This window comes from Ralstonia flatus, assembly GCF_958439105.1.
Lineage (GTDB): Bacteria > Pseudomonadota > Gammaproteobacteria > Burkholderiales > Burkholderiaceae > Ralstonia > Ralstonia flatus.
This window is the reverse complement of the sequence record NZ_CAUDLI010000013.1, coordinates 114,967-167,422: the sequence shown is the minus strand read 5'-3', so window position 1 is coordinate 167,422 and position 52,456 is coordinate 114,967. Positions and strand designations below refer to the sequence as shown.

Genomic DNA, 52,456 nt, shown 5'->3' with positions numbered 1-52,456 from the left:
ATGTCTGGGATGTCTGGGATGTCTGGGATGTCTGGGATGTCTGGGATGTCTGGGATGTCTGGGATGTCTGGGATGTCTGGGATGTCTGGGATGTCTGGGATGTCTGGGATGGACCATGGCGCCATGGTCATGGACCACAGCCAGCATGGAACGATGCAGGGCAACGTCGCAAACTCCTTGAAGGTGCCGAGCAAGAAGGCCCGTCATGCGCGAACAGAGTACGGTCCAAGCACCGACATGCATGTCGATATGGCGCGGACAAACCTCGACGATCCCGGCATTGGGCTGCGCAACAATGGGCGACGCGTGCTGGTCCTGCAGGACATGCATACGATCGGCGGCCCCATGGACGCCCGCAGCCCGCAGCGCGAGGTGGAGTTGCATTTGACCGGCAACATGGAGCGCTACGCATGGTCGCTCGACGGCGTTGAGTTCGGCAAATCAACCCCCGTCCATTTCCGCTATGGGGAGCGTCTTCGCGTCATCCTTCACAACGATACGATGATGACGCACCCGATGCACATGCATGGGATGTGGAGCGAACTCGAGGCGCCGGACGGTACATTCTTGGCGCGCAGGCACACGATTCCGGTGCAGCCCGCGCAGCGCGTTAGCTTCCTTGTCACGGCTGACGCTCTGGGACGATGGGCTTGGCATTGCCATCTCATGCTGCATATGGATGCAGGTATGTTCCGTGAAGTGATCGTCGCCTAAGCCCGGATCGACAAGTCAAATGACCACGCATAAGCACGTTAAGACAGCATTGGCAGTTGCCTTGGCCGTTGTCGGCATCAACGCCGCGTCGGCACAGGAATCTACAGCTACCTACGACGCCATGGCGCCAAGCTCGGGCGCCAGCACTCGGCCGACTGCCCATGGCTCGATGCAGGGCATGGACCATGGCTCGAAGCAGGGCATGGACCATGGCTCGATGCAGGGTATGGACCATGGCTCGATGCAGGGCATGGACCATGGCTCGATGCAGGGCATGGACCATGGCTCGATGCAGGGCATGGACCATGGCTCGAAGCAGGGCATGGACCATGGCTCGAAGCAGGGCATGGACCATGGCTCGATGCAGGGTATGGACCATGGCTCGATGCAGGGTATGGACCATGGCTCGATGCAGGGTATGGACCAGGGCTCAATGCAGGGTATGGACCAGGGCTCAATGCAGGGTATGGACCAGGGCTCAATGCAGGGTATGGATCAGGGCTCAATGCAGGGTATGGATCATGGTTCGATGCAAATGCAAGGCGGCTCACCGCCTCCTGATGCGCGGGATCCGAATGCATACTCGGGTGGATATCAGTTGGGTGTCGGAAAGTTCGCGCTGGGCAATACCCGCCAGCTCATGATGGCCGATGAGCACAATTTTGGATCGTTCTTGATTGATCGCCTGGAGTGGGTACGCGGCCCCAACTCCAACGCCGCTTCTTACGAAGCGCAAGCGTGGTACGGAAGCACTTACGACAAGGTCGTGCTGAAGGCGGAAGGCGATGTGAAAAAAGGTCGACTCGAGGAGGCGCGTACCGAGTTGCTATGGGGGCATGCGATCACGACGTTCTGGGACACCCAGCTTGGGATTCGCAATGACGTTGGCTCGGGGCGTCCAGCGCGGAACTGGGCGGCTTTCGGTGTGCAAGGTCTGGCGCCATACTGGTTCAACATCCAGGCCACTGCATACGTTGGTAACAGTGGTCGTACCGCCCTGCGGTTGTCCACGGAGTATGAGTTGCTGCTGACTCAGCGCCTTATCCTACAACCGCGCGTGGAGGCGAACCTCTACGGAAAGAATGATCCGGCTTTGGAGATCGGCAGCGGCCTGTCCAGCGCTAGCGTCGGATTGCGTTTGCGTTACGAGTTCAGTCGGCAATTCGCGCCTTACATCGGCGTCGAGCGGTATCAGACTTTTGGCAACACCGCCAACATGATTCGGGCAGATGGCGGCCGAAGCGGTGAGACCCGATTTGTGGCAGGCCTGCGTGTTTGGTACTAGCCATTCTCTATTTACACCACCAGGAGGTATTGACATGTTGACCCCTCGTTACATCGCAAGCATCGCTGTCGCGGCATCGGCCATTTTCGCCAGCACGGCCGCATTCGCGCATCCTAAGCTGCTGTCTTCGACGCCTGCTGACAAAGCGGAAGTCGCCGCGCCGGCAAAGATCGAGCTTAAGTTCTCGGAAAATCTCTCGACGCAATTCTCGGGGGCTAATCTCGTTATGACGGAGATGCCTGGCATGTCCAGTCACGACGCCATGAAAGTCGCCGCGAAGGTCGCCGCCGACGATGACCCCAAGACGATGGTCATCACGCCCGCACAGCCGCTGATGACGGGAACCTACAAGGTCGAATGGCGTGCTGTCTCGTCGGATACGCACCCGATGACGGGAAACTTCTCGTTCAAGGTGAAGTAAAGTTATGGCAGACGACTGGCTCAATATCGCCCTGCGCTTTGCGCTGTACGTGGATCTGACGATCCTGTTTGGAGTCTCGCTGTTCGGTGCTTACGCCTTGCGCCCCGATCATCGGAGCTCAGCGATTGCGCGCCGGTATGTCTGCGCCATTGGCGTCGCCGCAGCTTCCGGTATTGTGCTGTCTCTCTGGAGTATCGTAGTGACGGCCAAAGCGATGACCGGAGCCGCCGAATACGCGGAGTTGAGCAGCCACGTCTTCGGCATGATGCTGAGTAGCACTGCGGTTGGCATTGGGTGGTTGGTTCGTATCGCAGCCCTGGCGGCTTGTTTAATCATCGTCATGTGTGTGCGTAGGATGCCAACTCTGCACTTTGATATCTTTGCTGTTCTGGGGGCGGTAGCGCTGGCAACAGTGGCCTGGGCAGGGCATGGCGCGATGCACGACGGTTCGCGTGGATACGTCCACATCACGGCCGACATCGCCCACTTGTTAGCCGCGGGTGCATGGGTTGGATCGCTGACAGCGTTTGTGTTGCTTGCGCGGGCGCAGCAGGCGGCTTCATTGGAGTCGGTGGAAATCCTCAACCACACGTCCAACGGCTTCGCCCGTCTTGGGACATTGATTGTCGCCACGCTGCTCGCAACGGGCGTCGTCAACTATCTGTTGATCGTGGGCCCAACAATCGACGGGTTGGCCACTTCGGCATACGGCGTCCTGTTGTTGGCCAAGTTGGCACTGTTTGGGCTTATGCTCGGGCTGGCGGCAGCCAACCGTTACCTGTTGAGTCCGCAACTTGAAATCGCAATGCGCAGCGGCGACCACGCTGGCGCAGTCATGACACTGCGCCGCAGCCTGCTCACGGAGGCCAGCCTCGCCGTCGTGATACTTGCTTTGGTTGCGTGGCTCGGGGTGCTTTCTCCGCCTGGGACCTAATTCCGTCATTTTCGTGTAGCCATTCAACGCTCCATGACAACGCCATTGAACTCGCAGTCTATATCCGCGTCTAGGCGATCTCTGATGGTCGGCCTGGCTCTCTTGCCTGCCATAGCTTTGGCGCAGAAGTCTGAGCCAAAGCCTACATTCCAAGTTTGGAAGACGCCGGGTTGTGGATGCTGCAAGGATTGGTTGTCCCACCTGCGGGACAACGGATTCGATGTAGTCACACACGACGTCGAAGACACCGTCGAGGCTCGACGCAAGACAGGCATTCCCGATCGCTACGCCTCGTGCCATACGGCAGCCGTGCAGGGCTATGCCGTGGAAGGCCATGTGCCTGCGCGCGAGATCAAGCGCCTATTGCGGGAACGCCCTAAGGCAATCGGGCTGGCGGTCCCCAGCATGCCCATCGGTGCGCCTGGCATGGACGGTCCGGCGTACGGTAATCGACGTATGCCGTACAACGTATTACTGATCGGTTTGGATGGGACATCCACTGTGTTCCAAGCGTACAGCTGAACGAATAGAAGACGTTGGCCGTGAAAACGATGGGTTCACCATGTATGTGGCCAACAAATCTGGCGATACACCGACGCAATCACTGGTTGGCTCACCAGGAGCGGTCATGAGGAACATGTCGGTGGCCGACCTGCCTGCCGATGTACTCGCGGCAATGGCTCTCGTCTTCGTCACATGGATTGTTCTCCTAGTGGGTTTCGCTTGGTACCTGCGCCGCAAACATGGCGTAAGACGGCACGCAGACGCGCGTGCCGCTATTCATGGCCGCCGTAGTAAGAAACCACGTCGACGCGCTTTGCGACGAAGCTCTGGGAACCCATGATCTGCCGCAGGTTCCAGGGTGCCTTGTGTCACGCACCGCTAGGAATTCGCCGTGTTTCTCGCCGCTGACTACAGCGTTCGAGCGATAGCTTCGATCGGCTTGATCCCCACGCCAAAACGCGCAATGCTATCTCGGTGTTCGGTGAGACTGGTATAGGGAACATAGCGAATGCCTAGTTCTGCAACCCTGCGGAAAGCGGGACGTGCGAGTTGGGCGCGCACGTCCGCCTCTCTGGCATCTGGAGCCACCAGGAATAGGTGTTTCCTTGTCGCTTGATCTGTGCCCAAAGCCAGATCTAGCAGTCGTACGATGCCCGAGTAGATGGATGTGGTGTGTTCGACCTCGAAGGCAGCTTCCACTTCCAGCGAGACAGCGTTCAGCCAGACGACATCGATGAGAGGCACGGTGTCAGCGCCTGAAACCAAAAGTGAATTCGGCAATGTTGCCAGGCAGCCCTCGCTGAGCACGCCGCCATTGTAGGGGCGGCTGCGGTCGTTGGTCGCCACCCAGACCGCGAAGCCCAATGCCTTGCCAAGATCGCGCAACCAGCCTTGCACCTCTGTATGAGAGGCATCGTCGGTTCGGCCTGCTTGAAGTTGCTTGGCGAAGGAGGCTGCTTCCTCGCGGGCCTTAGCCAGATCCTTCTCCCACTCAGCAATCGTGGTAGCGCCACCCTCTTGCGGCGGAGCTGGATAGCGCTCCATTCCGATATCGAACAGCAGTCCGGCAATCGCACCCAGGTCATTGGACAGCAGGTCGCGGTAGCGTCCATTCAGGGACAGCACGCCCTCGCGCATGGCCAAGTAGTGGTCCCATTTGCCGAGCTTGACACGAGAGCCCGTCAGCGCGTTGTATCCATTGACGATCGCAGTGTTGAAGGGAACCGCCAAAGTTGGGTGGATGAAATACAGCAGGTTGGCAACGGCTGGGCCCAGCCCCTTGATGCCGTGCCGGTTCAACTGCTGAATCGCTTGAACTACCTCTTGCTCGGTATCGCAGCAATTGCACGTATGCAGCAGTCTGGCGAACGCTCGCTGATGATCTGCGTTCTCGTAGATGTCCGGAATACGCAACTTGGGTTTCCAGAGGAATGCGTGGTCCGCCCCCTTGAAGATTTGGCGCTGCTCGGCAATCGCGGAGACCACGGTTTCGAGAGAGGATCCGCGATAGGCGTTGCCAAATGTCCCAGCCTGGATCTCGTTGACCACCGTACTAATGCCACGCCGGATGGAGCGGAAATTCTTGAGGCGCTCGGGCCAGAGAAACCACGTCTGGAAAGTTCCGTCTCTGTCAGGCTTCCATCGCTCAATGAGCGTTCTTGTTAAATCGGTCATGCAAAATCCACTATTTTTATCGTGGCACTGTCCGATCGGGACAGTGTATGTACTTTCCGGCACCGTTTCAATGCTGATTCGACAGAGTTAAAGCGACCTATTCACCGCCAATCTCCGCGTGCCATCCACGAAAAAAAGGTGCCAGGATTGCGACAAACGCAGTGCTTGTTAACAAAACTGTAATCGCAGCGACAGGGTGCTGTCGTCGTCTACAACGTAGAATTTAGCAGCATGGATGCATTCTCAGCATTTGTGCGGAGCACGTCATGAACCTCATGCGGGCCCTCCAAAGCGCCCTCATGCTCTTGCTGCTAGGTTTCGCGTCTGGGTGTACATCCGTCGCTACGACGCCAGCGCAGTTTGGGCATCCAGTCGCAATTGCACATGCGAGCCGAACAATTATTTTGACTCCACGCATCAGATACGTGCATGTGTACACTGGTGAAACAGTTGCTTTCCGGATTGGGGAAAAGGAAATTGGCTGGATGTTCACGGCCCCAACAATCGGAGGTGGCCAACCAATCGATATGGGCTCGATCTTTCCTGATATTCCTGAGGCAAAGGGCATCGCGATTTTTATTGAGCGGAGCAATCTTTACAGGGCAGGATAATCGGTCGCGATGGGAAAGGCGAAGCGCCGCAAGATGGCGCGCGGCTACAACCTCCGCTTCATGTGGTTCACATTCTTGGGATGACATGCCGATTTTAGCTTGACGAGAGCGAGACCTCGATTGACGAGTATCGAATGTTGTCGCTTTCCCCTACTTGACCACAATCTTTCCGATCATTCCGGCTTCGTAATGCCCTGGTACAAGGCAAGCAAAATCAACCATGCCGGGTTCATCGAATCGCCAAATGAGTGCTCCTTGTTGGCCAGGCTCGAGCGCGAGATGCTTTCCAATAGTGTGGTGGCTCATCTCCGGCATCTTGCGCATCATCTCGGCATGCTCCTTTAAGTCGGCAGCGGTGCCGATCACCAGTTCATGGTGTACTTTGCCAATGTTCTCGACAACGAAGCGCACAGTCTCCCCCACTTTGACGGTGAGCGTGGTCGGTTGGAAACGCATGTCATCGCTCATAGTCACATTGATGGTACGCGTCACCTTTTGAGGATCTCCAGGCTGGCCTGCCTTCGGCGCGGGTTCGCTGGAATTGGAACCGAGACCTTCGAGTTGATTCGCCGCACCAAAGGCGGCTAGGGGCGCAAAACTCAGTGCTAGGATGGAGCGAGAAAACCTGTTCATGAGCCTCTCCCTTTTGGAAAGCGGTTGAAATACTTGGTGCGGCTCGACGTTGCCGCGGGGTGGGCGGAAGCCGTTCGCCAAAACGGGGCCCGCCTCTACCGAATCGCGTTGGCTTGGCGACAAAAACTCGGCCCGTGGCATCAATGATAGATCTTGGAACACTCGCCCGTCGATCGGCAGTTACCCATCAGCAGGGGCAACATCAATTGCAATGAGACGCGTGCTGGTTGAAGCTCGCCAGTTGCGCTGGGAGAAAATCCGCTCGAGAAAGAGGGGGCACAGCGAAGACCAAGCTTTCTTTCGGACGGGGCGGCTAGGCGTGCAGATCCCGGTCTTCAAGCTTGATCGTCGGTGATGAGCTGAAGCGGAGCGCGTAATGTCAATCAGATATCCCGTGATTACTGAAGGCGGGTACGTTTTGCGGGCGTGCAGCGCGCTGGCACTGGCGGCGATGGTCAGTGGCTGCACAACTGCTTACGAAGGCAAATATGAGTACGCCGAAGGCTGGCGGCTAGGCGTGATCGTAAGAACCGGCACGCTCGCCGACATGGCCCCTGTGGAGGCAATGTGCTCGCTTGCAGACCAGAGCAGCACGGCACGCTTTGCCTATGTGCAGTTCATCTTTGGGCCGACCCACGGCAAGTTTCTTTACAGCGGACCACACCAACGCCATGTCATCGTGCCGCTGCCGCAAGGGGGTGGGCTGCACGAAGGCGCGCGCGTCTACATAAATCTCCAGGATTGCAACCAAGCGGCTGTTCCCGCATCCGCAACTACTCCATAGGCTGCGCGCTCACGGGGTAGCGTCGTCAGTCCGAGTTGGGCCGGGTGAATCCTCAAGAGCCTGCCTCCTTTGCCGCCGCCGCGAGAATACGTCTAGCGTGCGCCATAAACGCCTGTGCCGGTAGCGAAAGAGGCACACTGGCCGCCTGCAACGCCAGCGTCCGGAAACGGATCTTCTTGTCCAAGGGGCGAAACGCCGCGCCTCGCGCGTCCAGCTCGCTCAATGCGAGCGGGTTCACAAGGCCAATGCCGACGCCATTCTTCGCCAGCGACGCGACGGTGATCGAGTAGGGGGTCTCGCAGGCCAAGCGCAACGTCCGTCCGTCCACTGCCAGCAACTCGTCGAGTTGACGGCGCGTCGTATCCCGGCGTGACAGGGCGATGAACGGGTGATCGCATAGATCGGAGAGCTTCACGCGTCGTTGGCGTGCCAATGGATGGTTGACCGGCATCGCGACCACCGCGTTGGTTGTCACGATGGGTGTGGCGGTCAATCCTTCGAGTTCGACCTCATCAGCGGCGAAGCCGATATCGCACTGGCCTCGCGCGACCTGATCACGCACCTGCACGGAGCTGCCAATCTCGAATCGGACCAGCACATCAGGAAAGTCCTTGCGCAAGGCGGCAATGATTCTTGGCATCAGACCCAGGCCGAGAGCAGGCAAACAAGCCACGGCAATGCTTCCGCCTGATCCAGAGCGCAGTTGAGTCGCGTACTGCTGCAGATGATCCAGGCCGGCATAGGCACGCTCAATTTCCGCAAACCACAGCTTCGCTTCCGGCGTCGCTCGCAACCGCGAACGCTCTCGCTCAAACAAGCGCATCTGCAGGCTTGCTTCGAGCTGGGCGAGCAACCGGCTGACCGCGGGTTGCGAGGTATGCATGTACTGAGCCGCGCGGGCAGTCGTGCCCGTCAACATGATCGCGCGGAACGCCTCTATCTGTCTGTGGTTCATATCGATTTTGAATTGACTTGAGTCAACTTGGCATTGGAAAGAATAGACCGAGTGCAGGATACTCGCCAGTCATCAGGAAGACACCATGCCACCGAATACAACACCCAACTTCATGACCTCGTCGCCACGCTTCAGTGCGCTCACTGTGCCGGTGCACCGAGCTTCGACACTGGTTTTTGACACGACGGCCCAGTTCCTTGCGCGTAAAGGCCAGTTGTTCGACGGCTACTCATACGGGTTGTATGGGACGCCGACAACCCGCGCCCTGGAGACGGAAGTTGCTTCCATCGAAGGTGGATCCCGCACCGTGCTGGTGCCCTCCGGGCTGGCCGCGCTGACCCATCCCATGCTTGCTCTCCTGTCTGCTGGCGACCACGTCCTGGTGGCCGACTGCGTGTATGGGCCGACGCGCGAGTTCTGCAACAGCGTCCTCAGGAAAATCGGTGTTGCCGTCACCTACTTTGCCGCCGATGCCGCGACGATCGACGCGCACCTGCAAAGCAACACGCGACTCGTGCTGCTCGAATCGCCCGGCTCATTCACGATGGAGATCCAGGAGATCGCCGCCATCTCCCGCGAGGCTCACACTGCCGGCGCGCTGGTCATGCTGGACAACGCATGGGGCTTCGGCAACTCCGCCATGTTCGAGCATGGCGTGGACATCGTCTGCACCGCATTGTCGAAGTACGCGGCGGGCCACTCGGATGTCTGTTTGGGTTCCATTACCGTGCGTAGCGAACGCTTGTTCCGCCAGATCAAGACGTTTGTATCGGGTGTTGGCACCGGGGTTTCGTCGGATGACGCATTCCTCGTGCTGCGCGGCCTGCGCACCCTTTCCGTTCGCTTGGCCGAACACGCGCAACGAGGGCTGGACCTGACGCAGTGGCTGCGTGGCCGCCGCGAGGTCGCCTCGCTGGTCCATCCCGCTCACCCGGAAGATCCACAGCATCAACGCTTCAAGCGGTACTTCAGCTCCGGCAACGGCTTGCTGACCATTCTCTTGCACAGCCAGGATCTTGAACGCATCAGCGCCATGCTCGATGGCTTAAAGCATTTTCGGATCGGTGCCAGTTGGGGCGGCACGGACAGCCTGATTGCCATTGCAGACCTCACCGCCTCTCGCATCGTGCAGCCATGGCCTCCAGGACGCTATGCGCTGCGACTGCATATCGGGCTTGAACCGTTGGAACCCCTGTATGCAGACCTAGAGGCCGGGTTTACCAGGTTGAATGGGCAAGCGTAGACATCATTGAATCCAAGCAGAACACACTCATGGAGAAGACATCGTGATTCGACTACTCGCATTTGCCGCGCTCGCCACTGTGCTCGGCAGCGCAACCGCGCAGGAGACCGGGACGCTGGCGAAGATCAAGCAAACCGGCGTGATGACCTTGGGCGCGCGCGAAGCTTCCATTCCATTCAACTACCTCGATGACCATCAACGGCAGGCGGGGTACGCATGGGAGCTTTCCACCCGGATTGCCGACGCGGTGAAGAGGCAACTCAAGTTGCCCAAGCTCGAGATCAAGGAAATCAATCTCACCCCGCAGACCCGCGTGGCGCTGGTGGCCAATCAAACCGTGGATCTCGAGTGCAGCTCCACCACCAACAATCTGGAGCGCCAAAAGCAGGTCGCGTTCTCAAACACGTTCTTTATCGTTGGTGCGCGATTGCTCGTGCGCAAGAACTCCGGAATCCAGCATTGGGCAGACCTGATTGGCAAGAACGTGGTGGTCAGCGCCGGCACCACCGGTGAGCGCTTGCTCCGCAAGCTCAACGTCGAGAACAGGTGGGGCATCAACATCATTCTCGCCAAGGACATCAACGAGAACTTCCTGACCGTCGAGACTGGCCGGGCGGTGGCATCAATGCAGGACGACATCATCCTTTACAGCAACATCGCCCGCGCGAAAGACCCGTCGATGTGGGAAGTCGTTGGCATGCCGCAACAGCGCGAAGCGTACGGCTGCATGCTGCGAAAGGACGACCCAGCGTTCAAGAAGCTGGTGGACGACACTATCGCCGCCATGATGAAGAGCGGCGAAATGGAAGCGCTGTACAAGCGCTATTTCCAATCCACCATCGCAGTCAAGGGAGGCTTGCGCATTGATCGCCCGCTATCGCCCGAGATGCTGGACCTCTTCAAGCATCCGAATGACAAGGCGTTCCAGTAAATCACCCGCAACACGCATGCATTGATCAATGAACTACTCCTGGGATTGGCTCATTTACTTCAAGCCATCGGTGACGGGCGAAGGGCTGTATGGAGCGATGCTCCTGACAGGCCTGGGTTGGACCCTGCTGATCTCGCTGTTGTCCTGGACGTTGGCGCTGGCCTTGGGCACCCTCTTCGGTGTCGCCCGCACGCTGCCGCAGCGCTGGGTTCGATGGCCAAGCGCTGCGTATGTGCATTGCTTTCGCAACACGCCGCTGCTGGTCCAGCTCTTCCTGTGGTTCTACGTACTTCCCGAGCTGCTACCCGTCGACTGGGGCAATGCCATCAAGCAGATGAATCCGACGCTGAATCAGTTTCTGACCGTTGTCCTGTGTCTGACGCTCTATTCCGCAGCCAAATGCGCCGAGCAGATTCGGGCAGGAATTGAATCGATCGCTGCGGGCCAGCGGGCCGCAGGGTTGGCGCTGGGGCTTTCCACCGGCGGCATCTACCGCCACGTCATTCTGCCGCAGGCCTTCCGCATCATCATTCCGCCTCTGACCTCTGACTTCATGAATGTGTTCAAGAACTCGGCGGTTGCGCTCACCATCGGGCTCATGGAGTTGACCGGCCAGAGCCGCCAACTGAGCGAATTCAGTGCACAGCCATTCGAGTCGTTTCTGGCCGCCACCGTCATCTATATGTTGGTCACGCTGCTGGTGGTCTGGCTGATGCACGTGATCGAAGCGCGCTCGCGCCTTCCTGGCATGGTCGGTTCGCACTGAGGTCACGATGAGCTATCAATTCGACTGGTCCTCCATTCCGCGTGCGTGGCCTTACCTTGTAGAAGGGCTCGCGACGACGGGCGGCTTGGTTGCCGCCTCCATCACAGCAGGCATTGCTCTGGGCACCGTGCTGGCGATCGGACGGCTGTTCGGCCCGCGTCCCGTCACCATGACTGTTGCCGCGTATGTGAACGTGTTCCGCTCCATACCGCTGATCCTGACGATCTTCTGGTTCTTCTTTCTGGTTCCGGCCATGCTGCGCGCTGTGACCGGTGATCCGTATCTCACGGTCGGTCCGATATGGGCTGCGTTGGCGGCCTTCATTCTCGCCGAGTCTGCCTACTACTGCGAAATCATCCGCGCTGGCATCGGAAGCGTGAAAACCGGGCAACTGAGCGCGGCAAAAGCGCTGGGGCTTACGCAGTGGCAAGCCTTGCGGCACGTGATCCTGCCGCAGGCGTTTCGGAACATGACACCGTCGCTGATCAACCAGACGATCGCCCTGCTCAAGGACACCTCACTCGTCTACGTGATCAGCCTGACCGACTTCCTTGGCGCCGCTGGCAAGATCGGCCAGCGCGATGGGCGGCTGGTCGAGATGTACCTGTTCTCGGCTGCGGTCTACCTGGTGCTGTGCTCGTTTGGCGTCTGGCTCGTCGCCGCCGTGCAGAAGAAGCGCATGGGAGCCCGGGCGTGACCAGGCTCTTGCCCGGTTGCTCCGATATCAAGACACAAACGACACCAACCATGATCAATATTTCCGACGTCTCCAAATGGTATGGCCCGTTTCGGGTACTCACCGACTGCACGACTTCCATCGCCCCAAAGGATGTGGTGGTGATCTGCGGCCCCTCCGGGTCAGGAAAATCGACGCTCATCAAGACGGTCAACGGACTCGAACCGTTTCAGAAGGGGGATATCCACGTGGGAGGAATCTCCGTCGGCGCCGCAGACACGAACCTTGCGAGTCTTCGCGCCCGCGTCGGCATGGTTTTCCAGAGCTTCGAGCTGTTCCCTCACCTGACGGTATTGCAGAACCTGGCACTGGGTCAGATCAAGGTGCTCAAGCGCAACAGAGCCGCTGCAGAAGCCAAGGCGCTGGCGCTACTGGACCGCGTCGGACTCGTTGCGCACGCGTCGAAGTTCCCCGGGCAGTTGTCGGGCGGCCAGCAACAGCGTGTTGCCATCGCGCGCGCGTTGGCCATGGACCCGGAGGTCATGCTGTTCGATGAGCCGACTTCCGCGCTCGATCCGGAAATGGTGAATGAAGTCCTCGACGTCATGATCGATCTTGCCAGGGATGGCATGACGATGGCCGTCGTCACGCACGAGATGGGCTTCGCCAGGCAAGTGGCGAACAGAGTCATCTTCATGGACCAGGGACAGATTATTGAAGACGTGCCCAAGGCGGATTTCTTTGACTGCCCCGATGCGCGCACCGATCGCGCGCGGCAGTTTCTTTCAAAGATCCTCTCCAGTTAGCCATCCAATCGATACGTTTTTCCATCTTGCGCAGTGTGCCGGCACTTTACGCATGAAATCGCCGCAAGAGCGGCAACCACAACTACCTTGAGGAGACAACCATGAAAAACATGATGGCAGCGGCCGTCTTTGGCCTGGCGTCCATGGCAGCGCTGGCGCACAACATCGACGCCGATATCACCAAGTTCGAGAAGATCCATGCAACAAAGGATCCGAACAGCAAGGAGGCACGAGAAGCAAAGGTGCTGATCGAGCAGGCTCGCGCCGTGTACTTCCACTCGGACACCGTCCAACTCCTGCGCATCCGCGCGTTGCTAAACGATGGCTTCAAGTTCGTCGGAGCGCAGCCTGCTTTCCTCGGCAGCGAGATCAAACGCCTGGAAGATGCGATCGCATCGCCCAAGACCAGCGATCCCGCAATGACCGATGCCGCCAGGAAACTGCTGCTGCAGGCGAAGGCCGAGAAAGCCGCGTACGACGTGCTGCACGATTCCGTCGGCGAGAAGATCGATCAAGCCATGAAGCTGATCGAAGCGGCGAAGTAAGACGACCGCTCGACCACAAGGAGGAGCCATGAGAATAAGGACAACAGTTTGGAAGGTCGCGCCCGCGATCATCGCAATGACGAGTGAAGTCGCGCTGGCCCAGTCGAACGTGGAGGTATTCGGCATCGTCGATACGGCAGTTGAGTGGGCACGCAGTGGAGACGGAGTCAATGTCAACCGGCTGGTCTCGGGGCAGAATTCAGCGTCGCGTTTCGGCATGCGGGGCAGCGAAGATATCGGCGGCGGACTCAAGGCCAATTTCTGGCTTGAGAACGGCTTCAACACGGACACCGGCGCGCTGTCCGATAGCGCAAGGCTGTTCAACAGACGTGCGACGGTCGGCCTGTCGGGGCCATGGGGGCGCGTTGATCTCGGTCGCCAGTTCCGCCCCGAAGCCCGCGCCGTGTTCGGCATGGACCCATTTGATGGGGGCTCCACAGCATCGCCCTCCAATACCTACTCCAACACGGTGTTCCGCACCGACAATGCGGTCGTGTATGAGACGCCAAACGTGAACGGCTTCGTGGGCCGGCTCATGTATGCCTTCGGCGAGGCACCCGGCGCGTTCAACGGTGCCAACAACGATGTCGGCGCCTCCCTTCAGTACTATAACGGTCCGGTCTACCTCGCCTATGCTTATGACGCGCGCACCAACGCGACCAACAGCGACAAGCGAAGGTGGCACTCGTTGGGAGGCGCGTACGACTTCGGCGTGGCGAAGCTGTATGCCGCCTATCGCACCCGCAAGGAAGGTGCCGTGGGCCTCGACGAGAGCAGCTACTGGTTGGGTGTCAGCGTGCCGCTAGGTGCGTGGACCCTCTCCGCAACCGCAACGCGCGTCAATGACAAGACACCAGCCGACAAAGGTGCAACCGGAATCGGATTGGGTGCCGACTATGCCTTGTCGAAGCGAACGACGTTATACGGCCGGTTCGGCAAGGTCAACAACAAGAACGGGGCAACGTTCAATTTGGACAACGGCATCAACGGCCCCAGCCCCAGCTCGTTGGCACTCGGCTTGCGGCACAAATTCTGAGTTGCTATTCGGGGCACTCGATCACGACGTTCCGGAACATGCGGCTTCGCATCCGGAACGACGTCGGCTCAGGGCGTCCGGCGCCGAGCTGGGCGGCTTTCGGCGTGCAACCCCTAGTGCCGTATTGATTCAACATCCAGACCACCGCATACGTCGGTAATAGCAATCGCACCGCTCAGCGACTGTCTACGGAGAATGAGTTGCTGCGATAGCAGCAACTCATTCCGCCGCCGCGGTTGGGGACGAACTTCTATGGGAACGATGATCCGTCCCTGGATATTGGAAGGGGATTGTCCAGCGCAAGCGTGGGCTGCGACTGCGTTACGAATTCAGCCGCCAGTTTGCCCTACACATTGACGTCAAGCGCTACCAGACGCTTAGCAATACGCCAACCATCAAGGCCGATGGTGGCAGCAGCAGCGAAACCCGCCTTGTGGCAGGCCCGCGCGTTTGGCTCAAGCTTGTTCGTTTTTTTCACCACCCGCAGAGGTATTGACATGTCGAACCATCATTACATTGCAAGCATCGCTTTCACTGCATCGGCCATGCTTGCTAGCGCCGCGGCGTTTGCACATCCCAAGCTGCTGTCGTCGATGCCCACCGACAAAGCGGAAGGGGCGGCACCGGCAATGATCGAACTCAAATTCTCGGAAAGCCTCTTTACACAATTCTCGGGGGCAAACCTCGTTATGACCGAGATGCCCGGCATGTCGGAACACGACGCCATGAAAATTGCCGCGAAAGTCACCGCTGACGATGACCCGAAGGCGATGGTCATCACACCTGTGCAGCCACTGATGACCGGGACGTACAAAGTCGAATGGCGGGCTGTTTCGTCGGATATGCACCCGATGTCAGGGAACTTCTCCTTCAAGGTGAAGTAACGTCATGACAACGATCGGCTCAAAGAGAGGCGGCGGCAATTCGGGCAATCGAAATGGCGGAGAAACCGGGGCCTGGGGCGGCCAGAATGACCGGCAGACAGGCCTTAGAAGATGACGATACGAAGCAGGCAAACGCATTGTGTGAATTTGCCCCTGCTTCTCTGGACACCGCATCATGCCTGATGGACTGCTCCCGGGAGCGTGAGCATTTCCGGTCTCTGGTCTGGCGGCCAGTTTTTATGGACATCGCGTCTGAATTTAGCTGGGATTTCCTCGGAGCGTGCGAAGACCGCGGCAGCCCGATCGCCCCGCAAGCGCGTGCCGATCAGTACATTTTGGGCTGCCGCGGGGCCGGCAGCGCTGCCATCGGTTTGGAAAAGCAGGTTGAACTCCAAAAAGGGGAGGGGCTTCTAGTCGGCGGCGGTGAGGCGATAGGTGTCGACACAGTAGCGGTTCGAGTGATCCGGCGACGCCCCGTCGAGTTCCTTCAAGTTTGGCGGGCTACGATCGGGCAGCTTCACAAGCCCCGTGGGGGCTGCTTCAGCGTAGGCAACCAGATCAGTTCGCGGACGTGCGTCAGCAATACCGGGAAGGTCATTGCGTTATCCGGCACCAGCGCAGCAGGATTTTTGAGTCATGCATCGAAGCTCCGCTTACCCCAGATCAGGCGTCATTGCTTTGGGGCGCCAAGGTTGCGTGTGAAACCGTCGACTCTGCCCACCTGAGGCCCAATACGCCTCCAAAGCTCGGCCCTGTCTGTGGCGACCCGGTGCAGAATGGCACGCCAGGTAGGCTCGAGCGGCTTACGCGCCATGCGCGATGTCCTCCTTGGAAAGAGTGGAAGCACTAAGTGACGTCGCCGCAATTGACTCATGCGGATCGAACGCCCACCGGTGCTGAACATCGGCTTGAGATGGACAAACCAAGCCGTCAAGCTGATCACGCCGAGAAGCTCCAAGAAAGCGAATAGACGGGGTCAACGCTCGCCGCGCGCTCTTAACCTCTCCGTTGTTTCATTGACGAAGAGGACATGGAAACCAATCTCGATGGCGAACTGTGGGCGCTGATCGAACCATTGCTGCTGCCGAAGTCACATCGACCTTCGCACCTTGGGTGCAAGCCATAGGATGATCGCGCTGCCCTCACAGACAACTTGTCGTGCTGCAATCCGGCATTCCCGGGGGAGATGCCGCCCCAGCAAATGGGCAACGGCTGGGGCATGAGTTGCTGGGGCAGACACGCGACTAATTTGCGGCAGGCGTTTGGGACCGATTGCACGAACCCCTCTTTCAACTCCTGGCGAGTTCGGGGCTCCCAGGCGAGTCGGCTGCGCGCCGCCGCAGCACGATCCCGCAAATGGCCGGCAGCACAAACAGGGTTAGGACAGTCGCCGTCACCAAGCCGCCGATCACGACCGTCGCCAAGGGCTTCTGCACCTCGGCGCCGGTTCCGGTAGCGATCGCCATGGGCACGAAGCCGAGCGACGCCACCAGTGCCGTCATCAGCACGGGTCGTACGCGCTCCATGGCGCCTTCGATCACCGCCGCGTCGGGTGCTAGCCCATCCGCCATACGTTTACGGATCGCCGAGATCAACACCAGCCCGTTGAGAACCGCCACGCCGGACACGGCAATGAAGCCGACCGCCGCCGAAATCGAGAACGGGATGCCACGCAGCGCCAGCGCGAACACGCCGCCGGCCAGGGCCAACGGCACTGCCGTTAGCACGGTAGCGGTCAGCATGGCGTTGCCGATGGCCATATAGAGCGCTGCGGCAATCAGGATGAAGCAGATCGGCACGATGATCGCCAGGCGCTGGGTGGCGGCCTGGAGGTTCTGGAACTGACCACCCCATTCAATCCACGAACCGGTCGGCAGCTTCACTTCGCGGGCGATGCGTTGCGCCGCGTCGTCGACAAAGCTGCCAAGGTCACGCCCGGCCACATTGGCTTCCACGTAGATCCGACGTTTGCCGTTATCGCGGCTGACCTCATTCAGGCCCTGTGTAAAGCGGAATTGCACCAGTTGGCGCAGCGGCACGGAGCCGCGCGGCTGGCCATCTGCCGAGGGCAGCATCACCGGCAGCGCGCCAAGCATATCGAGATTGTCCCGCTGCGCGCCAGGCAGGCGCACCACGATATCGAAACGGCGGTCGCCGTCGAACACCTGGCCGGCGGCTTTGCCGCCCAATGCGGTCGACACGGTATCGGCCACCTCCTTGACGGTCAGACCGTAGCGGGCGATCGCCGCGCGGTCGAAGGCGATGTCGAAGGTCGGAAAGCCGCTTGTCTGCGGAACCCGCACGTCGGACGCGCCCGGTGTCTTGCGCAGCACGGCAGCAACGCGCTGGGCGGTGGCAGCCAGCTCGTCCAGATTGTCGCCATAGAGCTTGACGGCCACATCGCTGCGCACACCGCCGATCAGCTCGTTGAAGCGCATCTCGATCGGCTGCGTGACGTCGTAGTTGTTGCCCACCATCGGTGCGGTCTTCTCGCGGATACGCTCGATAACCTGTTCCTTGGTCGTTACCCCGGCTGGCCACTGATCTTTCGGCTTGAGGATAATGTAGTTGTCCGAGGCGTTGGGCGGCATCGGGTCGGCGGCCAAGCTTGCGGTGCCGGCCTTGGAGTAGACCGTCTTGACCTCGGGCAGGCTCATCACTGCGCGCTCGAGCGGCAGATCGATCGCCACCGACTGGTCGATCGACGTGGACGGGATCCGCACCGACGACAGGTTCAGGTTCTGCTCATCCAGCGTCGGCATGAACTCGCGGCCAACCAGGCCGAACGCCGCCACGGCCAGCACCAGCACGGCCACGCCCGCGCCGATGAACGGCAGCGGTCGGGCCACCGCACGTTGCAGCCACGGGCGATAGCGCTGCTTGGCGGCCACGATGACGCGCACCTCCTGCTCGGCCACATGCGAGCGCAGCAGGATCGCGATCATGGCCGGCACGAACGTCAGCGACAGCACGAAGGCCGACGCGAGTGCCAGCATCAGCGTGATCACCATCGGCGAGAACATCTTGCCTTCGACGCCCTGGAACGTCAGACACGGCACGAACACCAGGAAAATCACCATCTGGCCGTAGACGGTCGGGCGGACCATCTCGCGTGAGGAGGCGACCGTTTCGTCCAGCCGCTCGCGCAGCGTCAGCGTGCGGCCTTCCCGATGCTGACGCTCGGCCAGGCGGCGCAGCGTGTTCTCGACGATGATGACGGCGCCGTCGATGATGAGCCCGAAATCGAGCGCACCCAGACTCATCAGGTTGCCGGAGATGCCCAAGGCGTTCATGCCGATCGCGCTCATCAGCAGTGACAGCGGAATGATCAGCGCGGCAATGGCCGCGGCACGCCAGTTGCCGAGCAGCCAGAATAGGATGGCCACCACCAGCAGCGCGCCCTCGGTCAGGTTGCGCGCGACCGTCTCGACGGTGGCCACCACCAGTTGGGAGCGGTCCAGCGTCGGCACGATGACGACGCCCGGCGGCAGGGTTGTGCCGATCTTGTTGAGCTTCTCGCCAACCGCGTGCGCCACCGTGCGGCTGTTTGCACCGACCAGCATCAGCGCGCTGCCGACCACGGTTTCATAGCCGTTGCGGCTGGCCGCGCCGGAACGCAGTTCGCCGCCCACGTTGACAGTGGCCACTTGGCCGACCGTCACCGGCACGTTCTGCCGGTGCGCAACCACCGCTCGGGCGATTTCGTCGATGGTGCGGATGCGTGCGTCCGCGCGCACCAGATAGGACTCGCCCGAGCGCCGGATGAAGTTGGCACCCACCGAGAGGTTGGCGTCTTCCAGCGCGCGAGCCAGATCGGAGTATGAGATGCCGTAGGCCGCCAGCTTCGCTGCATCGGGCTCGACCACGTATTGCTTTACATACCCGCCGAGCGAATCCACGTCGGCCACGCCGGGCGTGGTGCGCAGTTGCGGCCGGATGATCCAGTCCTGCACGGTGCGCAGGTAGGCAAGCTTGGCAACCTGGTCGGCCAGGCGTTCGCCGCGATCGGTGAGGAAGCTGCCGTCGCTTTGCCAGCCGGGCTGGCCATCCTTGACCGCCGCGCCTTTGCCGTCGGGGTGCGCGTATTCGACGCTGTAGTGGAACACCTCGCCCAGGCCGGTGGAGACCGGGCCCATCTGCGGCTCGGCCCCCTCGGGGAGGTTGGGCCGCGCCTGGGCCAGCCGCTCCGACACCTGCTGGCGCATGAAATACAGATTCGCGCTTTCCTTGAAGATCACCGTTACCTGGCTGAAGCCATTGCGCGAGAACGAGCGCGTGCTCTCCACGCCGTTGAGGCCGGCTAGCGCGGTCTCGATGGGATACGTGACGCGCTTCTCGATCTCGACCGGGCTCAATGTCGGCACCACGGTATTGATCTGGACCTGCTTGTTGGTGATATCCGGCGTGACGTCGATCGGCAGCAGATTCAACTGCCATGCGCCGATCGCGGCCACCACGGCGGTCACGAACAGGACCATCCAGCGCAGGCGCACCGCGCCTTGCAGAATGCTGTGGATCATTCGTCGTCCCCGCCGCTCTTGTTCATCTCGGCCTTGACCAGGAAGGCATTGCGCGTCGCCACCTGCTCACCTGCACTCACACCCGACAGGATCTGCGCCACGCCACCGCGGCGGGTGCCGACCAGCACCGGCTGTGGCCGGAAGCCTTGCGGCGTACGCACGAAGAGGATGTCGCGCCCGTCCAGGTTTTGAACGGCGTCTTCCGGGACCAACAGGTCGTCCGCCTTGCCGGCGCGCGGATGCAATCGCACCTGCACGCCATCCCCGATTACCAGTGCGCCGGCGGCTGGCGTGGGCGTCAGGACCACCGTGGCCGCGCGCGTGCCGCCGCTCACGGTCGGTGTCACCGAGTGCACCACGGCTTGCAGCGGTGCGCCAGTCGCCGTCAGGATCGTCGCGGTGTCGCCTGCAGCGATGTGGGTGATGTCGGCAGCCGTGACCGAGGCCTCGACCTGCACTTGGCCCGTGCCCGCCACACGGAACAGCTCGGCCTGCGGCGTGACGGCGGCGCCGAGTACGGCAGCCTGCGCTGTCACCCGGCCAGCGATCGGACTGACCACGGCCACCGAGCGGCCATTGTCAGCAACATGAGCGGCGCGGGCGACCGTGGCGGCGCGCTGTGCTTCCGCGTTGGCCACGTCCAGGGCTGCCTTGGCGGCTTCCATCTCCTGACGTGGCGACACGCCCTGTTGATAGAGGCTGGCTTCCCGGGCGTAGGTCTTGCGCGCCAGCTCCGCCTTGGCCAGCGCCACGCGGCGCTCGGCCGCCATCGCGGCGGCGTCTGGGCTGTCCACCAGCGCCAGCACGTCGCCTGCCCGTACCGCGTCGCCCAGCCGGTGGTTGACGCGCTGGATGGTGCCAGACCCACGGGCAACGATGATCGCCTCGCTGCCTGGTACGGAAGCCACCGTGGCGGGGGCCAGGATTTCCGTGCTCACACCGCCCGTAGCAACCGGCCCGACGGCAATGTTGGCGGCGGTCAGATAGGCCTCGGGAATCTTGACCTCGGCCGGTGCGGCATGGACCGTTGCGGACTCTGCCTTGGGCGGCGGGGCGACTTTGGCTGGGGTTAGCCCGCGTGCAGCGCCGAAACCAATCAGTGCAGCGATGCCGGCAATCCCGGCGATCTTGGGCCAGCCCAAGGATTGGCGGTTGTCTTGCGTCATGGTGTTTCCTCGAAAGCCAGGCGGCCCTCTGCCTGTGCCAGTGCCGCCAGCGCGCGCACGCGCGCCAGGCTGGCATCAATCGTCAATCCCTTGGCCTCGAACAGCGCGCGCCGGGTGGCGAGCAGCTCGATCAGCGAAGTCTTGCCCGCGTCGTAGCCGATGCGGCCTAGCCGATAGGCCTCTGTGGCGGCTCGCTCGCCCTCGGCCGCAGCAGCCAAGCGCTTCTCCGATGCGGCCGCTTGTGCCAATGCCGAGCGGCGCGCAGCGGCCGCCTCCAGGCGAACGCTGTCCAGCCGCGCCTCGGCCGCCGCCTCGCGCTCCACTGCCGCCGTGGTCGCAGCATCGTTCCGGTCGAACAACGGAATCGTGGCGGACAGGCCCACGACGTACCCGCTGGCATTTGTCCAGCCATATCGCCGCAGCCCAGCACTGACGCCAACATCGGGGATCCATTTCTTCCGCTCGACCTGCACCTGAGCGTTCAACGCATCCCGCTCGGCTTGTGCCGTGAGAACAGCCGGCGTCTCGTCCGGCTTTGTCGTATTCGCGGGTGCAGGGCCAGCTGCCGCCAGCAATGAGGTGGGGAGCGTCGTATAGGGCTCGTCGGAGCCGGCCAGCACCGCCAAGTGCTCCAGGGCCTGTGTTGCCTCGGCTGTCGCCGCTTGTTCGGCAGCCTGCGCGGCCGCGACACTTGCTTGGGCCTGTGCGGCACGCAAGGCAGCCTCTTTGCCGAATTGCACCAGCGCCCGGGCCGCGCGCAGGTCGTCGGTTGCGCGCAGGCGATCCTCGGCTGCCAAGGCCTTGCGGCCAAGCATGGCTTCTGCCGTGGCATAGGCCACCGCCAGTTCAGCGGCATAGGTCACCCGCGTTTGCCGTTCGCGGGCCTCGGCAGCCACGAGGCCGCGTTGGCCTGCCTCGACGCGAGCACTACGCTTGCCGCCGATTTCCAGCGGCTGGGTGATCGTGTAGGTGTTCTGGCGCTGGCTTACGCCACCACTTTGCGGCGCGCCAAGGTTTTCGTACACCGTGTCCACGCGCGGATTCAGCCACGCACGTGCCTGAGCGGCGTCGGCGCCTGCCGCAGCCACGTTGGCGGCCTGTTCTCGCAACATAGGAGCATGCGCCAAGGACTGGCGCAGCAAAGCGGTGTAAGGCGGCGCCTCGGCAGCACTGCCAGGCATGGCAGCGAACGCCAACAAGAGCCCGGCAGCCTTGCGGTGGAAGTCATAAATTGCGGTGGAAATAGTCGACCTCCTCGTCGGAAGTCCTGGTATTTCACGCAATGTGTTGGTGGAAGCGGCCATGCTCGTTCCGTTTCATGGAAATGGTCAGTTGCGCAGAACAGGCTGTGCGTAGGTGCACACGCTTATGACTCGCATGCGCAACCTGAGAAGCACACTCGGCGTGGACAATCCATCAACCTGGAATCAATGTAGTATACCCCCCTATAGTATATTTGATGAGATCCTACATGAGCCACACAGTCCAAGAGAAGCAGAAGCTGCTCAACCGCGTGCGCCGCATCCGCGGGCAGCTCGACGCCATCGAGCGTGCGCTGGAGGATGAGCACGGCTGCGTTTCCGTCCTGCAGCAGATCACCAGTTGCCGAGGCGCCATGAATGGCCTGCTGGCGGGGGTGCTGGAAGACCACATCCGAACCCACCTCACCGAAGTGGATGCCGAACACGAGCACGCCAACGGCAGCGCCAAAGATCAGTTGATCGAGGTCGTACACAGCTATTTCAAGTGAGCCTGTTATGAGCGATTTCTACGACGCGCCGTTCGCCAGCGGCCATGACCACGTGTTCTTGGGTGCCGGGCACGAGAAGAACGAGCGCAAGACCTGGGCGGTGATCGTCTTGTGTGCCCTGATGATGGCCGTTGAGATCATCGGCGGCAGCGTGTTCGGCTCGCTGGCGCTGGTGGCCGATGGTCTGCATATGTCGACGCACGCCGGGGCCATGCTGATCGCGGCGCTGGCTTACACCTATGCGCGCCGGTATGCGCACGACCCGCGTTTCGTGTTCGGCACGGGCAAGCTGGGCGATCTAGCGGGTTACACCAGCGCCATCATCCTGGCGATGATTGCGCTGCTGATCGGCTACGAGGCGGTGGCGCGGTTCTTCTCGCCAGTGCCGATTCACTTTGCCGAGGCGATCCCGATTGCGATCGTCGGTCTGCTGGTGAACATCGCCAGCGCGTGGCTCCTGAGCGGCGGCGACCACCACGGCCACAGCCATGGCCATTCCCATGGCCACCATCACGGCGCCGCTCATGACGATGCGCACGACCACGGCGAAGACGTGCAGCACATCACCACGCCCGCTGGCGTGCTGGCTCTGTCGATCTTCGAGGATGGCGTGCCCCCTGTTTTCCGCCTGGCTGCGGAAGCCGCCGTGCTGCCGAATGACGCGGCGACGGTGACCACGATCCGCCCTGATGGCGCCCGTCAGGAATTCGTACTGGCCCGCAAGTCCGACGTCCTCGAATCCACCACGGACATTCCGGAACCGCATGCCTTCACTGCCGTGCTCAAGCTTGGCGGGCAGGAGCACACCGTCGTCTTTGAAGAGCACGACCACGGCTACGGTCACGAAGGGCACCATCGCGACCACAACATGCGTGCCGCCTACGTGCACGTGCTGGCGGATGCCTTTGTCTCGGTGCTGGCGATCATTGGCCTGCTGCTGGCCAAGACCTTCGGCTGGCTGTGGATGGACCCGCTGGCAGGCGTGGTGGGCGCACTGGTCATCGCCAACTGGTCATACGGGCTGCTGCGCGACACTGGTGGCATCCTGGTCGACATGACGCCGGACAAGCACATCGCCGGCCGCATCAAGATCGCCCTGGAAGCCGACGGCGACACGCTGCTCGACCTCCACGTGTGGCGTATCGGGCCCGGGCATCTCGGCGCGGTGGTGTCGGTGGGTACCCGCCAGGTGCAGCGCGGGCCGCAGTTCTATCACGGGCTCCTGCGGCGGTTCAATACGCTGTCCCACGTTACGGTGGAAGTGCATCCGCTGCCGACCAAATAGCGCAACGGCCAATACAGACGTTCCGCGAGGATGTCCTGCAGGGGGCACGGAGCCCAGCCGTAGGGCTGCTGCCACCGACGACGACAAGAAAGCGCCTTTGCGACCCGATCGGTATGCGCACGGTATCGCCGGCACCCGAGGCAACTTACGCGGGCGCGCTCCAGGGGACCGTCTGTCGGTGGCTTAGAGCAGCAGCGGCAACGAAAGGTTAATGTTTTGGGGTGGCCTGACGGTGGTGCATTCGCAGCACGCGTCCGGCGTCGTTGCACAGGGCTCCAAGCCATTTCGTACCGCAAGCCTGGTCGGAGAGCTCTTTGTGAGGCGCTCACACGTGATAATCCGCCATTATCGTGTGTGAGATCTCCAAGCCAAATCGCTGACTTGACCACTCAGATTGGTACGTATATACATAGTACGTATTACAGTACGAAATTGTAGAGACACATGGCTCGTGCCGGACTCAGCCGCCTAGATGTCAAACGCGCCCGCGATTCGCTGCTGGCGCAGGGACAACACCCGTCGATCGATGCGATACGTATCGCCTTAGGCAATACGGGCTCGAAAACCACCATTCACCGCTGCCTAAAAGAACTAGAAGAGGAGGAGGGCTCGGGGCTCAACCGCCTGGGTTCCACCTCCGATGCCATCTTGGATCTGGTGAGCCGTCTGGCGGCGCGTCTGCATGAAGAAGCGCAGGCCTTGGTGGACCAGCAAGCGACCACGTTGGTGGCCCAGCGAGAGCAGGCTCAAGCTGAAGCGGCTGAGCTGGTTGCGGACCTCATGTCGGCTCGTGCCGAGTTGGCCGACGCGCAGACGGCCCTTGCCACCACACGGGCGGCACACAGCGAAACGCAAGCCGAGTTGCAAAGTCGGACATTGGAGGCTGAGCGGCTGGCCCAGCAGGTACGAGACCTGACGGAACAGCGGGCCGAATACGATGGCTTCCGGCGCTCGTTGGAGGAGAAGCTCCAGCACGCGCACCAGGCACTGGAGCACTTCCGCAACGCCAGCAAGGAACAGCGCGACCAAGAGATCCGTCGGCACGAGCAACTGGTCCAACAACTGCAGGCGGAGCTTCGACAGACCAACCAGGCGTTGATCATCAAGCAGGGTGAGATCACCCAGTTAAACAAGGATGGTGCAAGGCTGGTTGCCGAAGCCGGCGCCGCGACCAAGCGTGTCCGTGAACTGGAGGCGCGAGGCGAACAGGTACAGACTGAATTGATCCACATACGCGCACACCAGACCCGGACGGAGGTGGAGCGCGACGCCCTGCGCGCGGCGCTGCAGGCGCAAGCAGAAGAACTCACAGCCGTGCGTGCGGAGCGGGAGCAGATGGTTGCAGCGTTGGCCAAGCTGACAGCGAGTCTCGAAGCCCAGCAAACGCTAGCTGCTGACTATCGGACGCAGCTTGGTTTTGGTGGGCCAGAGCCCCGAAACGCTGAGATCTAAAGAAAAAGCGGAGAGAGCTATTTCTTGCTGTCGCAGGCTCGCGCCCATCGCTCAGGCGACACAACGGTATGCAACCCAAGTTGTTTCGCCGTTTCGATCGGCAGGCGTAAAACTACGTCGGCGCCGCCTCGCTCGCGTGTACTCAATACCGCGCTAACCCCACAAAGTTCCAGATACACGACACCCACCTCGAAAACCTCCTCATAGAGGTGCCACGCTGGCTCGTCGCCTTCGGAAGGGCGATGGGCGATGGTCGCTTTCGTGCTCATGGAGGCCTCTCATGATATCTGGCAAGAAAACCAATGTAGCAGGCTCACTAAAAGTGCACACTGTTCACACGAGCCGGAATTCTCTGCGCTGTCTTGGCACGTATTTCTGCTACAAAGCCTGGAGTTGGGGGGGCTGGCCATCGCGTATCGCCGCATCATGAAAGCCACTAGACTAAGTGCATCCCAGGAGTCGAGATGAGTCGGGCAGATCGGGCAGAGCCAACCGCAGCGGACGCGAAATCACCCAAGGTAGTGATTCGCCGTTCCAAACGGAGACAGGTGGTCACACCTCAGGTAAAGGCGCAGTTGCGCGCGACCGCCCGAATCTCCCTACGGCGCACATTTCCCGAACTTCCAGAGTGGCGGCGAGATGAGTCCGACTGAGTGTATCGACACGGTGTGCGGGTGCCTGGACGGTCTTGAAAGAGGAATTCCCGGCGAGGCAAGTCCTTGTCTCTAGCGGATAACGACATGGCAGGCCAAGAAGAGCAGGTGAGCCGCGGCCGAGATCCGGAGTTCGTAGAGTAGCCCGGGAGGACCCTTGGCGATGCGGGTGGGCGCCTCTAGCGCAGCTTGGAGCGCTACATCGACCGGTGACTGAGGCGAGCCGCCTTGAAGACTTCCAGCTTGAGGAGCGTGCCATAGAAGACGCGCTCCGGAGCCAAAAGCTCGGCGAGCCGCATTTCCTTTAGAGCCTGGTGCAGTGTCATCAGCGAAAAGCGAAGGCATTAGCGCGCGCATCGTGCAGTGCGTGATGCCGGCCACCGTACTCACGGAAGTACGTTTCCAGTCGTTCCATATCAAGCCGGCGGCCCACGTGTTCGCACTGCCAGCCTGGGGGAATTTCGGCATCGAGCAGATCGAGCACCAGGTCGAAGTCGCCTTGATAGTCGAAGCACAATACCCGCTTGGGCTTTGCAGGCACGGCGAGCAGCCACGCCATTAGCTCGTCGCGCAATTGCGAGGCCGGCATCGAGCGGCCGGGGAACTGGCCGAGCTGCGGCAGCACAGCCGCCCGCACGAACTCGCTGCACGCGGACAACTCGAAGTCTGACACCTCCCCGTAGAACTCGGTCCCATCCTCGCTCACGATTGCCAGGCTGATGAGCTGGCAATCGATAAAGTCTGTGAATTCGGTATCGACAAAATAGCGTGTTTTCCACGGGCTGCGCGGGGCTTTGGAGGCATGCATGGCATGTGCAGACTGGATGATGTTGGGCCGGACTTGCGCGGGGAACCGGCTCGCCGTGGTAGAGCGCTTGGCGCAGTTGCTGACCACCGCGCCGCAGCGTTTCACCGTTTGGAGAGTCCCGTCGGTCCGGGGCGGCTGTACCACTGATCGCGAACCCAGGCATCCCAATCGTGGGCATGCGGGGTGACACACGTCTCGCCTTGGACTGCGATAAATGCGCTGCCTACCATCGCCTCAGCAAATTGCTGCCGCCATGGCTCAGGCACTTCGTCCATGCGCACGTACAAGCGGCCCTGAGACTCCCAGATCGGCACCGCTGCAATCAGCTCATCGCGGGTCATGCTTTGTCCTCCTCAAACGACTGTTCCATGCGCCTAGCGTCGGGCACGTTGACCGACCCGAGGGTACGAGTCTGCATCAGGCCGGCCAAGGGGGGCCAGCACTGGTGATACATGCGGCATCTCTGATGCGAGATTGCTTGCAGAGCCCGATAGGCTCAGAGTTACGCGAATAAGGTTCAGGGTAGCCCGAAATTGGACAACAGGCTGTCCCAGTCGCGCGGTAAGGTAGTACGGTTCAGTCAAGAACCTCAGGAGGCGAAAGGCGCTAGCGAGTTTTGACTGAGTCGAAGGACTCATGACCACTAGTTGACCAGCGGGAAGCAAAAATGGACATGGTTTCGCCAAGGTTCGAGTAACCAGAGGGAAGTCGCCAGATTTACATCGGGAGCGTCGCTAGATTTGCTTGAGTCGGACAAGCGATGCAGGGCCGGCTTCGATTCGCTGCAGGCCTTGTCATCGGAATTCTTTTATTTTACATAACACAAATTACGCGACATTTGGGTGTTGGTGCCAAATTGGAATGTCGCACCTGACCCAAATAGAAACGTCGTACTCCTAGGCCGACTGCGTTGAAACTGCGTTGGGAATCGTCGTCTGCTCTCGCACATATCTGCTCGGTTGCACAGTCCGTCCTGCATCCGATCACGCATGGCCGCCGTATATGAATCCAGCGCTGCGTAGCGCGTGAGGCAAGCCACGCAGCGCCCGATCCCTATCCGGCCCAAGGAGACTGACGATGAAGCGAGCACTGCTATTGGTTTTGACGCTGACCACCGCGACGCTGAGTGCATGCGGAGGCGGCGACGATGCACCCATGCCGACGGCATCGACTGCGGCGACGGCCCAGTTTCCGCAAAACGCCGACATGTGGGCGGGGCTTGGCGGAGACGCCAGCGCACCGGCAGCCATTTCAAAAGTGGTCGACGACGCGGTGTCCGGCTTGCTTGCGGACCCCAAAGAGGCGCCGTACTTCGCCAACATCGGTCAACCCGGGCACGATACGGTAGGACGCCTGAAGGCTTGCCTGAACCTCCAGTTCAAGGCGCTGTTTGGCGGCCCGTTCAGCTATCCAGGCAAAGTCTCGGCGGACGGCGCCACCGTCATGTGTGAGGACATGGCGACGGCGCACTCCGACGTCGGTATCCCGGGCTGCGTATTCGACCAGTTCATCACCGATGCCGCGGCTGTCATGAAGACCGATGGCGTTCCGGACGGGTACATCTCTCGTGTGGCTCCTGTGCTGACCGGTCTGAAGTCGTCCATCGTGTCGCCGATGCCTAAGTACCTGGGCCCTAACACCGCCCAGAACTGCCAATGAGCCCGCAACGCCGACTGCAACGCTACGCCGTGCCCAGTGTTGCAGCGCTTGCGGTGGCGATCGGTCTCGTCGGGGCGATGCATTTGAAGGCGGCCCGCCCTGTGCTGGCGATGCTTGGCGTCCCCTGCCCCGTCGACCAGACTACGGCCGAGCAAGTCAGCGCGCTGCGTGCAAGCGGACTGGCGCACTTGCGCGCGGATCGGTCCGCACCGGCGCGCCCGGTCCCCGGCGGGTTCGTGCTGGATGGCACGACAGCGGAGGAAGCCGCCCGCTGGGCACACGAAAACGGCATTGCATGCGATGACGTCAAGCACGGCTACAGCTATCTTCGCTGCCGCGGCGTCGATGCCAATAAGCTGGGTCTGGCCGGTCCGCCCGTCAGTGAGTTGTGGCTCAGCTTCGGTCCAGCCGGCCGCCTCATCGGCATAGACGTCTACCGGCGCGGTATGACTGCCAGCGACACAACTGCTGCCTGGAACGACGCGACAGATGCGTTGCGCAATGCGCTCGGTATGCCAACGTCGGCGGTGGGTGATGCATCACCGCAGGCATTGAGCGGGTCGCCACTGCAGACGGCACGTTTGCAGTATCGATTTGCCGATTACCTTGCCATCGTCACCGCCAGCAATCTTCCTTACGCGGGCCTGGCCGTGCGTGAGCAGTACATGTCGGCACGCCTTTGATTCACTTATTGCGGCCCGGCGGCAATCCATGCCGCCTCGCCGCAGGAAACATCACGACACGGATACAGCGGCGAGCGGCGCCGCCAACAACGCCGCAGCAACCGGCACGTCTTCCGGTGGATTCCTCGCGCCGGCGTCAATCGTGCCGATCGTCGCTGCGGTCACGGCCTCCAGCGGCAACGCCAGGGCGAACGTGGCGCCCTTCCCTTCGCCCGCGCTGGTCGCCGTCAACGTGCCGCCATGCAGCGTGGCCAGTTTGCGGGCGATGGCCAGCCCCAGGCCCAAGCCGCCATGATCGCTGGGACGCGACGCGCCCAGCTGCGCAAACGGCTCAAAGATCGTTTCGAGTTTCTCTGGCGGGATGCCCTTGCCGCTGTCGGACATGGCGACTTTCACGAGCGGTCCGTCCACGGTGACGGCAACGTCGATGTGCCCGCCTGCAGGCGTGTAGCGCATGGCGTTGCTGAGCACGTTGGAGATGATCTGGCGCAGACGCACCGCGTCGCCCACCACGGGCCCGCCGGCTTCCAACCGGTAGCGCAAGTCGATCTGCTTGCGTTGCGCGATCGGCATCCAGCTTTGGACCTCCGCCGAGACAATGTTCTCGATCCGCAGCGGCTCACGTTCAATGACCAGCTTGTCGGTTGCCGCGCGATTGACATCGAGCAGGTCGTCCACCAGCCGCGCCTGCGCATCGATGTTTCGGTGCAGCACTTCGACGCATCGCATGACGGCCTCAGGGTCAGCCGCTTTGGCAGCCAGCACCTCGGTCCAGGCCTTGATTGCGTTCAGCGGCGTGCGCAGTTCATGCGAAACCGTCGCGATCAATGCGTCTTTAAGCGAGCTTGCGGTTTGGGCTTCCTGCCGGCGCAGCCGCTCATGCTCCAGGAGCCGGTCCCGCTCCTTTTCCACCAATTTCTGCTTGGTGATGTCGATCGTGATGCCGTCAAACTGAACGGGGTCGCCCGATTCGGAATACCGCGTGCGGCCCATCGCCCGCAGCCATCGCACATCGCCCGACGGCGACAGCGTCCGGTATTCGATGTCGTAAGGCACGGCGCGATACACCGCCGCTTCAACCGCCTCGCGCGTATGCGCAACGTCGTCAGGGTGCAGCCGGCCGTAGAAGACGCCGATATCGACCTCGGCATCGGCCGGGAGCCAGAAATGCTCTTTGCACTTCGCATTCCAGACGATCTTGTGCAGCGGCATCGGGCAATAGAACGTGCCGATCTCTGCCGCTTCAACCGCCATGCGCAGCATCGCCTCGTCTTGAAAGGCGTCACGCGCCTTGCTGCGGGGGCGCTCGACTTTGTCGGTAACGCGGTGGAAACGAATGATCGCGCGGCGGGGCTTCGTCTCTTCACCTTCGGGCAGGATTTCCGCGTTGAAGCGGACGCCGCGCGGCACATCGAGTTCAATCGTTTGCGGGGAAGCGCCACGAATGGCTGCCGAAATGGCATTGACAAGTGCATCCGTGTGCAGATCGAGTGCGTGTCCCTCTTGAAGCGGCAGCATGAGTGTGTCGCGCGCAGCTGTATTCGCGAACACGATGAAGAGCCGCTCGTCTACGACGATATACGGTTCAGGAAGGACCTTTAATACGCCGTAGGGCAGTTGCATTGGAGCCGCCAGTTGGAAGCCGGCAGGTTGCCAGCCAAGGCATTGTAGGGTGTTGCAAACGCGGCCGCACCTTTTACTGCAGGCGCAACGTCAGGAAGGGGCGTCCCATGCAGACGGCACCGGGTTTCACAAAACCGCGCGGCCACAGCGTTCATGGCAAAGCGCCTCGCACTCACAGCACAGTTCGGCACACTGCGCTGCTCCGCTCAGGCCGGCACAGGCGAACGCCAAGCCCGCGCAGTGCTCCATGCAACTGCGATAGATGAAGTACGAGGAATGCTCGGTTTCGACACCCGGCAGTGCGGCGGCCATGTAGCAGAAATGGCTGCACTCGCGCGCGACGGCGGCGATGCGGGGCGGCACGCGCGCGGACAACGCCAGGCGCTCACATTCCTGGGCGCATTCGAGAAAACGGTCGGACGACCGCGCGTTGATGGCGCCGGCAGGGCTCGATCGGCTGTCCCGTGCAAAAGGCATGGTTGGCGTGAATCTGCATGACATACCTCCAGATGCGCAATTTTCCTGCCCAGGCACCGTCCCACAGAAAAAAATAAAGGCGGTCCGGAGAGAGGTGGACCGCCTTCAAGACCGTGGGGAGAGCGAGCTCTCAAAACCAATGTATCAGCGCCGAGTTCAAATGTATTTATCTAAATACATGCGTTGTGTACAAACGTGGCGTACAGGCGACGGTAAAAATGACACGGTCACAGGGGGGGGAGGTAACAGGCTTCGCGTGGCAGCAAGGCGCCGCTCAGCAACGTCATCGCGGGAACCTCCTTTTTTGACGGCGCTCATGAGAGGCGCGTCAGCCTGCAAAGCGGAAGTGCCCGCTGTGAAGCGTGATCTCCTTCGACCCCGTTTGCTCGAACAGCAGGCGTGCGACTTCTTCGATATCGCCGCGGTGCACCTGGAATGCAGTGAGCAGATCGTCCGACCGGCAGGACCGCGCGCCGAAATGGTCTTCGAGTGCCTCCGCCGTGATGGCGTAGCTTGCGCAGGCGCCATCGACCGATGCGCGGCAGTGCAGACGCGCCCCTGCTGCGCAGTAGGTCGGGTCGTCAGGCAGGAACCGGATCTGTTTCATGATGGCCTCCAGATATACCGAATCGTCACGCCCTGCGGCGGCGACGCTTCCTTTTTGGGCAGCAGCCCGTTCTCGTATGTCGCGTCGACCTTGCCCCTGGTCCATGTCGCCAACTGGCTCAATGGCGAACGCGTCATAACGCTTGAACTGACTCATGACTGCCTCCTGAGATTGGCCCAGAAATTCAGGACCACCAGAATCATCGTGGCACGACGGTGCTGGAGCGCCTTGCCGTAGATCAACGGGGCCGCATGGTGGCCGTCGCACCGGTTCGCGCCCGGCGCGCGGCGAGCGCAACGCATCAAAGGCGGATTCGCAGATGCGGACACTGAACGTGAAAGCGCGGGCACATATCCGGCGAGGCGCTTCGCGTGCGCGTCTGCCAATCTGCGATTTAGCACCGCCCACCGGGCAATCAACTACCTTGAAAGAACGCGTGACAGCGATGGCGCTTGGCACGCGCCGCCCGGTTTGCGCTATATCAACGCGCCGAACTGTTGAGGGTCTACGCTGCAGATGGATTCTGCATTCGTCGCACGCGTTCACCTGTTTGCGAAGACACCACCGGAGATCGACATGCAACAACCACCCGATATGGCCTGCAATCTGGCGAGTGCCGCCATGCGCGATATAAGCCGCACCGCCAGTTTCATGCTCGAATCGCAAATCGACTTGGCTCACTTCCGGCTGAAGCTGGCCGAAGCGGCGTTGGAAGATGTGCGTCAACTCGAACATGAACTGAGCGGAACGCATGACTGGACATCGCTGGCGTCTGCGCAAAGCCTCTTCATGAAGATGCAGTCGAGTCACAGTGCGACGGCGCTGAAGACGTGGGCCGAGTTTACGAACAAGCTGCAGGCCGCCTATTTGCGTCGGCTGACCGAGTGGACGCAGCAGATGCAGCAGCCGGAAGGGCAAACCTCTTCGTCTCAGTTGTTCGCCGCATCGTCCGATTCGTTGAAGGCCTTCTTTGACAGCTTTAACCTCATGGCCCTGCCCGCCTCCGAAGCCAAGAAGACGGGACTGGCACGTACCGCAAAGGCAAAGGCGGAACAGGCTGCCTGATCGACCGGTGCCCGGCGCAACACACCTGTTTGAAGAAGCCGGCGTACTTGAACACGTTGCCGGCTTGGCGCGCGCATGGTTTGTACGCCATCTGTGCGCAACCATCCAACCCCCGCCACATGTGAGGTAGCGTCGTGCGATTCAAGGATCGACTGGATGCAGCCCGCATGCTGGCGCAGGCACTGGAAAAGTACAGGGGCCTGCACCCCTTGGTGCTCGCCATTCCACGGGGGGCAGTACCTATGGGCGCGCTCATCGCAACTTCGCTCGACGGTCAGCTGGATGTGGTGCTGGTTCGCAAGCTGGGCGCGCCGTTCAACCCCGAACTGGCCGTCGGCTCCGTGGAAGAAGGTGGTTGGACCTACATCGCTCCGTATGCAGCGCGCATTGGCGCAGATACGACCTACCTCGAACAGGAAAGCACCGAGCAGATGGATGTGATCCGCCGGCGCCGCGCGCTCTATACCCCGAACCGCGGCCCGTATGGCGTGGAGGGACGCATTGTGATCGTGGTCGACGATGGGCTGGCAACCGGGGCTTCCATGAAGGCTGCACTCCACGCCATTCGGCAGCGGCATCCGCAGTGCCTCATCTGCGCGGTGCCCGTGGCAGCGCCGGACAGTTTGGAGGACATCCGCCCGCTGGCCGATGAAGTCGTCTGCCTTTACGCGCCGATGGGTTTCCACGCGGTCGGTATGTATTACGCCGACTTTCCTCAGGTCGAAGAGGCGGAGGTGCGTGCAGCGCTCGGCGCCGCTCCGCAAACCTAACGCCAGGCAGGCTGCCCATGACTCCACGCGACAACTGCGCCCGGATCGGTAGTCAGGGGCGCGGCGCTGGAAGCCCTGGTCAACTTCACCGCGCAGCGTCAAGGCTCCGTTTTCGACGGGATCCGCACACCGCCAACCCGCCGGACAGCCTCTTCCGCCGCGTGCTTGTCTGCAAACGTATCGACGCTGCCAGAAAGTGTGACGACGCCGTCCTTGGCTTTCACTGCAAAGCTGCTGGCATCCACTGCCGGATCCCACTGCAGTTCTTCTTCGACATCGTGCTTGAGCTGGATATCGTTCTTCATTCGTGATCTCCTGATGTCCGATCGGCCCCCAGACTCAGTCAGTGCGACATCAGCACCGGCACGGTCATCGTCTTGAGCAGCGTGCGCGTCACCCCGCCGAGCACGAGTTCACGCAGGCGGCTATGCCCGTAGGCGCCCATGACGATCAGGTCGGCGTTGAAGTCGGCCGCTCGCGAGAGCAGCAACTCGCCGATGGCGGTGTCGGAATCTGCGCAATCGGTCTCTTCCACCGTGGCATGAATGCCGCGCGCGTTCAGCGCACGCGCAACCTGCCCCACGGTGGTTTCTTCGGCCCAGTGCTTCGGCTGGGTGCTGGTGATCTGCAGCACGTGCGCGTTCGCGCCTGCCATGATGGGCATGGCGTCGTGCAACGCCCGGGCCGATTCGCGACCACCGCTCCAGGCCACCAGAACGCGCTTGGGCAATGTCGTGAAATCGCCGGCGTACGGCACAACCAGCACCGGGCGGCCCGACTCCAGGATCAGCGTTTCCACAAAGTCGCCGGCGACAAATTCGTCGGGTTCATCGTGGTTTCGTTGTCCGACCACCAGGAGGTCGGCTTCCCGCGCTTCGCGCAGCACGAGCGCCACGGGGTCGCCCTCCACTGCGCGCCACTCGGTTTCCACCGGAAGCCCTTCGGTCGCCAGGCGAAAGCGCGCGTGCACGGCATCGCGGATGCTGTCGCGCCGGATTCGGTCTTCCTCCAGATAACGTGCAGCGTTTTCCATCATGTAGAACCAACTGACGCTGGGCGCAAAGCTCGCATAGATGCCGACAAGTTTGGCGTTGTGTGCCCGCGCATACTGGGCCGCAAGGTTGAGGCGGTGCATGGCGCGTTCGCTGCGGTCCAGATGCACCATCACGCTGGTGTAGGTCATGGTCAGATTCCGGTGTCGTGTCAGAGAGGGGCCGCGAGCTAGGCGATGACGGCATTGCTCAGCGGTTCTGTCGCTGCACGCCGTGTTTCTGTCGGCACCGCACGAACCAGCAGCACAGGCAGTGTGCTCATGCGCACAACGCTCTCGGCAACGCTGCCCAGGAACAGCCGGCGAAAGCCGCGTCGCCCATGCGTGCCCAGCACCAGGGCTTGAGCACCGACGTTGTGGGCAGCCTGTTCAATGGCCGTGCCGATATCGAAGGTTCCGATGGGATCGTCGACCACCACGCTGTGGACATGCACACCGGCCTTCTCGGCCTTGGCACGCGCGTCGGCCACGATTTGGTTGCCCTGTTTGACCAACGCTTCGGTAAAGGCGCCCACATCGACATAGCCGACGTCGTACATCAGATACGAGTTGTCGATGATGTGCGCGATGACCAGTTCGGAGCCGAGCTTTTGGGCAAGCTGGATAGCCTCGTCCAGCGCCCGATCTGCGGTAGGGCTGCCGTCCACCGCTACCAGAATCCTGTCGTACATGATGTGCCTCCATCGAATCCGTCGTCTGCCCCATGCGGGGTTGCTGAATTCCATGTTGGACCACCCGGCGGATCGCCCCTTGATTTACATCAGCGTTTGGCTCGCCAGATCGGCCGCCAATGGCACTTGATCTGCCTCAATGAGTCGGGCGCACCGCTCGATAGACTCGTCCGCTAACGGCTGTCCATCTAAGGCAGTCACAGAAAGCTCACGGCACCTTGTGCGGGATCAACTTCTGACACCGGCCCGTTCTTATAGTGAAAACCTACGCGCATCGAGTTCAGCATGAGGGTCGACGAGATTTTGCTCCCACCGCATCGTCCGGATCCGGGCAACCGCGACGCTGGCTGCAACGGAACTGCGATTGCAGCGAACCGCCGTTTCATGTGCCGCCCAATCTGATTCTCTAAATCGTCTTTCCACCGCTTCCAGGAGCGCTGCCATGTTCACCAATGTTGGAACCGCGGACCGTGCCGTCCGCATCTTGATCGGCCTCGCCATGATCCTGCTGGCGTTTTTTGACAAGGTTCCCGCATGGGTGGGCTGGGTGGGGTTGATCCCTCTGGCCACCGGGTTGATCCGCATGTGCCCGCTCTATTGGGTGCTGGGCATTGGGCGGGATTGACTAGGCGACAAACCAGCATGCCGCCGCGCCGCAACGGAGCCGTGATGTTCCCGGATGCGCGCGGCCATGGCCGTCCTGCAGGTGGTGACGCAAGACCTTTGACGCGCATCAACAGCCCCGCCGCCACGCTGTCTACGCTGTTTACACGCGGTGCCCGACTGCGCAACGCCTTGGAGACCACCATGTATCAGCGAATCCTGCTCGCCATCGACGGCAGCCACGCGTCCTACCTCGCGCTGCACCAGGCCATTGTGGTCAGCAAGGCGACGGGCGCGGAGGTCGAAGCCCTCTTCGTTGCCGATAGCAGCGACATCACCTTCGACATGGTCGGCGCGGACTCGATTGCCTACGCCAAGCAGGTCGTCAACTACGGCCGCGACACGCTTGCCGAGGTCTCGAAGAAGCTCGACGCGGCGGGCGTCAAGCATTCGACCAAGCTGCTCGAAAAATCCATCGCGCCGGGGCAGATCTCCGCAACGATCGTCGCGGAGGCCAACGAGACGGCGACGGACCTGATCGTGCTCGGCACCCACGGCCGGCGCGGGCTCAAGCATCTGGTGCTCGGCAGCGTGGCTGAAGGCGTGGTGCGCAAGACCAACAAGCCGGTGTTGATGGTGCGCAGCGAGGTCGAGGAGTAAGGCCACAGCCTTTCCCGATCGTCTGACGCCGCCCGTCCGAGCTAATCGGCGGGCGGCAAAGTCTTGCTCAAAGCGCTTGCGCACCTGAGTGCACTCGGCCCTTCCATCCGGGTCCAAACCGACGCCGCCTCCTTCTGCGTCAATTTGACCAAGGCGCGTTTGTTACTTTCGGTTCCAAAACGCAGCCAAATCCTCATCCCAGTGGTCGATGCATCGGCTTGGGGCCATTGCCCGCGAGCCTGCCCACCAATACTGCGGCCTGCGACAGGCGTGCGGAGCGCATCACTCCAGAATCCTGCCCGCCCAGATACACTCGACCATGGAAGACTTTCTCTCGCACCTTCATCCCGAACGCCTGAACTTCATCTGGGACGCCTTCAGCCGCCTCGCCGTCAGCCTGTGCGCGGCGATGCTCATCCTGTTTCTCGGCTGGTGGATCTCCAAACGCATCGGCCGGTGGCTCAACCGGCTGACCAGCGGCCAGACCCGCGTCGACGCCACACTCACGCCCATCCTCTGCGACATCGCCGTCTGGGGCATCCGGATTCTCGCCATTGTCGGGGCGCTGTCCCGGCTGGGCATTGAAACGGCCAGCATCATTGCCGTACTGGGCGCGGCGGGCCTTGCCATCGGGCTGGCGCTGCAGGGCACGCTGCAGAACATTGCGGCTGGCATCATGCTGCTCGCGCTACGGCCCTTCCGGGTGGGCGACTACATCGATGGCGGCGGCGGTGAGGTTGCCGGCACGGTGGAAGAGGTCAGCCTGTTCATGACGCGCCTGACCAAGCCCGACGGCATCTGCGAATACGTGCCGAACAGCGCGCTGTGGAGTCACTCCGTGCGCAACTACACGCGCAACCCGACCCGCCGGCTGGATCTGGAGACCGAGGTCTCGCTGCAAGACGATATTCCACGTGCCCTTGAGGCGCTCAAAGCGCTGGCTGCCAACGAGCCGATGGTGCTGGCAGACCCGGCACCGCTGGCCATGGTGATGCGTTTTGACGACAGTGTTGCCGTGCTGAACTTGCGGGTCTGGGCCCGAACCGAACACTTCTGGGACATGCGTTGGATGCTCGCCCAGCAAGTCCGCGCCACCCTCGCAGAGGCCCGCTGTGCCGTGCCTGTGCGGATTCGCGAGCTACATATCGTCCGTGACGCCGCACCGGAAATGGATGACGGACAGGACCGTCAAGGCCGCAAATCCGTCGAGACCCTCGCCCGATAAGGGTTGGGATTTTCTTGTGCATTCGCAAACGCATTGCATAGACTCACCTTTCAAGGCATCTCTATAGGCAATGCATCATGTGTCGCTGGCTGGCGTATTCAGGCAATCCCATTCAAATGGAGACAGTGCTGTTCCGGCCGCGGCACTCGTTGATCGACCAGAGTCTGCGCTCCCGCCTTGGCGGCGAGACGACCACCAACGGTGACGGCTTCGGTATCGGCTGGTACGGCCGCTACTCTGAAGTGCCCTTCCGCTACCGCTGCCTGCATCCCGCGTGGAACGACACCAACCTGCGTGAAGCCGCTCGCGCCATCCGCTCGTCGATGTTCATCGCCCACGTGCGTGCGGCCACCGACACCCCGGCGCAGGAGACCAACTGCCATCCGTTCCGCTACGGCCGGTGGCTTTTTGCGCACAACGGGCTCATCCGCGAATACCCGATGCTGCGCCGCGCGCTGATGATGGAAGTGGCGCCGGAGCTGTTCCGCTGGATCGAGGGCTCGACCGACTCCGAGATCATGTTTTTCCTGGCGCTGTCGTTCGGGCTCGACCGCGACCCGCGCGGCGCCCTGGAACAGATGGTCGGGCTGATCGAAGACATCGGCCGCCGCCATGGCGTCGAATACCCACTGAACATGACGGTCTGCGCAACGGACGGCGTCCAGATCGTGGCAGCGCGCTATTCCAGCGAGGGGGAATCGCGCTCGCTTTTCCACAGCACGTCTTTCAAGCACCTGCACCAGCTCTATCCTGACAGTGCCGCGATTGAAGACGCGGGCGACGACGCCTTCCTTGTGCTGTCCGAACCGCTTGTCGACCTGCCCGGCGCTTGGGCCGAGATCCCCGAAGAGACCGTCGTCATCGTCAAGGGCGGCGTGGTCGAGCACCACCGTTTTGTGCCGCGCAAGCCCGGCCCCACGGGCTTCGACCTGCCAGCCAACCAGGCTTCCTACGGGCGCGAGGTCGGCTGACCACCCAGCCGCAGGGGTGATACAAACGTCACCCCACTCTTTTTTCCTGCTCCGCTGAAACCTCCTGACAAAACGCTGTCAGGAGCCCTGCGTTACGCTCCCGCCCGCGACCCGTTTCGTAGACGAACCGGATCTTCATAATCCGCTACAGTTTACGGCTCGAATTCTGATTGCCGACGCAGCTGCCATAGGTTCACCCGCGCCGGCATTCCCCCTTACCTCCAAGCTCCAAGGAACGCCCTCCATGTCCTCCGGTGTCATTCGCCTGCGCGGAGCCCGTCAGCACAATCTCAAAAACCTCGATCTGGACCTGCGCACGGGCGAAATGACCGTCGTGACCGGCCCGTCGGGGTCCGGCAAGTCCAGCCTCGTTTTCGACACGCTCTACGCCGAAGGCCAGCGCCGCTACGTCGAGACTTTCAGCGCCTACGCGCGCCAGTTCCTCGACCGCATGGACCGGCCACAGGTCGAGCACGTCGAAGGCGTGCCGCCCGCCATCGCCATCGACCAGACCAACCCCGTGCGCAGTTCGCGCTCGACGGTCGGCACGATGACGGAACTGAACGATCACCTGAAGCTGCTGTTTGCGCGCGCCGCGCAGCTGTTCGACCGCGAAACCGCGCTTCCGGTGCGCCACGACACGCCGGAAACCATCTACGACGAGCTGCTTTCGCGCACGCGCGAGGGCGATCCGCGCCTGGTGGTGACGTTTCCCGTGGAGCTGCCCGCCAATACGAGCCCCGAAGAAGTCACGCAGTGGCTGTCGGTCAGCGGCTATACGCGCGTGCAGGCCGAACGCGTGGTCGAATCGTCCACGGGCAAGCGCAAGCTGCTGGACGTGGTTGCGGACCGCTTCCGCCTGCAGGGCACAGAGCGTGCCCGCGCGCTGGAGGCCATCGAGTCATCGCTCAAGCGCGGCGGCGGACGCGTCAGCGTGTACGTCTTGCCGGCCGATGAGGGCGCGGAGCCCACGATCTGGCGCTTTTCCACCGGCCTGCACTGCCCCGAAAGCGACCTGCGCTACGCAGACCCGCAGCCGGCGCTCTTCTCGTTCAATTCCGCCTACGGCGCGTGCGATGCCTGCCGCGGTTTCGGCCGCGTGATCGGCGTCGATCTGGGGCTGGTGATTCCGGACGAGCGCAAGACCCTGCGCGACGGCGCCATCAAGCCGATGCAGACGCCGGCCTGGAAGGAATGCCAGGACGACCTGATGCGCTACGCCGCCGCAGCCGACATCCCGCGCGGCACGCCGTGGGCGGAGATGACCGAAGCCCAGCGCAACTGGGTCATCAATGGCGACCCGGCTTTCAAACGCGGCGGCTGGAACAAGCAGTGGTACGGCGTGCGCCGCTTCTTCGACTACCTGGAGTCGAAGGCGTACAAGATGCACATCCGCGTGCTGCTCTCCAAGTACCGCAGCTACACGACCTGCGAAACCTGCGGCGGTGCACGACTGAAAACCGAATCGATGCAATGGCGCCTCGGCACCAAGGAAAACGCCGACGCCGTGCTCGCGCCCGAACACCGCTTCATGCCGCGCGGCGTCGCCTGGAGCCGCGCCCAGCTCGAAGCCTTGCCCGGGCTGACCGTGCACGACCTGATGCTGCTGCCGATCGAGCGCATCCGCCGCTTCTTCGATGAACTGACGCTGCCGTCCACGCTGCTCGACGATGCGCTCAAGCTGCTGCTGGACGAGGTGCGCACGCGCCTGGCCTATCTGTGCGACGTCGGCATCGGCTATCTCACGCTCGACCGCCAGAGCCGCACGCTGTCGGGCGGCGAAGTGCAGCGGATCAACCTGACGACGGCGCTGGGCACATCGCTCGTCAACACGCTGTTCGTGCTGGACGAACCCAGCATCGGCCTGCACCCGCGCGACCTGGATCGGATTGTCCAAGCCATGCAGCGCCTGCGCGACGCCGGCAACACGCTGGTGGTGGTCGAGCACGACCCTTCGGTGATGCTGGCAGCCGACCGCCTGATCGACATGGGCCCCGGCCCCGGAGAGCGCGGCGGCAACATCGTCTTCGACGGCACACCGGCGTCGATCCGCCAGGCGGACACACTCACGGGCGCGTATCTGTCGGGCCAGCGCCGCGTGGCCGATGCGACGGACTGGCAAGCACGGCCCGTCAATGACGCCACGCCGCGCCTGGTGCTGGAAGGCGCGTCGGAACACAACCTGCGCGATGTCACGGTCGAGATTCCGCTGCAGCGCCTGGTGTGCGTGACCGGCGTGTCTGGCTCGGGCAAATCGACGTTGATCCAGGACGTGCTGCACCCCGCGCTGGCGCGGCACTTTGGCAAGGCAACCGAATCGCCCGGCGCATTCCGCGCGTTGCGCGGCGCCGATCAGATCAGCGACGTGGTGTTTGTGGACCAGTCCCCGATCGGCAAGACCGCGCGTTCGAACCCGGCCAGCTACGTTGGCGCGTTCGATGAAATCCGCAAGCTGTTCGCCAAGGCGCCCATGGCGCTGCAGCGCGGCTACACGGCCGGCACGTTCAGCTTCAACTCGGGCGACGGCCGTTGCCCGACCTGCGGCGGCTCGGGCTTCGAGCACGTCGAGATGCAGTTCCTGTCCGACATCTACCTGCGCTGCCCGGATTGCGACGGCACGCGCTATCGCGCCGAAATCCTGGAGGTGAAGCTGCCGCGTGGCGGCCGCGCATTGTCGGTGGCCGATGTGCTGGAACTGACGGTGAGCGAAGCCGCCAGCGTGTTCGCCGATGACGCCGACGTGCTGCGCGTGCTGCAACCGATCGTCGACGTTGGCCTGGAGTACGTAAAGCTCGGCCAGCCCGTGCCGACGCTCTCCGGCGGCGAGGCGCAACGCTTGAAGCTGGCAGGCTTCCTGGCCGAAGCCGCACAGGCCGCCCAGGCGGCGGCCCGCAAGCGCGTGAAGCAGGACGTGCCGGCCAATGCGGGCCGCCTGTTCATGTTCGACGAGCCGACCACCGGCCTCCACTTTGACGACATCGCCAAGCTGATGCGCGCGTTCGGCAAACTGCTCGACGCCGGGCATTCGCTGATCGTGATCGAACACAACCTCGACGTGGTGCGTGCGGCAGATTGGATCATCGACCTCGGCCCTGAAGGCGGCGACGCCGGCGGCCTGCTGGTCTGCGCCGGCACGCCCGCGCAGGTCAAAGACTGCGCTGCATCGCACACCGGCGCCGCGCTCAAGCAATACGAAGCCAGCGTCGGCCAGCCGGAAGCCATCGAAGGCGTGCCGCTGCAGACAGCACTGGCCGACCGTCGCGCCAAGCGTGCTGCGCTGGCGGAAGTCCAGGGCGAAAACGTCGTGCGCATCGTCCACGCACACGAGCACAACCTCAAGGGCCTGAACGTCGATATTCCGCACGGCAAGTTCAACGTGGTGACGGGCGTGTCGGGTTCGGGCAAGTCGACGCTGGCGTTCGACATCCTCTTCCACGAAGGGCAGCGTCGCTATCTTGAATCGCTCAATGCGTATGCACGTTCCATCGTGCAGCCCGCGGGGCGGCCGGAAGTCGATGCCGTGTACGGCATTCCGCCCACCGTGGCCATCGAGCAGCGCCTGTCGCGCGGCGGCCGCAAGAGCACGGTGGCGACGACGTCCGAGGTGTGGCACTTCCTGCGCCTGCTGTATGTGAAGCTGGGCGTGCAGCACTGCATCCACGACGGCACTCCCGTGTCGGCGCAAAGCCCGGAGGCGATCTTTGCACAGCTCATGCGCGACCATCGCGGCCAGCACATCGGCCTGCTCGCGCCGCTGGTCGTGAACCGCAAGGGCGTCTACACCGACTTGGCCAAATGGGCCAAGGCGCGCGGCTATACGCATCTGCGCGTCGATGGCGAATTTCTGAGCGTCGACCCGTGGCCACGCCTCGACCGCTTCCGCGAGCACACGCTGGAACTGCCGGTGGGGGACATCGTTGTCTCGCCGGAAAACGAAGCCGCGCTGCGTACGCTGCTGGAGCAGGCGCTGGAATACGGCAAGGGCATCATGCACGTGCTCGCGCCCCTCGATGGCCTGCAACACGCGATGCACAACGGCGGTACGGCGCATGTCGGCAATGTGAAGGTGTTTTCGACCAAGCGGGCGTGCTCGACCTGCGGCACCAGCTACCCGGAGCTGGATCCGCGCATGTTCTCGTACAACAGCAAGCACGGCTGGTGTCCGAGCTGCGTCGGCACCGGGTTGGCGCTCACGCGCGAGCAGCGTGCCGCGTTTGACGACACCGTCCTGGGCGGTGACGATCGCGGCCGCGAGCAGACGCTGCCGTCGGAGGAAGTCGATCCGGAAGGCATGACCGACCTGCCCTGCCCGGACTGCCACGGCACGCGCCTGAACCCGACGGCGCGCGCGGTGACCTTTGCCGACAAGCCCATCGTCGACATTGCGCAGTGGACGGTCAGCCAGACCCGCCGCTGGGTCGAGGGCCTGGACCTGACCGGGCGCGACGCCGACATCGCCCGCGACGTGGTGGCCGAGATTCACAGCCGCCTGTCGTTTCTGGAGGAAGTCGGCCTGGGCTACCTGAGCCTGGATCGCGCCGCGCCCAGCCTGTCCGGCGGCGAGGCACAGCGCATCCGCCTGGCCGCGCAGCTCGGCAGCAACCTGCAAGGCGTGTGCTACGTGCTGGACGAGCCGACCATCGGCCTGCATCCACGCGACAACCAGATCCTGCTGGACGCATTGCGCAAGCTGGGCGACAAGGGCAACACGCTGGTGGTGGTCGAGCACGATGAAGACACCATCCGCCGCGCCGACCACATCATCGATATCGGCCCGGGCGCCGGCAAGCGCGGCGGCACGCTTGTCGCGCAAGGCGGCGTGGCAGACCTGGCAGCGCAGCCGGATTCGCTGACTGGCCGATTCCTGTCGCAGCCGATCGAGCACCCGCTGCAGCCGCGCCGCCAGGTGATTGCGCCGCGTGCCGGCAATCAAGCCGTGCCGGAACAATGGCTGACGGTGCACGGTGCCAAGCTGCACAACCTGCGCAACGTGACCGCGACGATGCCGCTGTCGCGTCTGGTGGCGATTACGGGGGTGTCAGGCTCGGGCAAATCGACGCTGGCGCGCGATGTGCTGATGACAAACCTGCTCGATGCGGTCGGCCGTTCGGTGCTGTCTTCGCCGGCCACCCGCCGCGCACGCAAGGCCGCGCAGGCTGAGACGCCTGAGGCGAAGATGCCGCGCAAGCTCGACGTCAAACACGACTGGCACGGCTGCGACAGCGTCACCGGCTGGGAAACCATCGACCGCGTGCTGGAAGTCGATCAGACGCCGATCGGCAAGACGCCGCGCTCCTGCCCCGCCACGTACATCGGCGTGTGGGACACCATCCGCAAGCTCTTTGCCGACACGCTCGAGGCGCGCGCACGCGGCTACACCGCGTCGCGCTTCTCGTTCAACACCGGCGACGGCCGCTGCCCTGCCTGTGAAGGCCAGGGCGTGCGCACCATCGCCATGAGCTTCCTGCCCGACGTGAAGGTCGGCTGCGACGTCTGCCACGGCCAGCGCTTCAATGCAGAAACGCTGGCCGTCACCTGGCGCGGCAAGAACATCGGCGATGTGCTGACCATGGAGATCGACGAAGCGGTCGAATTTTTCGGTGCGATGAACAGCATCGCCCACCCGCTGCAGTTGATGAAGGACGTCGGCCTCGGCTACCTGACGCTGGGCCAGCCCTCGCCCACGCTGTCCGGCGGCGAGGCGCAGCGCATCAAGCTTGTCACCGAGTTGTCCAAGGTTCGCGACGACGTGACGCGCCGCGGCCAAAAGGCGCCCCACACGCTGTACGTCTTGGACGAGCCGACCGTGGGCCTGCACATGGCCGACGTGGCCAAGCTGATCCGCGTGCTGCATCGCCTGGCAGACGGCGGCCACAGCGTGATCGTGATCGAGCACGACCTAGACGTGATTGCCGAGGCGGACTGGATTCTCGATCTCGGCCCCGAAGGCGGCGACGAAGGCGGCACGATCGTCGCGGCTTGCGGGCCGGAGGCGTTGACGCGGGTGGCCGCCAGCCATACCGGCGCAGCATTGGTGCCGGTGCTGGCGCGCGGCAAGCAGGTCGATCCGAGCAAGGAAGGCGCGACGGTCTGACGTGGCGCGGCGGTCTTCACCGTGGTGGAGACCGCCGGCGCTGCCCGCCGCGTCGTGTGGCGTCGGCAATTCTTTCGCTTTCCTGAGCAAGCCCGGACAAAAAGCCTGCCCAAGCAGGGTTTGCCCTAAAGAACCGGGCTGCGCTGCCGTCACATTGTGGAGATTGTGAAGAAAGCGTTTGCGCGCGTCCGACCATGGCCACCTCCTCCACGAGCAACAACTACGTTCCGCCGATTTCCATTCCGGGCATCGGGACGAACATCGACGTCAACAACCTTGTTACGAAGCTGATGCAGGCGGAGAGCAAGGGCATGACGCTGCGGCAGACGCAGCAGAAGGCGTTTCAGACGCAGTTGTCGGCGGTCGGCTCGCTCAAAAGCGCGCTGTCGACCTTCCAGACGGCGATGGCGGCCCTGAACAACCCGGACACGTTTACCGGCAACAAGGCCAGCGGACACGACACCTCGATCCTCACGGCCTCGCTGTCCAACACGGCGCCGGCCGGCACGTATCAAGTCAACGTGACGCAGCTTGCGCAGGCGCAGGTACTGTCTGCCGCCGGGCAGACGTCGAGCAAGACGCCCATCGGCGGCGGCACGCCCACCACGCTCACGTTTTCATTCGGCAGCGTCTCGGGCGGCAGCTTTGCCAACGGCAAGTACACCGGCGCCACCTTCACGCAGAACGGCAACCAGGCCGGCGGCTCGATCACCATCGACCCGTCGAACAACACGCTCGCCGGCATCCGCGATGCGATCAACAACGCCAACGTGGGTGTCTCGGCCAGCATCGTCAACGACGGCAGCGATTCGCCCTACCGGCTGGTGCTGACGTCCACCGCGGGCGGCGCCAATTCGGAAATGAAGATTGCCGTCTCGGGCGACTCGACACTGCAATCCTTGCTGAGCCACGATCCGGCCGGCACGCAGAACATGACGGAGGTCGCGACGGGCCGCAACGCCATGGCCACCGTCAACGGCATCAACGTGCAAAGCGCCACCAACACGCTGACGGACGTGGTGGACGGCACCTCGTTCACGCTGGCCAAGACGGGCAGCACAACCGTCACGGTCGGCAGCGACGCCGGCCAGGCCAGCCAGTCGGTCCTCAACTTCGTCAAGGCGTACAACGCGCTGCGCATCCAGCTGAACGCGCTGACCAAGTTCGACACCGCCAACCCGGCCAACAACGGCGCACTGGCCGGCGACGTCAGCACCAAGGCGATGATCAACCAGCTGACCGACGTGCTGGGCCAGGGCATCGGCAACGGCACGTTCCAGTCGCTGGGCAGCATTGGCGTCACGATGGACAAGGAAGGCACGCTGTCGATTGACGATCCCAAACTGACCGCGGCCCTGAAGAAATCGCCCAGCCAGGTAGCGGCCGTGTTTGCCGGCACCGGCATGGCGACGGATTCCTTGCTGAAGGTTTCTGCGTTCTCGACGACCACGCAGGCTGGCAGCTATGCCATCAACGTGACCCAGCTGGCGACGCAGGGTTCGCTCAAGGGCTCGGCGGCCGCCAATACGACCATCCAGAGCGGCGTGAACGACAGCCTGTCGATCACGCTCAGCGGCATCACGACCAACATCCAGGTGCCGGCCGGCAGCTACACCGCGTCGAGCCTGGCTGCCCAGATCCAGAGCCAGATCAACGCCTCGCCCGACCTGCAGAGAGCCAAGGTGGAAGTCGCCATCGGCACCGATGCCAACGGCGTGCTGACGCTGACCGACAAGCAATACGGCTCGGTATCGACGGTGTCGGTGTCAGGGAACGGCGCCGCGTCGCTGCTGGGCGGCAGCCCAACGGCCACGGCCGGACGCGATGTACAAGGCACCATCAACGGCGCCGCCGCCACGGGTTCGGGCCAGAACCTGTACGGCGCCAGCGGTACGGCCGTGGATGGCCTGAGGGTGCAAGTGACGGGCGGTGCATTGGGGGACCGCGGCACCGTCACCGTGCAGCGCGGCTACGCGGCCCAACTGCACACCGTGTCGGGCAACTTGCTGTCGAACAACGGCATGGTGCAGAACGCCAGCGACGCACTCAACAGCTCCATCACCTCGCTCGGCAAGCAGATCGATCTGATGCAGAAGCAGCTCGACGCCAAGCAGGCGCTGTATTACGCGCAGTTCAATGCACTGTCGAAGGTGGTGGCGAGTATGACGAATACGAGCAATTACCTGACGACGCAGTTGGCGATATTGCAGAAGCAGCGGACGGGGGGCTAAAGGCGCCCTGAGTGCGCGTCCGCCGCGGCCATCCGCTTGGTTACTGCTGCGGCTTTCCCCACAACGGATTCTTGCTATCCGATCCCAGCACTTGAGCGAGCACTTCTGCATCGCCATCACGCGCGACTGCGGTGTTCTTGCGTGCTCGGGCGACCTTGGCACGCTTGCCCTGCTTCTTTGCGTGCACGGCCTTCTTGATCCCGCTTTGCGGGGCATTGCCTGATGCCGGGACGGTGAAGGTGTGCTGGGCGCAGATGCCTGCGGTCATCCAGGCGGTGGTGAGGAGGGCTACGGCGAGTTTGTATTGCACTTGCATTTGGCAGAGTCGATTTAAAGGCGTGACGAGGGAAATATTTCGGTTTAAGCAACTTCAAGCTGCTTTTCCGTTTGTACGGCAGCGTACTTTTCTTTTTGATCTCCACCGATGTACAGAACACGAGGGTCAGTGGTTCGCGTGTTATCCGTTGCGAACCCCGCTAATGAGTCATGTACATAGGTGGAAAAAAACTTGTACAGATCCGAGGTTTCAGCCAATACCTTACCGTTGACTACAACTTCCTCGTAAGCCGAGACAATCGCAGCATAGTGCGGGCGCATTCGCTTATTTGGATCTTCCTTGTGCCATTTGTAGATAAGCTCAGCATCCTCAAGCAGCCACTTGTCATATGTTTGCATGTTTTCCAGCAAATCACTGTCATCCGCAGCGGTGTCGAGCCGCGCCTGTGTACGCCTCCACGAGTCATAGGCTTTATCCCTGCGGCTGCTTGCCTCTTGTGCTTTAGCGCGCCAAAACGGCTCTTGATTGCTAAAGCCGGGGCTCTGCTTTGCCGCCGCTGCGGCCTGCTCCGCTGCGTCAACTTCCGCTGCTGCTAGCCGATAGCTCCGCTCTTGTTGGTCCGCTTCTGATTTAAGTCGTGCTCGATCTTTCTTGAACATGCCATCTTCATTGCCCTGAATCGATTTCTGCTCAGTGGTCTTTTTCCCTCGTGTTCGCAACACTGCCGCCGATACACGGTAACGCCAATATTGCCGCATATGCGCGAGAACCGCTTTTCCTAGTGGTAATCCACTTGGAATCGTCCCCATGTAAGTTCGCCATAGGGGGAGCATTTCCTCATATCGCTTTGCCGCCGGGCCGACCAGGGCAAAATCCTCCCGCTGACTTGAAGTCGGTAGCTGACTCAAGCTGTACATCGGTACCCCCGCAGCAATAGCGCGGTTTAGCATGTCTCTCAAAGGTACGATCGGCAAAACAGACGCCTTTCCCTGCTCCCCCTGTCGGTAGCCGCCACCTACGTCGGAGTGAACCCCAGGGAGCACAGCTTCAATCGTTCCTTGTGGATAGGTCAGTCCATCGAGGGCGCTATCGAGGGGAAACGAATTACGCATTTCGTGGCCGGACACCAGATGCGCGCACTTGGAAACAATTTTTGGGATCTGAAGACCATCCGCCCATGCACCGTGGCCGTCAGCCGGACCCGGGGATGGATCTGCCCCCGGCTCGCCAAATGCGAGCGCGCGCAGATTTCGCTCCGCCTCTGCATACGATGCACCCGGTGGCCCAATAAGATCGCGCCAACCCACACCGTTGCGTCGTTTCGTTAGCGTGTTGTTCGCACTCATGGGGAGCCCCACCGACGCAACGGTGTCAAAAATACCGAGAAAAAAAACCTCGATTTGGTAGCCGCCCTTAACAACGCCATTCGAGCTAAAGAGCCTTCCGGGCTTGAGCTTGAAAATTTTGCCCTCACTACTGCAACGAGCCTGTAGGTCACGGCAAAAAGCGCGTGCAGATGCGGCTCCACGGGAAAAGCCAAAGACCGAGATTCCCACCTTGAGGATTTTGTTGCTCGGATTGTTAGCCCGACTTTCCGCCTTACCCAAGATGATCCCGAGTTCAGAAAACGCCCAGTCCAGTCGCTTTTGTCCGAGCGCCCCCATGCCGCGACCGGTCTTCGTGCCACCTGGGTCGCCAATGGCGTTGAAGTAAGTCCCCAGCCCAGGGATGTAGCGGCGATGAACCTGCTTCTCCTCGTCGTCCATGACATGCGCCCGGAACAATCGAGCAACATTGCTGTGCTCTCCAGTAGGAGTATCCGCATCAAGATTGTTGCCCGTGCCATCAAAGAAGAACGAGATGGTGATGCTCTGTTGACAAGGTAGCTTTGGCTCCGCAGATCGATGCGCCAAGCCCGAGGCGGCGTCCAGCGTGGAAGGTGTGGCTGGTAGCACCACCTGAATCGTTGCCGCCGAGTTCAGGGTCGCGGCATCGGCTCCGCTCGCTCGATTCTCAATAGGCTGCTCCAGCGGCGTACATACCCGTGACATCTTCGCGTTACTCATCACCACACCTCGCGTGTTGAGTATCGTTGTTCACATTTCCGTTAGCCTTTCGCAATGCAGGACTATATCGATCCATCATCACGCGGGGTCGCGATGGATAGTCAGTAATTGCCACCTGAATGGTGCCGTCCTGATAAAAGTGCACCTCGAAATAGTTCGCTTCCTTTGGCATAGGACCGGTTAGCAAAACGGTCTGTGTGCACCATGGCCGCTGCCCAATTCCATCGCGCTGCCACTTGATGTCCACCGGAATCGGCAACGGCTTTTCTTGGGGAATCGGTGCACAACACGCGCCGCCGCCATAGCTATAGCTACGTGAAGACACCTCGATGTTGCCGGCCCCTGCCCCATCGACGGAGAAGTTGGTGATTGCGGAGTCCGTGTAGTTGTAGCCGACGATCGTCAGCCCTTTCTTAGTCGTAGGGGTCCGTTCGGGCCCTGTGTAGAGTTGAACGCCGTTGAGTGTTGGCGGAGCAGTTTTCTCCATCCGACGAATCATCTCGCGCTGCGCTTCAGTTGCATTTGGCATGGCATCAGCAATGGAAGCCGCATCACTGCTCTTCTCGCACGCCACCAGCAGACAACCGGCCAATATCGCGATCGCACAGCCAGCGGACCAGACCTTACTCAACGCAACTTTACTCATCATGTTTCTTCCAAATTCCGGACTCGGTCCAGCACCGCACTGAAAGTCAGCTCGCCTGCCTGCACCTGAGGCAGGAGTTCATTCCAAGGGGGTAACACATCGAAGTCGTTGCTCTTGGATAGCGCGATTGTGACGAACGCCGCGAGGTCAGGTATCTCCTTCAGACCCCAGTGGCGTGCACGATATACGAGGTCAACCACGATCGGATAGCGCTGCGGATATGGAATGTCAAAAAGCTGATGCCGGCCGCTGGAAGCAATTAGGTCAATGACCGCATCCGGCTCGGATGCTTCGATCATCGCGTGCTCCTGAGCTACGGAAAGCATAAGAGGCGGAGAAAAAGCATCACTGGCCGTTCGAACCGTACCCCGTGCAGGCACCATTGCCCCTTCTCGGTCCGAGTACCACCAATCGCTGGCGCAGGATAGAAACGAATCAATCTGCGCGGGGCTAAGTACATCGAGCAGCGACATGAAGACGCGTGTATCGAAGTACCGCAACAACATTGCCATACCGTCAGGCAGCAATACCTCGCAGCGTCGCGTCAATGCATCAGTCAGTGCTTGTATATCCGATGGTGTATCGATCCGCGTCAGTGCGCAGGCATAGCAGGCTGCGTCCGCGAGTTCTCGAATGATGGTCCGAATGTGAGTTATGGGATCAACGCGCAGAACAAATGGTGTCGCGCCATCTCGGCAAGCTGCGTCACTCTGCCCAAACAAGGGTCGGCACTCAAACTTTGACAAACTGCTGAAAAGTGCCCGCTGCCCTCTCAAAGCGGCCTGGTTAATCAAAAGATATCGATGCACACCGACAGCTGGAGGCGGTAGGGCGTCAAAAGAAGACCAAAGCGGAGACGGAAGCTGCTGCACGCCAACTACCTCACGGCAAAGGGGGCGCCAGACGCTTGAGCGGCCAGCAAACACTCAACGCAAATACTCTTTGGCATAAGGGGCAATGGGTAACTCGCACTGACAGGCCCCTGAAACTGCCGCTGCGCCGCCTTATACGTAATCGGCCCCGCACACTCCACAGTGATATTCCCACCTTCGAGCGTGATCGACGCCCCGCCAGCCGTGGCGATGCGGATGCGCTTGGCGGCCGCAAAATCCACGTTCATATTGGCCGACACCAGCTTCAGGTCCTGCTTGGCCATCAGCTTGAGCACGTCGTGCTGGGCTTGCACGTCGATGTTGTCTTGCCCTGCGGTGAGCTGCAGGCCGATGTTGTTGTCACCCGCCTTCGACAAACCGGCAGCCACGCCAATCGCCTGGCCGGCGTGCATGCGTGCCTGCTTGCCGACGGCGAGGTTGGTGTCTTGGCCGCTGCCCAGCGCGATGCTTTCGCCGTTGGCGAGCTGCAGGTCTTGCCCCGCCACCATGACGAGGCCCGCTCTGCCTGCGAGGTGGGCGATGGCCTCGCCCTGATGCGGCACCTTGCCTTGCGTGGCGGTGTTGCCGGCGCTGGCGTCCTGCTTGGCGGCGTCGAGCGCCTTGCCATCGACCATGCCGGCAACCGCCTTGGCTTGCTTGGCCAGCGGGGCATCGTCGTTCTTGGCGGTGTCGAGCGCGGCGGTCTGATGCGTGACCGCCCCTTGCCCGAGCGATGACGTCAATTCCTTGGCCTGCTTGATCAACGCAATGCCGGCAGCGTTGTCGCCAGTGGGCACGGCTTTGCCGCTGCTGGCGTCGCGGTAGGTGGTGAGCAGCAGGCCGGCCTGGCCGCGCACGGCGGCGTGGCCATCGGTGCGCAGCTCGAAGCCCTGGCCGCGAAAGCTGCCACGCCGGTTGTCTTGCTGATGGACGAGATGGCCGAGGTTGAGCTGGCTGAATTGCTGCGTGGTGGCGAGTTGCGTGCGCAACTGGCCGTCGCTGTCGTCGAATACGAGGTGGTTGTAACCGCTGCCGCCATGTTCCGCGCTCTTGAAGCCGGTGTGGGCGGCGGCGTTGCGGTGGCCTTCGGCTTCCGCGCCCATGCCGTGCCAGGCGGGGCTGTGACCGCCGGCCAGATTGCCTTGCGCGCTTGCGGCGCTGTCGCTGCC

The 52,456-nt window shown here is 62.0% G+C and carries 48 protein-coding genes and 3 pseudogenes (1 of these 51 cut by a window edge); 30 read left to right on the top strand and 21 right to left on the bottom strand.

All coding sequences use genetic code 11. The features are described 5' to 3' along the window. The 5 genes from R2676_RS24260 to R2676_RS24240 all read left to right on the top strand — a co-directional run. Positions 1–714: multicopper oxidase domain-containing protein (locus R2676_RS24260; protein ID WP_316887540.1), on the top strand; the 714-nt coding region annotated here is incomplete at its 5' end. Between the two features lie 298 nt (positions 715–1,012). Beyond that, complete coding sequence (locus R2676_RS24255) at positions 1,013–1,999, top strand: copper resistance protein B (RefSeq protein WP_390889563.1); 987 nt, start codon at positions 1,013–1,015, stop codon at positions 1,997–1,999. Positions 2,000–2,033: 34 nt separating this feature from the next. Further along, positions 2,034–2,420 carry a copper homeostasis periplasmic binding protein CopC gene (gene copC / locus R2676_RS24250; protein ID WP_012755710.1) on the top strand — a complete coding sequence of 129 codons (387 nt, stop codon included), beginning with the start codon at positions 2,034–2,036 and terminating at the stop codon, positions 2,418–2,420. A 4-nt stretch (positions 2,421–2,424) separates the two neighbouring features. Then, a complete protein-coding gene (copD, locus tag R2676_RS24245) occupies positions 2,425–3,354 on the top strand; it encodes a copper homeostasis membrane protein CopD (RefSeq protein ID WP_012755711.1) in 930 nt (309 codons plus the stop codon). Between the two features lie 33 nt (positions 3,355–3,387). Further along, on the top strand, positions 3,388–3,876 hold the full coding sequence (locus R2676_RS24240) for a DUF411 domain-containing protein (protein ID WP_024977761.1): 489 nt from the start codon (positions 3,388–3,390) through the stop codon (positions 3,874–3,876). A gap of 390 nt (positions 3,877–4,266) precedes the next feature. Here R2676_RS24240 and R2676_RS24235 read toward each other — a convergent pair whose 3' ends face one another. Continuing rightward, positions 4,267–5,532 (bottom strand): hypothetical protein, encoded by a 1,266-nt coding sequence (locus R2676_RS24235; protein ID WP_012755713.1) that lies wholly within the window; start codon positions 5,530–5,532, stop codon positions 4,267–4,269. Between the two features lie 266 nt (positions 5,533–5,798). Here R2676_RS24235 and R2676_RS24230 point away from each other — a divergent pair, with 266 nt between their 5' ends. After that, positions 5,799–6,143, top strand: a complete 345-nt coding sequence (locus R2676_RS24230; protein ID WP_021197777.1) for a CzcE family metal-binding protein — start codon at positions 5,799–5,801, stop codon at positions 6,141–6,143. Between the two features lie 150 nt (positions 6,144–6,293). On the opposite strand, the gene R2676_RS24225 is transcribed toward R2676_RS24230, so the two are convergent. Then, positions 6,294–6,776: a cupredoxin domain-containing protein gene (locus R2676_RS24225; RefSeq protein WP_012755714.1), complete on the bottom strand. Its 483-nt coding sequence runs from the start codon at positions 6,774–6,776 to the stop codon at positions 6,294–6,296. A gap of 376 nt (positions 6,777–7,152) precedes the next feature. On the opposite strand from R2676_RS24225, the gene R2676_RS24220 reads away from it, so the two are divergent. Further along, positions 7,153–7,560 carry a hypothetical protein gene (locus R2676_RS24220; protein WP_012755715.1) on the top strand — a complete coding sequence of 136 codons (408 nt, stop codon included), beginning with the start codon at positions 7,153–7,155 and terminating at the stop codon, positions 7,558–7,560. A gap of 52 nt (positions 7,561–7,612) precedes the next feature. Here R2676_RS24220 and R2676_RS24215 read toward each other — a convergent pair whose 3' ends face one another. Beyond that, the gene (locus tag R2676_RS24215) at positions 7,613–8,515 is read right to left on the bottom strand and encodes a LysR family transcriptional regulator (RefSeq protein WP_012755716.1); all 903 of its coding nucleotides are present in this window, start codon (positions 8,513–8,515) and stop codon (positions 7,613–7,615) included. A gap of 85 nt (positions 8,516–8,600) precedes the next feature. On the opposite strand from R2676_RS24215, the gene R2676_RS24210 reads away from it, so the two are divergent. From R2676_RS24210 to copC (R2676_RS24170), 9 genes are all read left to right on the top strand, one after another. Beyond that, entirely contained in the window at positions 8,601–9,758 is a 1,158-nt protein-coding gene (locus tag R2676_RS24210) for a trans-sulfuration enzyme family protein (RefSeq protein WP_012755717.1), read from the top strand. A 43-nt stretch (positions 9,759–9,801) separates the two neighbouring features. After that, positions 9,802–10,689 (top strand): transporter substrate-binding domain-containing protein, encoded by an 888-nt coding sequence (locus R2676_RS24205; protein ID WP_012755718.1) that lies wholly within the window; start codon positions 9,802–9,804, stop codon positions 10,687–10,689. A 28-nt stretch (positions 10,690–10,717) separates the two neighbouring features. Continuing rightward, a complete protein-coding gene (locus R2676_RS24200; RefSeq protein WP_012755719.1) occupies positions 10,718–11,455 on the top strand; it encodes an amino acid ABC transporter permease in 738 nt (245 codons plus the stop codon). A 7-nt stretch (positions 11,456–11,462) separates the two neighbouring features. Continuing rightward, on the top strand, positions 11,463–12,152 hold the full coding sequence (locus R2676_RS24195) for an amino acid ABC transporter permease (RefSeq protein ID WP_012755720.1): 690 nt from the start codon (positions 11,463–11,465) through the stop codon (positions 12,150–12,152). 50 nt (positions 12,153–12,202) lie between these two features. Next, complete coding sequence (locus tag R2676_RS24190) at positions 12,203–12,937, top strand: amino acid ABC transporter ATP-binding protein (protein ID WP_012755721.1); 735 nt, start codon at positions 12,203–12,205, stop codon at positions 12,935–12,937. Between the two features lie 101 nt (positions 12,938–13,038). Continuing rightward, positions 13,039–13,482 (top strand): hypothetical protein, encoded by a 444-nt coding sequence (locus tag R2676_RS24185; RefSeq protein ID WP_012755722.1) that lies wholly within the window; start codon positions 13,039–13,041, stop codon positions 13,480–13,482. A 76-nt stretch (positions 13,483–13,558) separates the two neighbouring features. Next, entirely contained in the window at positions 13,559–14,518 is a 960-nt protein-coding gene (locus tag R2676_RS24180; protein WP_021197781.1) for a porin, read from the top strand. A 289-nt stretch (positions 14,519–14,807) separates the two neighbouring features. Beyond that, positions 14,808–15,014, top strand: coding sequence for a copper resistance protein B (locus R2676_RS24175; protein ID WP_225694736.1), 207 nt, complete (start codon positions 14,808–14,810; stop codon positions 15,012–15,014). Between the two features lies 1 nt (position 15,015). After that, positions 15,016–15,402, top strand: coding sequence for a copper homeostasis periplasmic binding protein CopC (copC, locus tag R2676_RS24170; protein WP_012755724.1), 387 nt, complete (start codon positions 15,016–15,018; stop codon positions 15,400–15,402). A 1,289-nt stretch (positions 15,403–16,691) separates the two neighbouring features. Here copC (R2676_RS24170) and R2676_RS24165 read toward each other — a convergent pair. From R2676_RS24165 to R2676_RS24155, 3 genes are read right to left on the bottom strand one after another with little or no spacing between them, the layout of a single operon-like run. After that, positions 16,692–19,922, bottom strand: coding sequence for a CusA/CzcA family heavy metal efflux RND transporter (locus R2676_RS24165; RefSeq protein ID WP_012755726.1), 3,231 nt, complete (start codon positions 19,920–19,922; stop codon positions 16,692–16,694). Beyond that, positions 19,919–21,088, bottom strand: coding sequence for an efflux RND transporter periplasmic adaptor subunit (locus R2676_RS24160; RefSeq protein WP_021197783.1), 1,170 nt, complete (start codon positions 21,086–21,088; stop codon positions 19,919–19,921). Before R2676_RS24160 ends, R2676_RS24165 begins: the two co-directional genes overlap by 4 nt. Further along, the gene (locus R2676_RS24155) at positions 21,085–22,392 is read right to left on the bottom strand and encodes a TolC family protein (protein ID WP_009238034.1); all 1,308 of its coding nucleotides are present in this window, start codon (positions 22,390–22,392) and stop codon (positions 21,085–21,087) included. Before R2676_RS24155 ends, R2676_RS24160 begins: the two co-directional genes overlap by 4 nt. A gap of 167 nt (positions 22,393–22,559) precedes the next feature. Between R2676_RS24155 and R2676_RS24150 the strand changes: the two genes are divergently transcribed. The 3 genes from R2676_RS24150 to R2676_RS24140 all read left to right on the top strand — a co-directional run bounded on the left by R2676_RS24150 (position 22,560) and on the right by R2676_RS24140 (position 25,575). After that, positions 22,560–22,838 (top strand): metal/formaldehyde-sensitive transcriptional repressor, encoded by a 279-nt coding sequence (locus R2676_RS24150; protein ID WP_009238035.1) that lies wholly within the window; start codon positions 22,560–22,562, stop codon positions 22,836–22,838. A gap of 7 nt (positions 22,839–22,845) precedes the next feature. Continuing rightward, positions 22,846–24,123 (top strand): CDF family Co(II)/Ni(II) efflux transporter DmeF, encoded by a 1,278-nt coding sequence (gene dmeF / locus R2676_RS24145; RefSeq protein ID WP_009238036.1) that lies wholly within the window; start codon positions 22,846–22,848, stop codon positions 24,121–24,123. Between the two features lie 444 nt (positions 24,124–24,567). Next, positions 24,568–25,575 carry a DNA-binding protein gene (locus tag R2676_RS24140; protein ID WP_316857633.1) on the top strand — a complete coding sequence of 336 codons (1,008 nt, stop codon included), beginning with the start codon at positions 24,568–24,570 and terminating at the stop codon, positions 25,573–25,575. 17 nt (positions 25,576–25,592) lie between these two features. On the opposite strand, the gene R2676_RS24135 is transcribed toward R2676_RS24140, so the two are convergent. From R2676_RS24135 to R2676_RS24125, 3 genes are all read right to left on the bottom strand, one after another. After that, positions 25,593–25,844, bottom strand: a complete 252-nt coding sequence (locus tag R2676_RS24135) for a hypothetical protein (protein WP_206274419.1) — start codon at positions 25,842–25,844, stop codon at positions 25,593–25,595. A gap of 709 nt (positions 25,845–26,553) precedes the next feature. Next, complete coding sequence (locus R2676_RS24130; RefSeq protein WP_316857632.1) at positions 26,554–27,036, bottom strand: 3'-5' exonuclease family protein; 483 nt, start codon at positions 27,034–27,036, stop codon at positions 26,554–26,556. 101 nt (positions 27,037–27,137) lie between these two features. After that, a complete protein-coding gene (locus R2676_RS24125) occupies positions 27,138–27,377 on the bottom strand; it encodes a hypothetical protein (protein ID WP_206274418.1) in 240 nt (79 codons plus the stop codon). A gap of 736 nt (positions 27,378–28,113) precedes the next feature. On the opposite strand from R2676_RS24125, the gene R2676_RS24120 reads away from it, so the two are divergent. After that, complete coding sequence (locus R2676_RS24120; RefSeq protein ID WP_206274417.1) at positions 28,114–28,695, top strand: globin family protein; 582 nt, start codon at positions 28,114–28,116, stop codon at positions 28,693–28,695. A gap of 53 nt (positions 28,696–28,748) precedes the next feature. Further along, positions 28,749–29,378: a hypothetical protein gene (locus R2676_RS24115; RefSeq protein ID WP_316887539.1), complete on the top strand. Its 630-nt coding sequence runs from the start codon at positions 28,749–28,751 to the stop codon at positions 29,376–29,378. Between the two features lie 51 nt (positions 29,379–29,429). Here R2676_RS24115 and R2676_RS24110 read toward each other — a convergent pair whose 3' ends face one another. The 3 genes from R2676_RS24110 to R2676_RS24100 all read right to left on the bottom strand — a co-directional run bounded on the left by R2676_RS24110 (position 29,430) and on the right by R2676_RS24100 (position 32,085). Then, entirely contained in the window at positions 29,430–31,001 is a 1,572-nt protein-coding gene (locus R2676_RS24110) for a sensor histidine kinase (protein ID WP_206274415.1), read from the bottom strand. 126 nt (positions 31,002–31,127) lie between these two features. Beyond that, positions 31,128–31,478 (bottom strand): hypothetical protein, encoded by a 351-nt coding sequence (locus tag R2676_RS24105; RefSeq protein ID WP_206274414.1) that lies wholly within the window; start codon positions 31,476–31,478, stop codon positions 31,128–31,130. 328 nt (positions 31,479–31,806) lie between these two features. Beyond that, positions 31,807–32,085 carry a DUF1488 family protein gene (locus tag R2676_RS24100; RefSeq protein WP_206274413.1) on the bottom strand — a complete coding sequence of 93 codons (279 nt, stop codon included), beginning with the start codon at positions 32,083–32,085 and terminating at the stop codon, positions 31,807–31,809. A 576-nt stretch (positions 32,086–32,661) separates the two neighbouring features. On the opposite strand from R2676_RS24100, the gene R2676_RS24095 reads away from it, so the two are divergent. From R2676_RS24095 to R2676_RS24085, 3 genes and pseudogenes are all read left to right on the top strand, one after another. Further along, positions 32,662–33,150 carry a hypothetical protein gene (locus R2676_RS24095; protein WP_206274412.1) on the top strand — a complete coding sequence of 163 codons (489 nt, stop codon included), beginning with the start codon at positions 32,662–32,664 and terminating at the stop codon, positions 33,148–33,150. A 7-nt stretch (positions 33,151–33,157) separates the two neighbouring features. Then, positions 33,158–33,280: pseudogene (locus R2676_RS24090) on the top strand (alpha/beta hydrolase); the annotation flags it as partial. 4 nt (positions 33,281–33,284) lie between these two features. Further along, positions 33,285–33,920, top strand: a complete 636-nt coding sequence (locus tag R2676_RS24085) for a phosphoribosyltransferase (protein ID WP_206274411.1) — start codon at positions 33,285–33,287, stop codon at positions 33,918–33,920. Here R2676_RS24085 and R2676_RS24080 read toward each other — a convergent pair. The 3 genes and pseudogenes from R2676_RS24080 to R2676_RS24070 all read right to left on the bottom strand — a co-directional run. Then, positions 33,903–34,225 (bottom strand): annotated as a pseudogene (locus R2676_RS24080) (BON domain-containing protein); the annotation flags it as partial. The gene R2676_RS24085 and the pseudogene R2676_RS24080 sit on opposite strands and share 18 nt — an antisense overlap. Before the next feature lie 38 nt (positions 34,226–34,263). After that, complete coding sequence (locus R2676_RS24075) at positions 34,264–35,103, bottom strand: universal stress protein (protein ID WP_206274410.1); 840 nt, start codon at positions 35,101–35,103, stop codon at positions 34,264–34,266. 38 nt (positions 35,104–35,141) lie between these two features. After that, the gene (locus R2676_RS24070; protein WP_206274409.1) at positions 35,142–35,642 is read right to left on the bottom strand and encodes a universal stress protein; all 501 of its coding nucleotides are present in this window, start codon (positions 35,640–35,642) and stop codon (positions 35,142–35,144) included. A 442-nt stretch (positions 35,643–36,084) separates the two neighbouring features. Here R2676_RS24070 and R2676_RS24065 point away from each other — a divergent pair, with 442 nt between their 5' ends. The 6 genes from R2676_RS24065 to fliD all read left to right on the top strand — a co-directional run bounded on the left by R2676_RS24065 (position 36,085) and on the right by fliD (position 47,426). After that, complete coding sequence (locus R2676_RS24065; RefSeq protein WP_206274408.1) at positions 36,085–36,267, top strand: YgaP family membrane protein; 183 nt, start codon at positions 36,085–36,087, stop codon at positions 36,265–36,267. A 182-nt stretch (positions 36,268–36,449) separates the two neighbouring features. Then, positions 36,450–36,905: a universal stress protein gene (locus R2676_RS24060; protein WP_027678951.1), complete on the top strand. Its 456-nt coding sequence runs from the start codon at positions 36,450–36,452 to the stop codon at positions 36,903–36,905. A gap of 319 nt (positions 36,906–37,224) precedes the next feature. Then, entirely contained in the window at positions 37,225–38,130 is a 906-nt protein-coding gene (locus tag R2676_RS24055) for a mechanosensitive ion channel family protein (RefSeq protein WP_206274407.1), read from the top strand. A 77-nt stretch (positions 38,131–38,207) separates the two neighbouring features. Next, the gene (locus R2676_RS24050; RefSeq protein ID WP_206274406.1) at positions 38,208–39,101 is read left to right on the top strand and encodes a class II glutamine amidotransferase; all 894 of its coding nucleotides are present in this window, start codon (positions 38,208–38,210) and stop codon (positions 39,099–39,101) included. Positions 39,102–39,345: 244 nt separating this feature from the next. Then, complete coding sequence (gene uvrA / locus R2676_RS24045; protein WP_206274405.1) at positions 39,346–45,195, top strand: excinuclease ABC subunit UvrA; 5,850 nt, start codon at positions 39,346–39,348, stop codon at positions 45,193–45,195. 194 nt (positions 45,196–45,389) lie between these two features. Beyond that, positions 45,390–47,426 carry a flagellar filament capping protein FliD gene (gene fliD, locus R2676_RS24040; protein WP_206274404.1) on the top strand — a complete coding sequence of 679 codons (2,037 nt, stop codon included), beginning with the start codon at positions 45,390–45,392 and terminating at the stop codon, positions 47,424–47,426. A 40-nt stretch (positions 47,427–47,466) separates the two neighbouring features. Here fliD and R2676_RS24035 read toward each other — a convergent pair whose 3' ends face one another. From R2676_RS24035 to R2676_RS24015, 6 genes and pseudogenes are all read right to left on the bottom strand, one after another. Beyond that, positions 47,467–47,742, bottom strand: coding sequence for a hypothetical protein (locus R2676_RS24035; protein ID WP_206274403.1), 276 nt, complete (start codon positions 47,740–47,742; stop codon positions 47,467–47,469). 44 nt (positions 47,743–47,786) lie between these two features. Further along, complete coding sequence (locus R2676_RS24030; RefSeq protein WP_206274402.1) at positions 47,787–49,769, bottom strand: T6SS phospholipase effector Tle1-like catalytic domain-containing protein; 1,983 nt, start codon at positions 49,767–49,769, stop codon at positions 47,787–47,789. Then, positions 49,762–50,418, bottom strand: a complete 657-nt coding sequence (locus R2676_RS24025) for a DUF3304 domain-containing protein (protein ID WP_206274401.1) — start codon at positions 50,416–50,418, stop codon at positions 49,762–49,764. The genes R2676_RS24030 and R2676_RS24025 overlap by 8 nt, the downstream gene beginning before the upstream one ends. Next, entirely contained in the window at positions 50,415–50,714 is a 300-nt protein-coding gene (locus R2676_RS24020) for a hypothetical protein (protein WP_316857629.1), read from the bottom strand. Before R2676_RS24020 ends, R2676_RS24025 begins: the two co-directional genes overlap by 4 nt. Positions 50,715–50,864: 150 nt before the next feature. Continuing rightward, a pseudogene (locus tag R2676_RS26230) lies at positions 50,865–51,224 on the bottom strand (DUF4123 domain-containing protein); the annotation flags it as partial. A gap of 68 nt (positions 51,225–51,292) precedes the next feature. Further along, positions 51,293–52,456 carry the 3' portion of a type VI secretion system Vgr family protein gene (locus tag R2676_RS24015; protein WP_206274399.1) on the bottom strand. 1,710 nt of this gene lie beyond the right edge of the window, so 1,164 of the gene's 2,874 nt are visible here — the last part of the coding sequence; its start codon lies off the right edge, out of view; it ends in the stop codon at positions 51,293–51,295.

Bases quoted from the DNA above. Each gene is read 5' to 3' on its own strand.
- R2676_RS24095 (WP_206274412.1), top strand. From the start codon at position 32,662: ATGCAACAACCACCCGATATGGCCTGCAATCTGGCGAGTGCCGCCATG.
- R2676_RS24195 (WP_012755720.1), top strand. From the start codon at position 11,463: ATGAGCTATCAATTCGACTGGTCCTCCATTCCGCGTGCGTGGCCTTAC.
- R2676_RS24140 (WP_316857633.1), top strand. From the start codon at position 24,568: ATGGCTCGTGCCGGACTCAGCCGCCTAGATGTCAAACGCGCCCGCGAT.
- R2676_RS24055 (WP_206274407.1), top strand. From the start codon at position 37,225: ATGGAAGACTTTCTCTCGCACCTTCATCCCGAACGCCTGAACTTCATC.
- R2676_RS24255 (WP_390889563.1), top strand. From the start codon at position 1,013: ATGGACCATGGCTCGAAGCAGGGCATGGACCATGGCTCGAAGCAGGGC.
- R2676_RS24120 (WP_206274417.1), top strand. From the start codon at position 28,114: ATGAAGCGAGCACTGCTATTGGTTTTGACGCTGACCACCGCGACGCTG.
- R2676_RS24025 (WP_206274401.1), bottom strand. From the start codon at position 50,418: ATGATGAGTAAAGTTGCGTTGAGTAAGGTCTGGTCCGCTGGCTGTGCG.
- R2676_RS24130 (WP_316857632.1), bottom strand. From the start codon at position 27,036: ATGCATGCCTCCAAAGCCCCGCGCAGCCCGTGGAAAACACGCTATTTT.
- R2676_RS24125 (WP_206274418.1), bottom strand. From the start codon at position 27,377: ATGACCCGCGATGAGCTGATTGCAGCGGTGCCGATCTGGGAGTCTCAG.
- R2676_RS24135 (WP_206274419.1), bottom strand. From the start codon at position 25,844: ATGAGCACGAAAGCGACCATCGCCCATCGCCCTTCCGAAGGCGACGAG.
- fliD (WP_206274404.1), top strand. From the start codon at position 45,390: ATGGCCACCTCCTCCACGAGCAACAACTACGTTCCGCCGATTTCCATT.
- R2676_RS24165 (WP_012755726.1), bottom strand. From the start codon at position 19,922: ATGATCCACAGCATTCTGCAAGGCGCGGTGCGCCTGCGCTGGATGGTC.
- copC (WP_012755724.1), top strand. From the start codon at position 15,016: ATGTCGAACCATCATTACATTGCAAGCATCGCTTTCACTGCATCGGCC.
- R2676_RS24075 (WP_206274410.1), bottom strand. From the start codon at position 35,103: ATGACCTACACCAGCGTGATGGTGCATCTGGACCGCAGCGAACGCGCC.
- R2676_RS24215 (WP_012755716.1), bottom strand. From the start codon at position 8,515: ATGAACCACAGACAGATAGAGGCGTTCCGCGCGATCATGTTGACGGGC.
- R2676_RS24070 (WP_206274409.1), bottom strand. From the start codon at position 35,642: ATGTACGACAGGATTCTGGTAGCGGTGGACGGCAGCCCTACCGCAGAT.
- copD (WP_012755711.1), top strand. From the start codon at position 2,425: ATGGCAGACGACTGGCTCAATATCGCCCTGCGCTTTGCGCTGTACGTG.
- R2676_RS24190 (WP_012755721.1), top strand. From the start codon at position 12,203: ATGATCAATATTTCCGACGTCTCCAAATGGTATGGCCCGTTTCGGGTA.
- R2676_RS24200 (WP_012755719.1), top strand. From the start codon at position 10,718: ATGAACTACTCCTGGGATTGGCTCATTTACTTCAAGCCATCGGTGACG.
- R2676_RS24035 (WP_206274403.1), bottom strand. From the start codon at position 47,742: ATGCAAGTGCAATACAAACTCGCCGTAGCCCTCCTCACCACCGCCTGG.
- R2676_RS24100 (WP_206274413.1), bottom strand. From the start codon at position 32,085: ATGAAACAGATCCGGTTCCTGCCTGACGACCCGACCTACTGCGCAGCA.
- R2676_RS24150 (WP_009238035.1), top strand. From the start codon at position 22,560: ATGAGCCACACAGTCCAAGAGAAGCAGAAGCTGCTCAACCGCGTGCGC.
- R2676_RS24160 (WP_021197783.1), bottom strand. From the start codon at position 21,088: ATGACGCAAGACAACCGCCAATCCTTGGGCTGGCCCAAGATCGCCGGG.
- R2676_RS24155 (WP_009238034.1), bottom strand. From the start codon at position 22,392: ATGGCCGCTTCCACCAACACATTGCGTGAAATACCAGGACTTCCGACG.
- R2676_RS24110 (WP_206274415.1), bottom strand. From the start codon at position 31,001: ATGCAACTGCCCTACGGCGTATTAAAGGTCCTTCCTGAACCGTATATC.
- R2676_RS24180 (WP_021197781.1), top strand. From the start codon at position 13,559: ATGACGAGTGAAGTCGCGCTGGCCCAGTCGAACGTGGAGGTATTCGGC.
- uvrA (WP_206274405.1), top strand. From the start codon at position 39,346: ATGTCCTCCGGTGTCATTCGCCTGCGCGGAGCCCGTCAGCACAATCTC.
- copC (WP_012755710.1), top strand. From the start codon at position 2,034: ATGTTGACCCCTCGTTACATCGCAAGCATCGCTGTCGCGGCATCGGCC.
- R2676_RS24060 (WP_027678951.1), top strand. From the start codon at position 36,450: ATGTATCAGCGAATCCTGCTCGCCATCGACGGCAGCCACGCGTCCTAC.
- R2676_RS24185 (WP_012755722.1), top strand. From the start codon at position 13,039: ATGAAAAACATGATGGCAGCGGCCGTCTTTGGCCTGGCGTCCATGGCA.
- R2676_RS24235 (WP_012755713.1), bottom strand. From the start codon at position 5,532: ATGACCGATTTAACAAGAACGCTCATTGAGCGATGGAAGCCTGACAGA.
- R2676_RS24020 (WP_316857629.1), bottom strand. From the start codon at position 50,714: ATGATCGAAGCATCCGAGCCGGATGCGGTCATTGACCTAATTGCTTCC.
- R2676_RS24065 (WP_206274408.1), top strand. From the start codon at position 36,085: ATGTTCACCAATGTTGGAACCGCGGACCGTGCCGTCCGCATCTTGATC.
- R2676_RS24050 (WP_206274406.1), top strand. From the start codon at position 38,208: ATGTGTCGCTGGCTGGCGTATTCAGGCAATCCCATTCAAATGGAGACA.
- R2676_RS24240 (WP_024977761.1), top strand. From the start codon at position 3,388: ATGACAACGCCATTGAACTCGCAGTCTATATCCGCGTCTAGGCGATCT.
- R2676_RS24105 (WP_206274414.1), bottom strand. From the start codon at position 31,478: ATGCCTTTTGCACGGGACAGCCGATCGAGCCCTGCCGGCGCCATCAAC.
- dmeF (WP_009238036.1), top strand. From the start codon at position 22,846: ATGAGCGATTTCTACGACGCGCCGTTCGCCAGCGGCCATGACCACGTG.
- R2676_RS24230 (WP_021197777.1), top strand. From the start codon at position 5,799: ATGAACCTCATGCGGGCCCTCCAAAGCGCCCTCATGCTCTTGCTGCTA.
- R2676_RS24220 (WP_012755715.1), top strand. From the start codon at position 7,153: ATGTCAATCAGATATCCCGTGATTACTGAAGGCGGGTACGTTTTGCGG.
- R2676_RS24225 (WP_012755714.1), bottom strand. From the start codon at position 6,776: ATGAACAGGTTTTCTCGCTCCATCCTAGCACTGAGTTTTGCGCCCCTA.
- R2676_RS24210 (WP_012755717.1), top strand. From the start codon at position 8,601: ATGCCACCGAATACAACACCCAACTTCATGACCTCGTCGCCACGCTTC.
- R2676_RS24030 (WP_206274402.1), bottom strand. From the start codon at position 49,769: ATGAGTAACGCGAAGATGTCACGGGTATGTACGCCGCTGGAGCAGCCT.